Consider the following 57,188-nt stretch of genomic DNA (forward strand, 5'->3'; position numbering starts at 1 on the left):
TCGCGGCCATTCCACCCAGCGACGCATTCGCGCCCGGATCAATCGGGAAGAACAACCCCTGATCCCGCAGATGGGTGTTCAATTCGGCTCGGGTGACACCCGGTTGGACAACGCAATCTAGATCACCGACATTGACCGCCAATATCTTGTTCATCTGACTCAGATCGACGGATATGCCACCAGCAGGAGCGTTCACATGACCTTCGAGCGAGGTGCCTGTTCCGAATGGGATGACTGGCACCTTGTGCTCGGCACAGGTTCTGACGATATCGGCCACTTCTTCGGTTGAATGCGGGAAAACCACCGCATCCGGTCTCTGGTTTTCAATCCACGTTGTTGTGTGCCCGTGCTGCTCGCAGATCGCAGCACCAGATTGCAGCCGGTCTGCGAACCTCTGCTTCAAAATTCCCAGCGCCGTGTCGATCCCGGCCTCGTTTCGCGGCAAAGCAGTTGCCTGCACCATTGCGTTCCCCTTTTCTCAGGCCACAGCCTAAAGCATTGCAGGCACAACCTGATCTGGCGGGCGATGACCGTCTTCGAAGGTCTTGATGTTGATAATGACTTTCTCACCCATCTCGATCCGACCCTCAAGCGTCGCCGAGCCCATATGGGGCAGCAGCACCACATTCGGCAATTGCCGGAGGCGTGGGTTCACATCCGTGCCCTGTTCATAAACATCCAGACCAGCGCCCGCGATCTCACCGGCGCGGATCATGCGTGTCAGGGCGTTCTCATCAACGACTTCACCGCGTGATGTATTCACGATCACCGCCGTGGGTTTCATCAATTTCAAACGCCGCGCATTCATCAAATGAAAGGTCGAAGGGGTCGACGGGCAGTTGATCGAGATGACGTCCATCCGCGCCACCATCTGATCAAGACTATCCCAATAGGTCGCCTCAAGTTCCTGTTCAATCTCGGGGCGCAACCGGCGGCGGTTGTGATAGTGGACCTGCATTCCAAACGCGCTGGCACGTCGCGCAACGGCCTGCCCTATCCGGCCCATCCCAAGAACACCCAAGCGGCGACCACCGACCCGGCCACCCAGCAAGGCCGTCGGGGCCCAACCGGCCCAATCGCCCTTTTGCATCACACCTAACCCCTCGGGGATACGTCGTGTAACCGCCAGGATCAGAGCCATAGTCATATCTGCAGTATCGTCAGTCAGTACTCCTGGTGTGTTCGAGACAAGGATCCCGCGCTGCCTCGCCGTCGCCACATCAATGTTGTCGACACCGGCACCATAATTGGCGATCAGTCGCAATTTCTCACCAGCCTGCCCCAGGATACCGCCATCAATTGTATCGGTTATCGTCGGAACCAACACATCTGCTGTGTTCACTGCCGCCACCAGCTCTTCGCGAGTCATGGGATCGTCGGTGTCACGCAGTTTTACATCGAAAAGCTCGCTTAGCCGTGTTTCCACCGCTTCGGGCAACCGTCGCGTAACGACAACACTCAGACGTTCTCTTGGCACCTTGACCCTCCTACCGCTTTGCAAACTGCCGCGCGCCATGGCATCGTGGCGCAGGATTACACGGGGCACAAGAACCCCTTGGGCATCGTCTCAACCTTTTTTGCATACGATCCACAGGCATAAGAGCAGACAGGCAGTGAGTGCTAGTTTTTCAGTGAACCGCCATTTTGTGGTGTTGATATCGGTTTTCCTGCTCGTGCTCGGCGCAGTGGCCGTGTCCGCGCAGGAAAAACGCGGTCCAGTGACGAATCTACCGCTTCCACGATATGTCTCGATGAAAGCCGCCGAGGGTAATGTCCGTCGCGGCCCTTCGCTGACTCACCGAATCGATTGGGTGTTCAAACGCCGTGGCATGCCGCTGCAGATCACGGCCGAATATGGAAACTGGCGCAAGGTTCAGGATCGAGACGGTGCCGGGGGTTGGGTGCATTACGCGCTGCTTTCAGGTGTGCGGACAGTCCTTATCGAAGCCGACTTGCTGCCGGTTTACGCGATGCCTGATCCCAAATCGCAGGTGAACGCGCAACTTGAAGACGGCGTCGTCGCCCGGCTTGAAAAATGTTCACCCGATTGGTGCCGCATATCGGCAGGCGGCTATCGCGGCTGGACCCTAAAAAGCAATCTTTGGGGGGTCGACCCCACCGAGATTCGGGAATGACACGCGTGCGCGACAGCGCCGACTGAGCTACTCCGCGCCTGCAGCGCTGCCGCGTTTGGCCAGTTCCTGATCCAACAAAAGCAGGTTCCATCGGTCCCCGCTGGCCGCCTTGGCCTTATCCAGGATCGATGTGAACAGGTCTTCTTCCTCTATCTGTTCGGCCAGGAACCAGTTCAGCATATTCTGTGTGCTGTATTCTTTGACCTCATGCGCCAGCTCAAACAACGCGTTGATCTGGCCCGTCACGGTTTGCTCCTGCGCCAGCGCCTGCTCCAGTACATCAACGGGTGATTCATAGTCCGTTTGCGGTTTTGCGATGCCGTCAAGATTTACCCTCCCACCCCTCTTGGCGATAAAGTCGAATATACGCATTGCATGGGTTTCCTCTTCGGCAGAATGCCCCCGAAACCAACTGGCGAATCCTGGCAGATCCTGCGCCTCAAAATAAGCCGACATCGCCAAGTAGGTGTACGAAGCGTGGAGCTCATTGTTGATCTGCTTATTCAATGCTTCTGCAACTTGCGGGTTCAATTTCATTGCTCGCTCCTTTTTTGTGGTGGTTAGCGGACCTTATCTAGCTAGGTCCGAAGCCAAAGACATTCAACTGATAAAGGTAATTTTTATCGCTATTAATCAATAATTTAATCCAATTCTTGCGCTATTGAAACGCAGTCGCAGGAACGAGCGTTGTGGCGCATCGCGGATTGTATCTCGAGACCGCAGAACCAAGGATTGCCAGTTGGATTTTCGTTTTAGAGATCTAGCTTCGCCTCAAACAATCGCCTGACCCATATTCGACAATCCCGACGATCCAACCGCGATCAAACTAAATTGCATATCCACATCAAAATTGTCCAAAAAAGCCCTTGAACCCTGAAAGCAACAGTCGTAGATAGCCGCTCACCGTTGGGGTGTAGCCAAGTGGTAAGGCAGCGGTTTTTGGTACCGTGTATCGTAGGTTCGAATCCTACCACCCCAGCCATGATTTTCCCGGAAATCACATACCGAGAAGTTGCACGCCGATTATAGCGTGTTTTCAGCGACTTAAGATCCAGCAATTTCAACTGAGACCCGAGCGTGTGCGCAACAGTGGTCGATTTCCGACCACAGTCCCAGGTCGCGACTCCGACGGTACGAGTTTGGTGGGTTTCGGAGAGGCGGCAGATCAGAGGGCAGAGAAGCGCTTGTGTTGATCTGACCAGATCACTGGGAATCCCGACTTGATCTGGTAGTCCATTGTCAGACCATCAGTTTGTTCGCCTGAAGCGATGGCATCCAGAGCATCAGGCGCCAGCATGGCCAGATCGACCACATCCTGCACCCGGCGTTTGGAGGTGCCTTCTTTTTCTACAATCTCAGAAAACGTTGGCCATCGACGATCATCACCAGCCACTGACGCACTTTGATGACACTGTGAACAGGTATTTGATCAATCTGGGGCGGCTCATCGCCAAGATGTAGTTTCATTTCCACGCCTTTCCGGTGCATCCGGTATAGCGCTGCTATGGTTGGTTCAGCGTTGGGTTCCACCCAATTTGCATTGGAACAGCAAGCGCTAAGCCCACTTCAGAATTGGGTGTTTCGCGATGCTTTCAGCACCTACGGACACCATTTGTTTGAACGTATCTTCTACTTCCAACACGCCGCAAGCAGATATTATTTTTATTTATCAAGTGCTTAAATTTGATATCTCTTATTACTAAAATTTTAGTTTGACAGCAGCGCTGAATATCATCGATGCTGTTTGCCATCCGGTCTGCACCGGATCACATAATCTTTGGGAGGAGACAGATGCGGAGACATCTACTTTCCGCCGTGGCGGCAGCGGCCGTCATTGCGGGGCATGGTCCTGCTTGGGCCGACGAAGCCGCAGCACAACGTTGGATCGACGACGAATTCCAGCCATCGACCTTGTCGAAGGATGAACAGTTGTCCGAAATGAAGTGGTTCATCGAAGCTGCACAACCGTACTCGGGCATGGAAATCAATGTCCTGTCCGAGGGTATCCCGACGCATTCCTATGAATCCGAGGTTCTGACCAAGGCGTTCGAGGAAATAACCGGGATCAAGGTCAATCACCAGATTCTCGGCGAAGGCGAAGTGGTTCAGGCCGTACAGACTCAGCTACAAACCGGACGGAATCTGTATGATGGCTATGTCAACGACAGCGACCTGATCGGGACACATTCGCGCCTGCAGTTGGCCTATCCGCTGACCGATATGATGGAAGGTGATTGGGCGGCGACAACCTCGCCAACGCTGGATCTGGATGACTTCATGGGCATTCAGTTCACCACCGGCCCTGATGGCAAGCTGTATCAATTGCCCGACCAGCAGTTTGCGAACCTATATTGGTTCCGCAAGGACTGGTTCGATGACGAAGCCAACAAGGCCGCGTTCAAAGAGAAATACGGCTATGATCTAGGCGTTCCGGTCAACTGGTCAGCCTACGAAGACATCGCCGAGTTCTTCACCAATGACGTGAAAGAAGTCGATGGCACCACGATCTATGGCCACATGGATTATGGTAAGCGCGCGCCTGACCTCGGCTGGCGCATGACTGACGCCTGGCTGTCGATGGCCGGCGCCGGTGACGTGGGTGAACCGAACGGCGTTCCCGTCGACGAATGGGGCATCCGCATGGAAGCGGGCACCTGTAACCCGGTCGGTGCGTCCGTTTCACGCGGCGGTGCCGCAAACGGTCCCGCTGCGGTCTATGCGATCCGCAAGTGGGATGAATGGCTACGAGCGTATGCGCCTCCAGGTGCGGCGTCTTACGACTTCTACCAGTCGTTGCCAGCGCTTAGCCAAGGCAACGTGGCTCAGCAGATCTTCTGGTACACCGCCTTCACCGCGGACATGGTGAAGCCGAAGTCCGAGGGCAACAACACCGTGGATGACGAAGGCACGCCGCTGTGGCGGATGGCGCCCAGTCCGCACGGCCCCTATTGGGAAGAAGGCCAGAAGGTTGGTTATCAGGACGTGGGGTCGTGGACCTTCCTGAAGTCGACGCCTGCGGATCGTGCTCAGGCGGCTTGGCTCTATGCCCAATTCGTGACGTCCAAGACTGTCGACGTGAAGAAATCCCATGTGGGCCTAACCTTCATCCGCGACAGCTCGGTCAACCACGAGTCGTTCACCGAGCGCGCACCCAAGCTGGGTGGTCTGGTCGAGTTCTACCGCTCACCCGACCGTGTGGCATGGTCACCGACCGGCATCAACGTGCCGGACTATCCGAAGCTGGCCCAGATCTGGTGGCAGCAGATCGGTGACGTGAACTCGGGCGCCTTCACCCCGCAAGAGGCGATGGACCGTCTGGCAGAAGAGATGGACATCACTATGGCCCGAATGCAGGCCGCTGACGAAAGCGCCGGTGTCTACGGTGGCTGTGGTCCGCGTCTGAACGAGCCGCAGGATGCCGCATTCTGGTTGGAAAAGCCGGGCTCGCCCAAGGCCAAGCTTGAGAACGAAAAGCCGCAGGGCCAGACCGTCAACTATGACGAACTGGTTCAGCGCTGGCAGTCTCAGTAAGCAAGCGAAACCGGGGGTGCCGTGTGCGGCATCCCCACCCCAAGGCCAGTGCGACGCACTGAAGGACCGGAACCCACGGACATGATCGAACTTAAAGACGCCACCAAACGGGTTGGCAATGTCATCCATATCAAGCCTACGAACCTGGCGCTCAAGACTGGCCATTTCAACGTGTTGCTGGGCGCGACGGGGTCGGGCAAAACCTCGCTGATCAAGATGATGGCCGGGCTGGACCCGATCGCCTCAGGCAAAGTTCTGATGGACGGGCAGGACGTCACCAAGCTGAACACGCAAAAGCGGCAGATCAGTTTGGTACACCAGTTCTTCGTGAACTACCCGCATATGACCGTTTTCGACAACATCGCCTCGCCCTTACGCGTGGCGGGGATGGCAAAATCCGAAATCGAAGGCCGTGTCGAAGAGGCCGCCGACTTGCTGCAGTTGCGCCCAATGCTACAGCGCCGTCCGCATGAGTTGTCAGGCGGCCAACAGCAGCGTACAGCACTGGCCCGCGCGATTGCAAAGGAAAGCCGCGCGGTGTTTCTTGACGAACCACTGGCCAACCTCGATTACAAGCTGCGTGAAGAACTGCGTGAACAACTGCCCGACCTGTTCGCCGGGCGCGGGGCCGTGGTCGTCTATGCCACCTCGGAACCGGAAGAGGCGTTGATGCTTGGCGGCTACACCGCTTTGATGGAGGACGGGCGCGTCACCCAATTTGGCCCCACCTCAGATATCTATCGCAACCCCGAGAACATCTCTGCAGCTCGTGTGTTCTCTGACCCGCCCATCAACGTGGCGCGCATCACTGTGTCTGATGCGCAGGCGCAATTGGTCGGCGGTGGTGGCTGGAAAGTCACCGATATAGCCGATGGTGACTACTTGGTCGCCGTGCGTCCGCACCGGGTGACCCCGTTCCGCTCTTCCGACGCCGACGTGGAGCTGACCGGGCGTGTCATCGTGACCGAGCTTTCGGGCTCGGATTCCAGCGCGCACTTCCAGCATGGGGATGAGGCGTGGGTGTCCCTGGCCTCGGGTGTCCATCCCTATCAGGTGGGCGAAGACCACAGCTTCTACATGAACCCGGCCCATTGCCGGTATTTCGGCCAAGACGGCAAAAGGATAGCCTGACATGGCACAAATCAAGCTTGCAAACCTGCGACACAGCTATTTCCCCAATCCCAAGGGGCCACAGGATTACGCCCTGAAGGAAATCGACGTCACCTGGCGCGATGGCGGCGCCTATGCGCTGCTGGGGCCATCAGGATGCGGCAAGTCAACGCTGCTGAACATCATCTCGGGGTTGCTGACGCCTTCCGAGGGACAGATTCTGTTCGATGGTCAGAACGTTACTGCCTTGCCCCCAGATCAACGCAACATTGCGCAGGTGTTCCAGTTCCCGGTGATCTACGACACGATGACTGTGGGCGAAAATCTGGCCTTCCCGTTGAAAAACCGGGGGGTTGACCCGGCAACGATCAAACGTCGCGTCGATGAGATTGCAGAAATGCTGGACGTTACGGATATGTTGAATACCCGGGCCTCAGGTCTGAGCCCGGACAACAAACAGAAAATCTCGATGGGTCGTGGGTTGGTGCGCGACGACGTGAACGCGGTGATGTTCGATGAGCCGCTGACTGTTATCGACCCACATCTGAAATGGAAACTGCGGTCCAAGCTGAAAGAGCTGCACCAGCGCGTCAAAGCCACGATGATCTACGTCACGCACGACCAGACCGAGGCGCTGACCTTCGCGGACGAAGTAGTCGTGATGCAGGAAGGCGAAGTCGTGCAGATCGGCACCCCTGTGGAACTGTTCGAACGCCCTCAGCACACATTTGTCGGCCATTTCATCGGCTCACCCGGCATGAATGTGCTGCCGTGCGAAGCAAAGGGCGATCGGGCCCTATTCGAAGGCCATGAAGTGATGCTGGAAGGCCAGACCCACGGTGACGGAGGCCGCACCGATCTGGGTATCCGGCCTGAATATATAAGCTTTGGCGAAACCGGCATCCCTGCCCATGTCACCAAGGTCGCAGATATCGGGCGACACTATGTGGTCAGTGCCATGGTCGGTGATACGCCGGTGAAAGCCGTAGCAGAACACAATGCGCCCAACCCTGGCTCACATGTGTACCTGCAATTCAAACCCGAACAATCTCGCGTCTACCGCGACGGCTGGATCGCAACCGAGGAGCGGACGCAATGAGAACGGAAAACCAAAAAGCATGGTTCTTTGTCCTGCCGGTGCTGGCGCTGGTCGCGTTTAATGCGCTGGTGCCGATGATGACGGTGGTCAACTATTCGGTGCAGGAGACCTTCGGTAACAACCAGTTCTTCTGGGAAGGACTGGGCTGGTTCGAACAGATCCTGCGTTCCGACCGGTTTCAGGCAGCTCTGGGACGGCAGTTCCTGTTCACCTTTCTGATCCTGCTGATCGAGGTGCCGCTTGGTATCATCGTGGCGCTTTCCATGCCGCGCAAAGGGTTCTGGGTGCCGGTCTGTCTGGTCCTGATGGCCCTGCCGATGCTGATCCCGTGGAATGTGGTCGGCTCGATGTGGAATATCTTTACTCTGCCCAAGATCGGCCTGCTGGGCTACTTCCTGAATGACGTCCTGGGCATCAACTATGACATGACACAACAGCCACTGTCGGCCTGGATCACCGTGATCGTCATGGATGTCTGGCACTGGACGTCGCTGGTTGTGCTGCTGTGTTATGCGGGCCTCGTGTCGATCCCGGATGCCTATTATCAGGCCGCTAAGATCGACGGCGCGAGCCCCTGGTCAGTATTCCGCTATATCCAACTGCCCAAGATGAAAACCGTCCTGACCATCGCCGTTCTGCTGCGCTTTATGGACAGTTTCAACATCTATACCGAGCCTTTCGTTCTGACCGGCGGTGGCCCCGGCAACTCAACCACTTTACTGTCGATCGACCTTGTGAAGATCGCGCTGGGACAGTTCGACCTTGGCCCTGCGGCCGCGATGAGCCTGATCTACTTCGCCATCACCCTGCTGGTCAGCTGGGTCTTCTACACTCTGATGACAAAGGATGACGCGCAATGAAGAAGCGGTCCCTTATCCCGATCCTCTATATCGCGTTCCTGATGCTGCCGATCTATTGGCTGGTGGCGATGTCCTTCAAGACCACGAACGAGATCCTGTCGGGCTTTTCCCTGTTCCCCCAGACCTTCACGCTGGAGAACTACGTCACCATATTCACCGATCCGACGTGGTATTGGGGCTATATCAACTCGATAATCTACGTGACGATCAACACGGTGCTGTCGGTCTGTGTAGCGCTGCCAGCGGCCTATGCGTTCTCGCGCTATCGGTTTCTGGGCGACAAGCAGTTATTCTTCTGGCTGCTGACCAACCGGATGGCGCCAGCGGCGGTGTTCGCGCTGCCCTTCTTCCAGCTCTATTCGTCAATCCACCTGTTCGACACTTATCTGGCCGTGGCGCTCGCGCACACGCTGTTCAACGTGCCGCTGGCGGTCTGGATTCTCGAAGGCTTCATGCGCGGCATCCCGAAAGAATTGGATGAGACAGCCTATGTCGACGGCTATTCTTTCCCACGCTTCTTCGTGACGATCTTCCTGCCCAACATCAAAGCGGGTGTCGGCGTCGCGGCCTTCTTCTGCTTCATGTTTTCATGGGTCGAGATGCTGCTGGCCAAGACCCTCACCGCGGTCGAGGCCAAGCCCATCGCCGCCGTGATGACCCGCACCGCCTCCAGCGCGGGGTATGAGTTGGGTCTGCTGGCAGCCGCGGGAACACTGACCATTATCCCTGGTGCCATTGTCATCTGGTTTGTCCGCAACTACATCGCGCGCGGTTTCGCGATGGGCCGTGTGTGAGGTTCGATATGCGTAGACTTCTTCTCACCCTCCCCTTCCTGCCTTCGATGGCATTCGCCCAGCAAGCCGGATGGGGCAATGTTGGCCAGCAAGAGGAAAAGGGATTCTCGTGGACCGCCCCTCTTTGGCCTGATTTCTGGATGGCCTGGACCCCGGCGACGTTGGCGGTATTCGTGGGTATCTTCGCGGCCATCGCATTAATTGGACTATTGGAAGGGTTCAAGTTCCGCGACGGCCTTGAACGTCGCGGTGTACTTGGTCTGACAACCACGTTAGGCGATCGGTTGTTCATAACACTGCTCGGCTCGACCTATATCTTCCTTGCCTGGCTTGGGCTGGTAGGCCAACCTGTATGGACGCCTCTTTTCCTGTCCATCGGTTGGGGCGTCTTCGTCTTCTGGAAAGTTTAAGCTTTGAGAAACAGCGAAAGGATGCTTGTCTGTCAGGCATACTAAATAATGGCGACACCGAGATCGATGCGAAAGAAAAAGACAACAAATCTTCTGACCGACGTGGAACTTGAGTTCATGAACGAACTCTGGGCGCTTGGTCAGGGCTCGGTCCGTGAAGTCCTTGATCGCCTGCCACCTGATCGCAATCTGGCCTACACTTCCGGAGCCACAATTTTGCGTATTCTTGATGAAAAGGGCTTTGTCGAAAGCGAGAAGAACGGCAAGTCGCTGATCTACAGACCCCTTCTGGAGAAAGACAGGTATCAGTCGCGGTCGTTGCAGAATTTGTCCCGGACCCTGTTTGACGACACGCCCGCAACTCTGGTGGCAAGGCTGGTCGATGATGAGGGGCTGACAGAAGATGATCTAGAGGAGATTCGAGCACTGGTAGAGAGGAGACTGCAAAATGACAGCGGTTAAACCGGTTCTCGATGCGTTTCTCGAGTTCAACATAGTGCTTGGATTGTCGGCGCTGATCTGGCTGGCCGTGCGCGGAGGCCTTGCGCTGACGCCCATGCGGTACGGCTTTGTTGCTCAGCTTCGTTCGCTCAAGATACTCTGCATCGGCGTTATGCTCAGCCCGGTTCTGGCGATGGGTGTTTCGGGTTTTGTTGCTCAGGTATGGCCCGGACGGGTTGTTGCGCTGGGGGATATCGCAGTGGCAGCCTATTTGCGCGGCGAAATCGCAATGCCGGCTGCGCAGTTCGAAACCCTTCTTAACACGCGCGAACGCTGGGTTGATCATGTCATGTCAGGCGGCTCTGTTTTTGTGACTTGTGCGTTGATTACACTGGTTTTGGTGGCGGCTGTTCTGGCAATTCGGGTTGCCCTCAACGCGCTTGCAATTCGCAACGCTGTAAGCTCCAGCTTTCTATGGCGACAATCGGCCAAAGTGGACATTCGTCTTTCGGATCGCGTGACCGTACCCTTTGCAGTACGCGGCCTTCGTCGCCGCCACGTTGTTTTGCCCAGCCATCTACTGAACTCGCCACGCGATCTGCGCTTTGCTCTGGCGCACGAGTTTCAGCACATCCGCGCATTGGACGTGGAATGGGAACTGGGTTTCGAGCTTTTACGCCCGTTGCTGTTCTGGAACCCGGCCTATCTGGCTATGAAGCATCAGTTTGACCGGCTTCGCGAATTGGCCTGCGATCAGTCTGTCGTCTCGCGTAAAGGGATTGACGCGACCGACTATACCGCCTGTTTACTGGACTACTGCACACGATCGGTTAAGCTAAAAAGCCCTCGCATTCTTCATGTGGCCTTGGTTAACGGGCCGAAAGCAAAGCATGTTCTGCGACAGCGTGTGATCGCCCTGACCGATGCACCAGTGACGACGACCCAATTGTCGGCTATTTTCGTTGGGTCGGCGCTTTCCCTTGTTGTTGTGCTTGCAATTGGTTCGGCCTCGGTTCGTCAAACTCAGGATTGGAGCCATGATCGTCTTATGCTTTCGACGGTTGTAAACCTTGAACGGCTGGAAGCTCGTAATCAGGGGAATTAACTGGCCGTAGTGTATGTCCAATGCGGGCTGGGGGGGGTTACACTTGCGGTTACTGCTAGCAAGTTAGTCACAGATTCTGCGCTAAAGTGCTGCTGATTTTCAATAAGTCTGGTTTTGAGGTATCGCTGTCAGCGGCTTTAACGCTGGCGTCCGCGTTGCTCGATATTGATCGACCGAGAACGATTCGATAGCAATTTATGCCATTCCAACCTGCTACAACGCAGCATCGCCATTTCTAAATCAAGGTCTGGTTATACTTCGGTGCTGTGAACGTTCCAAGTTTGGCAGAGAGCCCTTACAACGCCTTCTTATCCGCTATGCGAGCCATTGAAACGCCCCGAAGACGATCTGCCAGCGTACCCGGTCATTCAGCAGAGTGAGTGTGTTGTAAACCTTTGTTGTCCCAATTGATCGTGGACAACCGCGCCCGCAGTTGCGCCGGAAACATTCGATGATTTGATTTGCCTGTCGGGGCTGAACCCTTGGGATGCGAAGCAGCTTCTACTCAGAAACCCGCGAACTTCTCAGCGCTGTTCCATTGAAGTTCGCCTTCTATCAGCCCTGACTGCACAAATCACGGATGGAATGCCATCATCAGAAGTGCCTTATCGCCTCAATTGAAGCCGGTCATATACAAATCGATTACGGCCAGGTCGTTCTTTTCTTCACTGCACATTTTCGCATCTCATCTGATTTTGGGAGCGAAGCAGTCAAGTAGTCACAGCGCCTAATTGGAACCTAACGAAGGTATCGCATCCTACCGCCGTTGCCATTGTAGGCGGGGTCAGCGATCAGCCATTTGGGGTATCTATATCGTCGCCCTGGAAAGCTAAACCTCGCATGCTAACGAACTTGACACCCATTCTGAAAACAAGAAAAGACCGTCCCAACTGGGACGGCCTTTCATTCACTGTCTCTCGAAAGAGGTTCAGGCAGCCAGCGCGGCCTGTGCTTTGGCGACGATCGCGCCGAACGCTTCCGGTTCGTGCACAGCCAGGTCGGCCAGAACTTTGCGGTCCACTTCGATACCGGCCAGGTTCAGGCCGTTAATGAAGCGGGAATATGTCAGTGCCTCGTCATGCGAACGGACAGCGGCGTTGATACGCTGGATCCACAGCGCGCGGAAGTTGCGCTTGCGGTTCTTGCGGTCGCGGGTTGCGTACTGGTTGGCCTTGTCTACGGCCTGACGGGCAACCTTGAAGGTGCTCTTGCGGCGGCCATAGTAACCTTTGGCAGCCTTGATGACCTTCTTGTGACGGGCGTGAGTTACGGTTCCACCTTTAACGCGGGACATCTCTTAATCTCCTCTTAGCGGTCGTAGGGCATGTAGCCCTTGACGATCTTGGCGTCGGGGGCGGACAGGGTGGTGTTGCCACGGGCGTCGCGGATGAATTTCTTGGTCCGCTTGATCATGCCGTGCCGTTTGCCGGCCTGGCCAGCAAGGACCTTACCGGTCGCAGTCACCTTAAAGCGCTTTTTGGCGCTCGACTTTGTCTTCATCTTAGGCATTTCCGTCTCCTTTCGGGGTTCGGTTTCAGACGCGACTCGGCATGCCATCTCGGCCGGTCACGCGATCAGAAGCGCCGTTTACGCAAGTTCGGTCATACTGGCAAGGGGGTTTGGGCCAGAATCTGCGCTTTTTGCAGGCTGGCTAGGCACCGGGGCGACGCGCGCCGCCCCGGAGGTTTGGATTAATGTTCGAATTTGCGGATTTCACCGCTCTTCAAACGCTCTGCATAAGATGCCAGTTCCTGACGTACCACTTTCATCAGGAAGTAGAGCGCGAAGACGTTCACAACCGCCATGGCAAAGATCGCCGCATCCGAGAAGTCGATAACGGGGCCAAGGTTAGCCGCTGCACCGATGACTACGAAGATGCAGAAGATGACCTTGAACACCAGTTCCTTGGTGTGACCCTCACCGAACAGGTAGGTCCAGGCCTTGAGGCCGTAGTAGGACCAGCTGATCATGGTCGAGAAGGCAAACAGAACTACTGCGATTGCCAAAACGTAAGGGAACCAACTGAACGCGCTGCCAAAGGCGGCTGAAGTCAGGCTGACGCCCGAGTTTCCGTCAACCGTTGCGATGGCATTACCGGCTTCGTTCAGCATATAGTTTCCGGTCTCCGGATCGACGATCAGCTGCTGCGTGATGATGATCACCAACGCGGTCATGGTACAGATCACAACCGTATCAATGAACGGCTCCAGCAGCGACACGAACCCTTCGGTGATCGGTTCTTTGGTGCGAACCGCCGAGTGGGCAATCGCCGCTGAACCAACGCCCGCTTCGTTCGAGAACGCCGCACGCCGGAAACCCTGGATCAATGCGCCGACCATACCGCCAGCAACACCAAGACCGGTGAAGGCTCCTGCGAAGATCTGGCCAAAGGCCCAACCGATCTGATCCGCGTTCATCAGGATGATCACCAGCGCCGCGGCCACATACATCACGCCCATGAAAGGAACGACTTTCTCAGTCACGCGCGCGATGGATTTCAGGCCGCCCACGATCACTGCAAAGACGATGCCTGCAAAGACCAGGCCAGTGATCCAGCCCGGGTAATCTCCGACGATGCCTGCGATCTGCTGATGCGCTTGATTGGCCTGGAACATATTGCCCCCACCAAGCGCGCCAAGGATGCAGAAGATCGAGAACAGAACGGCCAGAATTTTACCGCCCGGCAGGCCCAGTTCGTTGAACCCTTTCGACATATAATACATTGGACCACCAGAAACGGTGCCGTCATCATATTCGTTGCGGTACTTTACACCCAGCGTACATTCGGTGAATTTCGAGGCCATGCCCAACAGGCCCGCGACAATCATCCAAAAAGTTGCACCTGGCCCGCCGATACCGACGGCGACCGCAACACCAGCAATATTACCGAGGCCAACTGTACCGGACAGCGCCGTTGCCAGCGCCTGAAAGTGGCTAACTTCACCCGCATCATTGGGATCAGAATAGTCACCTTTCACAAGGCTGATCGCATGACCGAAGAAACGCAATTGTACAAAGGCAAAATAAAGCGTGAAGACGGTCGCGGCGATCACCAGCCAACCCACGATCCAAGGGAACCCGGTGCCCGGAAACGGGGCAAAAATAAAGCTGACGAAAGGCCCGGTGAAATCAGCAAAGGCCTGGTTGATTTTATCGTCCAACCCGACCGCCTCCTGTGCGGCAGCGGGGCTCGCAACCAGAGCGGCAAGTGCTGCCAGACTCAGTTTGTTCTGAATATTCATCATAATCTCTCCCCTCAGTTCACGACCGTAACCGGAACATCGGCGTGCATGACAAGGTTCTGGGTCGAACTGCCAAACAGGCGTTTTTTAAACCCATCTGCCGAGGCCCGACCCACAACGATCTGGGAGCCACCGTTTTCAACCGTGATTGCATTCAGCGTTTCCGCCACATCTCCGTGACGGACGATGCCGCGCGCCTCGAATCCTGCAGCCTTCAACGCTTCGACCGCTGGCTCGATGATCCGTGACGTAGCTAACGCAACCTCTTCTTCGCGCCGTTTGTGCCGCAGGGCGTTCTCTTCTGGTGTCTGGAATGTGAAAGGAGACCATTCGATGACGTAAACCGCCAGAAGCTCGCATGAACCGATACGCCCGGCCAAGTCTTTGGCAAAGGCGATCGCGCGTTCTCCGGTTTCTGTCCCGTCCAGTCCTATGACAATTTTCGTTGTCATGCCGTTCCTCCGTTATTGTTGCTTTGGCCGGGGCCCTCGCCCCCGGCAGGGCAGCCGGAACCTGGAACTTGCTTGAGTAGACCGCCCTAAGGGCAAGTATCCCGAAAAAACACGCAAAAACAGAGAGATTATTGCTGGATACAACCCTCAAACTTCTAAGACACTGTAAATAAATATTATTATATGCCCAAATATTAGGCATACGCCTGGTATCAAACTGAAATTAGTAGTGGTGATCCGGGCTTAGCCCGGATCAGTGTTGTAGATCAGCCGTTCATCACAAGGGGCGATACGTAAGATGTTGGTGGTGCCAGGAACATTGAAAGGGACGCCGGCGGTGACCACAATCTGATCAGTCTCAGCGGCGAAACCACCCGAACGGGCGGCGCGAGCGGCGCTGACGACCGCACCTTTGAACCGCTCTTGTTCAGGGGTTAAGACGCAATGACAACCCCAGCTCAGGCAAAGCCTGCGGGCGGTGCCAGTGGCGGGGGTCATTGCGATGATAGGCACACCGGGACGCTCACGGGCGGTGAGCAAGGCGGTGGTCCCGCTTTGAGTGAAGCAGCAGATGGCTTTGATGTCAGTCTTTTCGGCAATCTCGCGTGCCGCAGCCACGATACCATCAGCGATGGTCGTACCCTTGGCGGTACGCGACGCGGCAATAATCTGAGTGTAGGTTGGGTCAGCTTCAACTTCGATGGCAACCTTGTTCATCGTCTGAACCGCCTCGATGGGATAAGAACCAGCAGCCGATTCAGCACTCAGCATGATTGCATCGGTACCCTCGTAGATCGCGGTGGCCACGTCCGAAACCTCGGCCCGTGTGGGCATTGGGCTTTCGATCATGCTTTCCAGCATCTGGGTTGCGACAATCACAGGCTTCGCGGCTGTACGGCATTTACGCACCAGACGTTTTTGGATCGGGGGGACTGCCGAAACAGGCAGTTCGACGCCCAGATCACCCCGCGCAACCATGATCCCGTCTGAGGCGTCAAGGATATCGTCAAAAGCTTCGACCGCAGCAGGTTTTTCGATCTTGGACAAGATCGATGCTCGGCCATCCGCCAGTGCGCGCGCCTCGAACACATCCTTGGCACGCTGAACGAAGCTCAGCGCCAACCAGTCCACACCCAGTTGGCAGACAAATTCCAGATCGTCGCGATCCTTGGCCGACAGCGCTGCCAATGGCAGCACCACGTCAGGCACGTTCACACCCTTGCGGTTCGAAATCGTGCCACCGACTTCGACCGTGCAATGTGCAAAATCCTGACCGCAATCCTGCACGATCAGACGAATCTTTCCGTCATTGACCAGTAGGCGCGCACCTGGCTCCAATGCGGCAAAAATTTCGGGATGTGGCAGGCAGACCCGGGTGATATCCCCGGCTGCCGGATCAAGATCCAGACGGAATGCGGCGCCCTCCTCCAGTTCTTCCGCATCATTTGCAAACACGCCAACGCGCAGCTTTGGCCCCTGCAGATCAGCCAGAATCGCGATCGGGCTTTCCAGATCCTTTTCGATCTGCCGGATTATACGGTGCCTCTCGCGAATCTCATCGTGGCTGCCATGGCTCATGTTCAGCCGGAATACATCGGCCCCGGCCTCATGCAGCGCACGGATGGTGTCATAGTCATTGGACGCCGGTCCCAGCGTCGCCACGATTTTCACATTTCTCAGGCGTCGCATTGATCAGGCTCTCCTCAAACGCGTAAATGTTACCGCAAACATTGCTCAGGCTGCTTATTGCGCAATTCCCTTTCCAACGCAACTGTCCTACACCTGCGACAAACAAGATGACAGGCTCATGACATACTCTCCGTTTTTTGTTCACGGCGCGGATCGCCCGTCGCGTTGGCTGATTACTTGCGACCATGCAACCAACATGGTGCCGCCCGAAATCAGCGGCGGAGACCTGGGCCTGCCGCGCGAAGATATGGAACGCCATATCGCTTATGACGTGGGCGCCTACGAGGTCTCAAAGCATCTGGGTGAGGTTCTGAACGCCCCCGTAATCGCAGCCAACTTCTCGCGCCTCGTGATTGACCCCAACCGGGGCGAGGACGATCCGACGCTGTTGATGAAGCTCTATGACGGCTCGATCATCCCCGGTAACCGACACGCAGATGCGACCGAGCGTGAGCGTCGTCTGACCATGTGCTACCGGCCCTATCACGATGCGCTGGCAGAGCTTGCAGCCCTGCCGTATGCGGTCATCATCTCGATGCATTCCTTTACGCGCCAGCTCCGTGGCCGCGATCCTCGGCCGTGGCACATCGGCGTCTTGCACACACCGGATGAGCGGTTCTCGCGCCCGCTGATCAACCGGTTGAACGCCGAGGATGATCTGTGCGTTGGGGTAAATGAACCCTATACAGGTGTGCTACCCGGCGATGCGATCGACAAGCATTGCAGCAGTTTCGGCCGTCCTAATGCACTGATCGAGCTGCGTAATGATCTGATTGCGGATCATGACGGGCAACGCAGCTGGGCCGAACGATTGGCCGTTATTCTGCAGGATGCACTGAACGATAGCGGACTATGACGTAAGGTCACTTCATGCCGCTTCCGATCCTCGAAATATTGTGAGCCAATGTACTGACACCCATATATTAAGGGAAAGGAGACGACCATGACTCAGGAATTCCTGACAACTGTCTTCGGCTGGATGACCGCCCTTAACATCGCTGTTTTGTTGTTCAGCACACTTATGATCCTCATCATGCAGGACTGGATTGCAGGCGTGCATGGCAGAATGTTCCAAATGGAGCGGGCCGACGTAAAGAGGGCCTATTTCAGATATCTTGCGAACTACAAAATCCTGACAATCATTTTTTGCCTTGTGCCGTGGCTGGCCCTCAAACTGGCATAAAGCATCCAAACCTGACGTTCCAAGGGGCCTTAGGCCCCCTCCTGTTCGTTGTAACATGGCCCACGGATTGCTAGGTCAGGTCCAGATCGCAAGACAATCATTCGGAGCCCGACAATGGACAAGCAAACTGAAATCGAACTTCAGGCCGCAGCGTTTCGCCGTTTGCAGCAGCATCTGATGCAGGATCGCACCGACGTACAGAACATCGATATGATGAATCTGACCGGGTTCTGCCGCAATTGCCTGTCCCGCTGGTATCAGGAAGCAGCCAATGCCAAGGGCATCAACATGGACAAAAACGAAGCGCGCGAGATTTTCTATGGCATGACCATGGATGAGTGGAAGGCCAACTACCAGACCGAAGCGAACGCCGAGAAACAAGCCGCCTTCAAGGTCGCGTTTGAAGAGAACGTCACAAAAAAAGGCTGACGCCCCGAAAACGAAAAATGCCCGCCATACTGGCGGGCATTTGGTTTAGATTGCAGCCTTTCGGCTTTCGTCCAGATAGATCTCGCGAAGGCGTTTGGCAATCGGGCCCGGCGTGCCATCACCCAGTGCCACGCCATCAATCTCAACCACCGGCATGACAAAAGCGCTGGCCGAAGTGGTGAAGGCCTCATCCGCCTCTTTCGCCTCGTCGATGGTGAACAGGCGCTCCTCAATCTCCATCTGCGCCTCGGCTGCCATGCGCAGAACCGCCTTGCGGGTGATGCCGTGCAGAATGTCGTTGGACAGCGGGCGGGTGACGATCTTGCCGTTCTTGACGAAATAGGCGTTGTTGCTGGTGCCTTCGGTGACATAGCCGTCTTCAACCAACCAGGCATCGTCACAGCCAGCCGCTTTCGCCATCATCTTGCCCATGGACGGATACAGCAACTGTACGGTTTTGATATCGCGGCGGCCCCATCGGATGTCGTCGATCGAAATAACCTTGGCCCCTTTCTTCGACGCGGGGCTGTCGGCCAGACCTGGCTTATTCTGCGTGAACAGAACAAGCGTAGGCTTGGTATCCGCTGACGGAAACACAAAATCCCGGTCGCCGTCACTGCCGCGCGAAACCTGTAGATAGATCAGACCTTCTTCGATGTCGTTCAGCTCGACCAGTTTGCGATGGATTTCCAGAAGTTCTTCTTTGCTGCAGGGTTCAGCCATCTGTAACTCGTCCAGCGAGCGTTTCAGCCGCACCGCGTGGCCTTCGAAATCGACCAGCTTACCATCCAGCACACTGGTCACTTCGTAGACGGCGTCTGCAAACAGGAAACCTCGATCAAAGATCGAGACGCTTGCCTCGGTTTCAGGCAGGTATTCGCCATTCACATAAACGGTGCGGGTCATGTTCTTCTCCTCAGCCCCAAAGTGCCGCTTTGGGCGGATGCACTCCGGCGTCATCAAAAATCAGGGGTGTGTCGCGGTCTTCTGCCAACAAAAGCGGTCCGTCAAGGTCCGTCACCATCGCACCCTGCGCGACCAGCGTTGCAGGTGCCATGGCCAGCGAACTTCCAACCATGCATCCGACCATGATGCCATAGCCCTCGGCCAGCGCGGCCTTGCGCAGTTCGAGCGCCTCGGTCAGACCGCCGGTCTTGTCGAGTTTGATGTTCACCACATCATATTTGCCTTTTAGCGCAGGCAAGCTGGCCCGATCGTGACAGGATTCGTCGGCACATACCGGCACCGGACGATCCATGCCGATCAGTGCATCATCCTCACCGGCTGGCAGAGGTTGTTCAACCAGAGCAACGCCCAGTCGCACAAGATGCGGCGCAAGATCGGCGTACACTTCAGCAGACCAACCCTCATTGGCGTCGATAATGATTTTGGACTCCGGCGCACCAGCCCGCACGGCCTCAAGCCGGGGCATGTCGTCCGGTGTACCAAGTTTGATCTTCAACAAGGGTCGGAACGCATTTTCTGCCGCCTGTGCCTGCATTGCCTCGGGAGTGTCCAGGGAAAGAGTATAGGCCGTAACTTCAGGCCCCGGTGCGGCAAGTTCCGCCAGCTCCCACGCCCGTTTGCCGGAGCGTTTCGCCTCAAGGTCCCAAAGCGCGCAATCCACTGCATTCCGAGCCGCGCCGGCAGGCAGCAGATCCATCAGGGAATAGCGAGAGAATACGTCGGGCAGGCCGGCAATCTCGGCCTCGACTGAATCCAGCGTTTCGTCATAGCGCGCATAGGGCACGCACTCGCCCCAACCATGATGCACACCATCCGAGATCCGAACCGTCAGGACCTTTGCCTCAGTCCGTGAGCCGCGCGAGATAGTGAATACCTGCGCCAGCCGAAATACATCGCGGGAAACGTCAATCTGCACGCGTTCAACCTTTCATCGAAAGTGATGTCTGTTGCCGACAGCAAGGGGCGATCGGCAACCTGCTTAGATCACAGTGCGGCCAACGCATCCACCAGTTTACCGGCACCAAACCGGTAAGGATCGGTTGCTGGGATACCCATCTCGGTCTCAACCTTGGCGATGTATGCGTGTGCGTCGTCTTCGCTCAGATGCTGGGTGTTGATCGACACGCCCGCAACCTGACATTCCGGGTTAGCAACACGCGCCAGCGGCAGTGCTGTGTCGCGCAACTGCTCCAGCGTCGGCAGCGAATACTCAGGCAATCCTCGCATATGGGTCCGGGTCGGCTCGTGGCACAGGATCAGCGCGTCGGGCTGACCGCCATGAATCAGCGCCATGGTGACGCCAGAATAGGACACATGGAACAACGAGCCCTGCCCTTCGATGTGATCCCAGTGATCCGGATCATTGTCTGGTGTCAAATACTCAACGGATCCCGCCATGAAATCGGCGATAACCGCATCCAGCGGGACGCCTTGACCCGTGACCAGAATTCCGGTCTGACCGGTGGCCCGGAAGGTGGATTTCATGCCGCGTTCGCGCATTTCAGCGTCCATGGACATCGCAGTGTACATCTTGCCGGCAGAGCAGTCGGTTCCAACGGCCAGGCACCGCTTACCAGTACGCTTGCGGCCGTTTGCGATAGGATATCCTACGGTAGGCACACGGACGTCGTGCAATGTGCAGCCGTGAGTCTGTGCCGCAGCAACCAGATCGCCTTCGTCGCGCAGCAGGTTGTGCAGGCCCGACGCCAGATCATAACCCATCTCCAGTGCTGCGATCAGAACCTCTTTCCAGGCCTCACTAATGACCCCACCTCGGTTGGCAACACCAATGACAAGAGTCTTGGCACCAGCAGCTTTACCTTCGGCAAGTGTCATTTCGGTAAGACCCAAATCAGTCTTGCAACCATCCAGCCTTATTTGACCCACTGCATTCTCAGGACGCCAGTCGCGGATACCAATGGCCACTTTGGCCGCCAACAAGTCGGGCGCATCGCCCAAAAACAACAGGTACGGTGTCTCGATCATTGCGGTGCACTCCTTTGATTCTGGCTTAAGCTAGAGAACCGTTTTGACGAGGGTTTCTCAAATTCTTCTTGCCTGCCCGCCCACAGCGGGAAGTTTTTGCGTATTTGGGCCTTCTTGCACAAGATTGTTCGAAGTTTTTAAACTGATCAAACTATAAGCACCCCATTTTGCCAGTATCTTCAATCATGCTGCATACGCATTGCCGCATATGCACAATCACGCTTGCGCAGCATTGCGCAATTTAATATCCCATGACCAACCCTAAACGCAATTTCCTTACTCTCATGAGGTCCAAATGAGCTTCCGCATCCAACCTGCCGCTCCGGCCCGGCCCAATCGCTGCCAACTGTTTGGCCCGGGCTCGAACACCAAGCTATTTCCCAAGATGGCTGCATCAGCTGCAGACGTCATAAATCTGGATCTAGAAGATTCGGTGGCTCCTTCCGACAAGGATACCGCTCGCGCTAACGTAATCGAGGCGCTGAACACAGTCGATTGGGGCAATAAATACATGTCGGTTCGGATCAATGGGCTGGATACACCCTATTGGTACCGTGACGTGGTTGATGTGCTGGAACAGGCAGGCGACCGTCTGGATCAGATCATGATCCCCAAAGTAGGCTACGCGGCCGATGTCTATGCCGTGGACGCGCTGGTTACCGCAATCGAGCGTGCCAAGGGCCGAACCAAGCCAATTTCATTCGAAGTGATCATCGAATCTGCCGCCGGACTGGCGCATGTCGAAGAAATCGCAGCCTCATCCCCGCGCCTGCAGGCCATGAGCCTTGGCGCCGCAGATTTTGCAGCCTCAATGGGCATGCAGACAACCGGCATCGGGGGTACGCAGGAAAACTACTATATGCTGCGCGAGGGTGAGAAGCACTGGTCCGATCCGTGGCACTGGGCGCAGGCCGCAATTGTCGCCGCTTGCAGGACTCATGGCGTGCTGCCTGTCGACGGCCCGTTTGGCGATTTCTCCGACGATGAGGGCTATGTCGCGCAGGCCAAACGGTCTGCCACGCTGGGGATGGTCGGCAAATGGGCCATCCACCCCAAGCAAATCGCATTGGCCAATCAGGTCTTCACACCGTCGGATGAAGCAGTGTCCGAAGCGCGCGAGATTCTGGCCGCCATGGAACAGGCAAAAGCCAACGGTGAAGGCGCGACGGTCTACAAAGGGCGTTTGGTCGATATCGCTTCGATTAAGCAAGCCGAGGTTATTGTGGCGCAGGCAGAATTAATCGCGGCGGGTAGCTAAGAAAAAAGGCGCTCAGCTGAGCGCCCCAATCGATCTGATCAGCGTCCAAATACATTGTTTGGTGTCCATGTTAAACGCTCACCCTTCTTTCCTGATTTCATCATCAGGCACGAGGTACCGTATTTCTGAAAATACTTGATTTTGATTGGATACCAACCCGCCTGCGGCACCTCGACCTCGGTGCGTTGGTTGGCTTCGCAGCCCTGACGGCCGTTGACATAACCGATCTGCTGACCGCCGACCCAGGCGTCAATCCCATCGTTCGACCAGGTCTCAAGCTCGTAAACACCGGGTGAATCAAAGCGGATATACCCACTGATTTCCGCGGCAACATTGAACGCCTGATTGTAGGTCAGGACAGGATCACCTTCGTTCGTGTCTCTGTAGTCCAAACCTCGGAGGGGCTGACCCGGCTTTGCCTTCTTCAATAGATGATTGACCTTCGAGAGGTTCTGGATTTTGCGAGGCGGGTTACCTTCCCAACTGTATTTTACATTCAAGCCGGCTTTTGGGCTGGGCTGAGGGCTAGCTGGCTGTAACTTCAAAGGTGCTGCTGTCGCAGCGCCGGCAAACATTGCCAAGGCAGCCACCAGCGCTCCGGTGCGGAAAAATGTCATGGTCTACTCCCTGAATTTGCGCCTGCTTCGGGGTTAATCCCTGCCGACGATCCTGTTGAGATGACACTAGGCGCTGAACTTTGACCTCGCAAGATGGTTAAAAATCACTTTTTAATGGTCACGCACGCATATCCTTGGGCGATCCCATCACAACATATGAGGTGATCGAGGTCACATGCGGCAGTGTACCCAGCACCTCGGTGTGGAAGGTTTTGTAGGAAGGCAGATCGGCACATTCGACCCGTAACAGGTATTCGATCGTGCCGGTGATGTTGTGACATTCCACCACTTCGGGCGCTTGTTGCAAGGCCCTTTCGAACCCTTCCTGCGCCGCTTTTGTGTGCTCGCCCAAACCAACGCCGATATAGGCAACGAAACCCACCCCCAGCGCCGCCGGGTTCAGCACCGCTCGGTAGCCGGAAATGACCCCTGCCCGCTCAAGCTCCTGCACCCGGCGCAAGCAAGCGGATGGGGACAGGCCCACCCGCTCGGCAAGATCGAGGTTGCTGATGCGACCGTCCCGCGAAAGCTCTTGCAATATATGTTGGTTGATCTGATCAATCTTCGCCATTTATTGCAACATTAACCTTTGAACGCACGAATACGCAATTTCATTTGCCGGGTTCAGCGAGAAAATGCAGCCATGACCTACGATATCCTGATGGCCCTGATCGCGTTTGCTTTTGTCTCGTCAATCACTCCAGGCCCCAACAACCTTATGCTGATGGCATCAGGTGCGAATTTCGGCTTTCGCCGCACGATCCCGCATATGCTGGGTATCGGCTTGGGCTTCACCTTTATGGTGCTTCTGGTGGGGGCGGGGCTGGTTCAGGTCTTTGACCGGTATCCGATTAGTCATACCGTGTTGAAAGTTCTTTCGGTTCTGTATCTGCTGTATCTGGCATGGAAAATCGCGCATGCAGCGCCCGCTAAAGGTGCCGATGCTGCGGGCACCCCGATGACGTTTCTGCAAGCTGCAGCCTTCCAATGGGTCAACCCAAAAGCCTGGGCGATGGCGCTGACCGCGACAGCCGCCTATGCGCCCGACCAAACGATCAACGCGATTCTGCTGGTCGCGCTGGTGTTCGGAGCCATCAACCTGCCCTCGGTCAGCACCTGGACGGTTCTTGGACAGCAAATGGCGCGAATCCTGACGAACCCGCACCGATTGCTGGCATTCAACTGGACGATGGCGGCCCTGCTTGTGGCCTCGCTCTATCCGGTGCTGTGGCCGAATTAGGTTACCTGAGCGGCAGGCAAATTTCTGTCAACAGATCCTCAGGGGCCGTTTCTCGTGGATCGTTGAGATAGATCTCATAACACGGATGGTCCGCAGGTTCTTCGCCAGACTCGGGCAACCAATTGCCAAATAATGTCTGATACGCGCCGTGAAGGCCGGAATAAGGGCCCTTGAAGGTCAGCACCGCTGTTTTGCCACCCGGAATTTCAAGGTCTTCCATCCCCTCGGGCGTATCATCACCGCAGAATTCAGCATCTGCAAAACTGCGTAAATCATCCTCGGGCACATCGTCCGGACTGTCGAGATACAGCCCGATCATCGGGCCGACTTGCGGCCACAGCTTGCGGGATTCGCACAGGGCACCAAAGGCCTCAAAGCTGCGGCCAATCTCGGCATACGCCCCTTTATGTGGCAGCGCTATGACTCGGCGGGACGGTTCGGTTCGGGTTGTTACGGGATGCATCGGATATCCTCCGGTTTTGAACATTGGATGGGCCGGCAGTATTTGCCCCGCACGTCGAAACGCGGTGGGGCTGCTGCCGTAGGCCTCGGAAAAGCCCCGCGCAAAGGATTTTTGGTTCGGATAGCCAATGTCGGTCGCGATCCGCGTAACCGGTCTGTCTGTTTGCACCAGCCAGCAGGCGGCACGGTGCAGGCGTATCCGACGGGTGGCCTACGCGCAGGTCTCGCCAGTAATGGCGCGAAACACGCGATGCCTGTGAAACCGCGACATAGCTGCGACCTCGGCCAATGCATCCAGCGACAGATCCCCGGCGGGGTGATCATGGATGTAGGCCAACACGCGCAACACGCGATCTTTGTAGCTAGCGGCCATCGGTATCCTTCCTTCTCTTTGCCCGTCCGTGGTCGCATATTCCGCGACCACAAATCTTGCTGAGTTGCATCCCGGACCACCTTTGGTCATATAGCAGGGAACTTCCGCGTTGAGAGGCGTCATGACCCAGTATCTGGATTTCGAAAAACCGCTGGCCGAGATCGAAGGCAAAGCTGAAGAGCTGCGCGCGCTGGCCCGTGCCAATGAAGAAATGGATGTGACGGAAGAGGCCGCCGCGCTGGATGCCAAGGCCGCCAAGCTTCTGGACGAGCTGTATGCCGATCTGACCCCATGGCGGAAATGTCAGGTGGCGCGTCATCCTGAACGTCCACACTGCAACGATTACGTGGATGCGCTGTTTACCGAATTCACCCCACTGGCAGGTGACCGGAACTTTGCCGACGATCTGGCGGTAATTGGCGGTCTGGCGCGGTTCAACGATCAACCCGTCATGGTGATTGGCCACGAAAAAGGCAGCGATACCAAATCGCGGATTGAACGCAATTTCGGCATGGCCCGCCCCGAGGGCTATCGCAAGGCCGTACGCCTGATGGAAATGGCAGGCCGCTTTGGCCTGCCGGTAATCACCTTGATCGATACAGCTGGGGCCTATCCCGGCAAGGGGGCGGAAGAACGTGGCCAGTCCGAGGCGATCGCGCGCTCAACCGAGATGTGCCTAAAGATTGGCGTTCCTTTGGTGTCCGTAATCATCGGCGAAGGTGGTTCTGGTGGCGCGGTCGCCTTTGCGACTGCGAACCGCGTAGCGATGTTGGAGCATTCGGTCTACTCGGTGATTTCGCCCGAAGGCTGCGCGTCGATTCTCTGGAAGGATGCCGAAAAAATGCGCGAGGCCGCCGAAGCGTTGCGCCTTACCGCTCAGGATCTGCACAAGCTGGGCGTTTGTGACCACATCATCACCGAGCCCAAGGGCGGTGCACATCGCAACCGCCCGGCGGCGGTCGAAGCCGTGCGGTCTGCAATTGCCTCGATGCTGGAAGAGCTTGATGGGAAAGACGCGGCAGCCCTGATCAAGGACCGCCGTCAGAAGTTCCTGGATATCGGTTCGAAAGGGCTGGCGGCTTAACCCGTCAGCCACCCAACCGCTGCAACAGAGCCACCGAAGGCTGGCCAGTCACGGACAACCCGTTGGCGCGCTGGTAGGCGCTAATTGCCGCCTCAGTATTCTTGCCGATAACACCATCTGCGCCTTGTGTGTCATAGCCCGCGGATGTCAGGCGGCGCTGCAGTTCTTTACGATCCTCCTGCGTCAAACCGGTCGCATCCGGCCCGAATGACGCTTGGAACGGCGCGCCGCCAGCAATGCGATCAGAAAGATGACCTACGCCGATCGCGTAGCTGTCCGAATTGTTGTAGCGCTTGATCACCTGAAAATTGCGGAACACAGCAATACGTGGGCCGGGCGTCTGCGGTTGCAGCACTGCCGCCGGCGTGCCCGAAACCGTGCCGACTTCACCGCCCCAAGGCTGCCCTCGCACCCAACCGGCACGTGCCAGATAAGCCGCCGTTGACGCAAGTGAATCTGCTGGGTCATCGGACCAGATATCGCGCCGCCCGTCGCCGGTGAAATCGACCGCATAAGCAAGGTAAGACGTCGGAATGAACTGTGTGTGGCCCATCGCTCCGGCCCAGCTGCCGGTCATGTTAGCCGGGGTCGTATCGCCCTCTTGAATTATCTTCAGCGCTGCCACCAGTTGCTTCTCAAAAAACGCTCCGCGCCGCCCGTCATAGGCCAGAGTCGACGTTGCCGAGATCACCGGCACATCGCCGCGCCGTGCACCATAACGGCTTTCCAGGCCCCAAACAGCCACGACGACCTCCTTGTCGACACCGTATTGGGCTTCGATCTGCGACAGGGTTCCTGCATGCCGCACAAGCATTTGCTTGCCAGTGCTGATCCGTTCATCCGAGGCAGCAATCGCCAGATAATCCTCAAGCGAGCGTTTGAATTCGACCTGATTGCGATCGCGTTCGATCACGTCGGGTAGATATCCTGCGCCTTGAAACGCTCGGCTAAGGGTCGTCTGTGAAATGCCCTGTGACGCTGCCCGGTTTTTGAAACTGGCCACCCAGGCATCCCATCCTGCGTTCGGAACCGCACGCATCCGCGAAGCCGGAGCACTGTTGGGTGCGGTGCCTGTGGAACAGGCCGCCAACAGGGTTGAACCAAGCCCTAAGGAAAACACTCTTCGATTAATCATAGTTAAATCTGCTCTTGTTGTGATTTGCGTTCAGAATAGCGCAGCCCGGTCGCTCAAGCCAGCAAAGCGACATCCGAAATCAACTGAATTGGAAGATGGGCAACAAGCCGCTCAGGTCACAAGCAGCCGCAAGCCCTGGGTCACATCCGAACGCACTGCTAGTCGCAATCCAGGCTCATCCCCGGCCTTGAGCGCTGCGATGATCAGACGATGGTAGTGCGGTGGCTCGGTCCTCCGCAACCGACCGTATAGGGCACGCATCGTGGGACCCAGCTGCAGCCAGACAGTTTCGGCCATGGCAAGCATCGCGGGGGCCTGTGCGCGTAGATACAGCGTGCGGTGAAATTCCAGATTTGCACGGATATATCCCACTGCATCGCGTTTCGTGACCATCTCGGCTACTGCCATGTTGATGCTTTGCAACCGGTCAATCAGCGCCATATGCGCGCGCGGCAGGGCCCGGCTGGCCAGTTCAACCTCAAGCAGCGCGCGCAGCGCCGCCAGCTCTTCGATCCGATCGCGCGTGAGTTCCGGCGTTGATACCCGACCGGAGGTGGACAGGAACAAAGCACCTTCTGCCGCCAGACGTCGCACCGCCTCGCGCGCGGGAGTCATCGACACACCGAATTCCTTGCCAATCCCGCGCAGCGTCAACGCCTGCCCCGGGGCAATCTCTCCATGCATGATGCGGGATCTGAGGGCGCGATAAACGCGATCATGGGTTGCCGTATGAGACTCGGCGGGGCGTGAGGTTAACATGAGTTTATGTGATCACAAATCGCGCTGAGGTCAAGCGACGGAGTCGAAGCGATATCTGTGCAGTTCAGCCCCGTTGTCTCGCAGCCAGCGGCGTGGTTCTTTGTAAGGGCCAAAAATACGCTCGACCTGCGCCCAGAACGCAGGTGAGTGGTTCATTTCGGCAAGATGCGCCACTTCATGCGCGGCCACATAATGGAGAACCTCTGTCGGGGCGAGGATCAACCGCCACGAGAACATCAACCCGCCCGCAGAACTGCACGACCCCCAGCGCGAACGCGTATCGCGCAAAGTAAGGCTACTGTACGACCGCCCCAGCATCGCCGCGTAATCATCGCACGCACCGGTCAGACGATCGCGGGCAAGCTCTTTTAGAAACCGCGCTAGTCGCCGTGCTTCGGCACCGGGCGGAACCCCGATCGCATCGCCACTCAGCAAGACCCTCCGCCCCGATGCAGGAACGATTCGCCGCGCCGTACCCTCGATCGGAATGAACTGCCCTACGCCAACTGCTTCAATGCTGGGTCGATCCTGCAGGTGCCCGCGGATCCAGCCCTCTTTCTGCTGTGCGAAATTCAGCGCTTCGGCTTCAGCCACCCCTGTCGGGTAGGTCAGCGTAACCCGTCCATCCAATTGGGAAATTCGCAAACTGATCCGCCGTGCGCGCGCCGATCTGCGCAGTGTCAGCGGCACCGGAGGTGTTCCGGGCAATGCGTGTCGCCCCATGGGTGGGCCTCCTTTGCGCAAAGGCTTTGACAGTGCCTGCCGCATGTGGCAGGTGACCTGAATCATTGATGAGATTCACCTGATATCAAGGGGATTTGATATGCCCAAGGAAGAATGGGGCGTAAAGCGTGTCTGCCCGACAACCGGCAAACGGTTTTACGACCTGAACAAGGACCCGATCGTCAGCCCCTATACGGGCGAGGTCGTGGAGCTGGATACCGGAAAAAGCCGGATGATCGCCGCGGATGCTGAAGATGCCGCATCGGTCAAGGCGCGCGAAGCGTCGTCGGACGAAGACATCGTTTTGGATGATGACGATAATGTCGATGTCGAATTGGATGACGATCTGCTGGACGACGATGACGACGGCGACAACGTTTCACTAGACGATATAAAGGACATGTCGTCAGAAGACGAAAACTGATGGATCCCGAGGCGGCCCCGCCGCCTCGACCCGGCCTGCGAGGTCGGTCTGAATTTTTTGCGGATTCCGATTTTAGGACTTGCACTCATCGACGGCGTCTCATAAACGTCCGTCCACCGTTACGACGGTACCTTTATGGGGCCTTAGCTCAGTTGGGAGAGCGCTTGCATGGCATGCAAGAGGTCAGGGGTTCGACTCCCCTAGGCTCCACCAAAACCTAACAATACAACTGGATAGCAAGCATTAGAGCGGTGTGACACGCAGGTGTGACACAAAATGAAGCTGCATGCGTATCTCTCAATGTCCAGACATGACATCTACTACTTTCGTTGGCCATTGCCCGACACAAGACCAAAACCCCATACCAGACCAAGCACCACACGTAGGACCATTCGGGTGTCTTTGCGTACGAGATGCCCTAAAGAGGCTGGCACTCTGGCACGGCGTCTTGCAGTGTGCGGCGACACAATAACAAAGCACATAGAAATATCGGGCATGAACCACGGCGAACTGCGCACAAAGGTGCATGAGCACTTCACGGAAGTACTAAAGAAAGCAAAGGCGCGTAGAAATGAACTTGGCCCCTACACCGAACTAGAGAGAGAGCGTATCTTCTACTACATCTTGTCGTGGTTGCGGCTGCGGAACTTTTGACCACGCGGCGCATGGCGGATCCCATGACATCGCGCATAGCCAAGGAAGCGTGGATGAGGGATGCGGACCGGGTTCGTGCGTGGGCGGCAGAGAGACTATCCATCAAGGCAAACAACGTCGTCACTGTTGCTGATCTGTATTCGAATTTCCGTCAGTGGTGTGCCGCAGAAGGTGTATCGGACAGCCGAATTCCTGCGCGCAACAGCTTCGCTCGACGCTTGCGTCATGTAGGGCCCCGTCTAGTTCCAGGACCCAATAGCAAAGGCGCTCGGTTCGAAATTGCTATCCTCAAGACGGCCTGATTTAAAGTGGGACAGCTTGTAACGAGGCCAAACGAACTAGGCCGGCCATTTCGTTTTGGGTGGACATGCAATAAAACCTCCCAACTTCCCTGTCGGGCGTTTGGTTGGGAGGTTGGGATGTTTTGTGTCTCGTCCGTCTGTATATTTTCTGTTGTTCACATCAAGCATAATGCTGCTTTTTAACGCCCGACGTTCATTGCAGCGCTGCGGTGCGACCCCGCGAGGACCTCCGTGTTTCGTCCAGCGCCTGACGCATTGCTGCCAAACCAGCCCGCTCGACATACTGGTCCATCGGGTCGAGTTCATCCCAAGTGCGAGATGCGGCAGCAGGCCAGATCTGCGGATGACTGTGCCGCATTTGGCTGAGCCGCCATTCATGGTGGCAGAGTTGCGGTGTCATAGCTTCAGGATCGCTCAGGAAGCGCGCAGCGACACCACAGCAGGCCTGCCACTGCCGGTCATGCACAATCGGGCTTTCCTCGCCGCTCGTTGCTGTTTGGGCTTCACAGTAGGCCATAGCGATCAGGACGATGTGCCTTGCTGCGGCAGCTTCAAGTTGGATATCTTGCTCCATGTGATGTCTCCTATTCATCATGTTGATGCGCATCCCGTTGGCTGTTGCCACCGGCGGCCACCCCAAGGCGGGGTTGGTGATCACGATTTTCGTGACGCTCTGGATGCTGTTGGTTTCGCCCTGCCTTAGGCTCATCAGTGGATCGGCGCTAGACCCAGACCATTGGCACCGGTCGCAAGCATGTCTCGGGCGGTCCATACCCCGGCGGTCTTCCGCGACTTACGGGCAAAGCTCGGTAGAGGAGCGTCATCATGTTTGGGGAATTGCGGGCTGTCCGCCCACGATTGGTATGTAATCGCTAAGTCTGTCAGCTTCAAGGAGCGGGCGGCGTAGCGCGGACAAAACAAAAGCGGCTACGTCATTTAGAAAGAACAACGTCTGCTTCGCGCTCAAAATCAGCCGCTCACGCCAAGTGCAGCAAATGACTGTTCTGAGCCCAAAGCTGACCGGTTTCATTTCAGTACCCGCGCCTAAACGAATGATTGCCAATCGCCTAATGCAATTGAGCGTTATGAGAAAATTTCGTAAGAAAAGACATCTAAGTCTTCCTCAAAACCCCGCAAAGAATGCCGCCCCATTTTTTTCGGCTCTTCAGATACCAAGTTCACAAAATCGCCCGTTGCTAAAAGCCGCGCCTCCAGTTTTCGCGTCAGGCCCTCTAACCTGCTGGCTATCGCGACTGATGGGCCAGTTACCGTAAAATCCAAGCGCTTTTCAGTGCCAACATTCCCGTAGACAGCCGCCCCAGTGTGCAAACCAACCCCAAATTCAGCACGGTCTGATGGATCAAGTTCTTCATTCCTTTGGAACGCTTCACGCGCTGCGGACAGGGCAGCTTCGCACATGTCCTCGGGTAGTCTTCGTTGACCATCAAAAGGAAAGATCGCAAGCAACCCATCGCCAACGAATTTAAGTACCTCTCCGCCGTGATCGTGTACCGCCCCACCGACACAATCGAAGAATTGGTTAACCGTCGCGACATATTTTTCCGATGACAGGCGCTGGCTCAAAGCAGTAGAGCCGCGCATATCGCTGAACAAGAGAGCACAGTCAATTATGCTGACATCTCCCCGGGCTATTTGACCGTTCAGTACGGATCGACCGGACAACTTGCCTAGATAGACCTCCATCAACTCAGCTGCCAAGAACTGTTCCGACAATACACGCGCTGCACCAAGCAAAGGTAAAGATAGCCGCGACAGACCATCTACCTCACGGTCTGTGAAGCCAGTACGACGCTTTGTAGCAAAAGACACAGACGCGCCCAAAGCCCACTCCATCTCTCCGTCAAAGACAACAGTGCGATTGCCGAATGGTGCACTGCATACGACATAGTCGGTGACACCTGCTTCAGCGAGTTTTCGGAATAGCGGAAATTTGTCACGGGTCGCTTGGTCAGTCAGATTTGCTCGCATGAAAGGAAACTTGATTGTGCCGTTCGCAAGACCGTCCGCCAAGTCCCAGACTTCCTTATTAAAGTGCTGTTTCGCAATCTCATTGGCCAATTTCGAATTCTCTCCGAAGGGTGCTTTGTCGAAGAGATCAGCCGTTACTGAGCTGCGTGGAAGAACGGTCCATTCAATACGATGGTTCGACGCATCCCACGTTGCATCGAGCAATCCAATTACAGGGTGCATCATCAGGCGGCCCAAGGAAACACGCGTGACCGGCACGCCACCATCGATCAGCCTGTGACTTAACTGCTCGACTAGTCCGCCAAGATCAGCATCAAAAAAGGCCAGCTTTTGCAGCCAATCTGCAATGCGGTCGAAAACATCCGCCATAACTTACACCTCCACCATCATCTTGTTACAGCTGAGGGCTCGTGTCATTCGGTTTGTCTTCGAACGCTCAATTCTCTAGCGATGGGTTTGCAAATTCTCACGCGCGTTCGCTTGAGATATTGGCCAAAGCCCGTCAGTTTTTCGAGCTACGAAATAGTACCGGGCGCAACAGTCGATAGAGAAACGTGACTTTCAGCTCTAAAGTGCTCTTGCCAAGGTCCTGTGCATCGGTGCAACTAACGGCCGCTTTGTCCGCAGAGCGGTCATTGAGACGGAACGCAGCGAACGACCGCTCTGAGCCCAAGGTACCTAATGCTGTTTTGTGCCCCGACAGCTGCTAAACCGAGCATACCTGCCGTTCCAAGCGACATGTGAGTTTGTCCTGTGAAGGATGGCGGCGATCCAGGCTGAAATTGGTCTCTAACGCCCCGCGCCACCTGTCGGAACATGAGCAAACTGCGTTTTCGTCCACAGAGCCAATAAATTTGCTTGCTGAAGCGAGTTGGACGGGCGGATATGGTCGGATCATTCAGTCAAGTCGAAAAAGGAAGTCACTTTGTCTTTAAGCGCAACACGCACGGGCGGTTCGCCAACGGGATCCTGTCGGGCGGATGCGGTCGCTTCAGCGTTTGACAGTTTTTATTCCGACTACCAATACATTTTTGTCGAGTTTTTGATCGCTCATTTGGTTGACGCGGCGGGTGCTTTCGACGGGGATTATCAGGAGATGCTGGTGTTGGCGGTTATTGGGCAAGCCCGGCTGGGCGCCGTGCGTACTGCTTCCAGCCCGGGCTCGACTCTGCCGGACATCGAGGCTGCCAAAGAAAGCACCAACGCGTCCAGGATCGCAGACATCACCAATATCCCGCGCCAAACAGTCCGACGCAAGCTGGCGTCACTCGAGGCGCGCGGCTGGATCGAGCGGGATGACGCCGGGGCGTATCGGCTGGTGTCCAATGGGGGCCAATCCACTGCCCGCCGCGATCTTGCAGAGACGGATCGCCGGGCAATCGATCGCGTTGCACGGCTGGTCGCCGATCTCGAGACCATCGTCGAAAAGCATCAGCACCTGATCGCCAAGAGCAGATAGCAGTAGGTCGCACTATGGTGCTCAAAATGAGCACCCCTTCTATTGTCAACCATTCCCGCACGCCTAGTTCGCATTCCAAAGGTGAAACGGAGACATGCATGTTCGATCCAAAGGCATTTCAATTGGAAAATCAGGTGGCCCTCGTCACCGGCGCGGGCGCTGGTATCGGCAGGGGCATTGCAGAGATGTTCGCCGGCGCGGGAGCGGCGGTCGTCGTGAGCGACCTCAAGCAGGAGACGGCTGACGACGTGGCCAAGGGCATTGTGGAAGCTGGTGGCAAGGCCGTGGGCATTGCGTGCAACGTGACCAAGGAAAGCGACCTTGAGACCGCAGTTCAGACGGCAATCGATAATTTCGGCAAGCTGACTATCCTTGTGAACAACGCTGGTGGCGGTGGGCCAAAGCCCTTTGACATGCCGATGGATGACTTCCGCTGGGCGTATGAAATCAACGTCTTTTCTGCCTTCCGCCTAACGCAACTTGCAGCGCCGCACATCGAAGCCGCCGGCGGGGGATCGGTGCTTAACATCTCTTCCATGTCAGCCGAGAACAAGAACGTGCGCATGGCGTCTTACGGCTCTTCCAAGGCCGCGATCAGCCATTTGACCCGCAACATCGCCCATGACCTTGGATCCCGGAAGATCCGGGTGAACGGGATCGCGCCCGGCGCGATCCGGACGGCAGCGCTGGCCACGGTTCTCACGCCAGAGGTTGAGCAGGCCATGCTCAAGCATACGCCAATCAAGCGTCTTGGTGAGCCATCAGATATCGCGGGTGCCGCGCTATATCTCAGCTCGCCTGCGGCGGCATGGGTCAGCGGTCAGATCCTTACTGTGTCAGGCGGCGGTGTGCAGGAACTGGACTGACACCCGAAACGCATTCAGGCCGACCGCGCATTGTGTTGCCTACCACATATGAAATTACGGAGATAACCATGAGCTTTGATGCTTTTGCAGAATTTCGGCTAGACGGCCACAATGTGATAATCACAGGCGGTGCGCAGAACATTGGTGCCGGTATCGCAAAGACGCTTTCGGGCGCCGGCGCAAAGGTGATGATCGGCGATCTGAACGGTGATATGGCTGCCGAGACAGCCGCCGAGATCGCCAAGGAGACCGGCAATGATTGCCGGGGTATGGCGTGCAACGTAACCTCGCAGGATGACATAAACGGTTTGGTGCAGGCCACGGTCGATGCGTTTGGCGGCATCTCCACGCTCGTCAACAATGTTGGCTGGGGCGGGCGCCAGCCAGACACGACCGCAATTCCGGACGAGGAATTCATCAACTCCTACAAGCTGAATACGATCAGCGCATACCGGATGAGCATGGCCTGTCTTCCCTATCTTGAGAAGGCCGAGAACGCTTCGATTACCAACTCGGGTTCGTTCTCTTCAGCGGTGCCAGCCTATGACATTCTGCCCTACGGCACGGCGAAAGCCGCGCTGAACCAGATGATGGTGTCCATGGCACACATGTTGAACAAACGGGTTCGAGTGAACTCCATCCTGATCGGCACTGTGATGACGGCGGGATACGGCGATGCCGGCATCTCGCCCGAGATGCAGGAGAAACTGGCACATCCCGATAACCTGACCGGCCGCCCGGGCCGGCCCCAGGACATTGCCAATGCGATGCTGTTTCTTTGCTCGCCTGCCGCGGGCTGGGTCAGCGGTCAGACGATCAACGTGCACGGCGGCGGTGCTGTTGTGCGCCTCTTTGGCAGCTGATGAAGGGGCCGGCGATGCGCATATCTGCCCGCCTGCACGGTATTGTGCTTTCGCTGGCCCTCGTCGCTCTTGGCGGTGCGGGAGCCAGCGCAGAAGACTCCGGCGTTATACCGACAACAGGCCCCGCCACCATGGATCAGGTCATGCTGTTGATGTTTGCCGATCAAGGGCGAACCGTTGGCTATCAAAGCATGTTGTCCGGCATTCATCTGGAGACCATCAAGGCGCAGCTTGACCGAGACGCTGCCATCCTGGAACGCAACCGCGCCCTTTATGAGCGCAACGCCGTTTCCCTTTTAGAGCTGGAGGTTTCGCAACTCAAGGACGCGTGGAACAGGCTGCAACTGCAAGTCGCGGAAAGGAACCTGGCTGCCGTCGCGGCGCAGGTGACGGCGATCAGCATGCTGAACGAGCATTTCGCGGGGACTCCCGTCGATTTGGGCGAGCTTTACGCCATCTACCTGCGCGGTTGGGAAGCGGGCTGCGACAAGGGCCCCATTGAGGCGCGCGCCAACGAAGCGTGGATGGCCTATGCCGAAAAGTCGCTGGAACGCTCCCGGCAGTTGCAGGCACGTGGCAGCCTGTCCGAGGAAACCGTGCTTGCCCGCGAAGCCGACCTCCGCATCGCCACCGTAAATTTCGAACGCCGGTTCGAACGGCTTGATCGGTGTCGTGAGGTGTTCTTTCCCAGTTTTGACGACGTCGCTACGGCAGGCCGGTGACAGGAGCAAACCATGACCACCACAAATTCATTGCCGGCTACGGGCCTAACCTTGACGAAGCACCAAATCCTTCAGGGCGCAGTGATCTCCGGCGTGATCAATGCCGTGATCAACGGGGCAATCCAGTACTTCCTGCTACGAAATTCCATGCCGATGCCCCTCACCGTGGATTCGATCGGAACTGAGGCACATACGGTCCTCGGGTCATCTGTGCCGTTGGCTGTTTCATTGGCGATGATTTTGACGGCAGTGGCGCATTTCACAGTGAAAGGTACAAAAAAGCCATTCGTGCCCACGACCCTGTGGCTCGTCATCAAGCACGGTCTGTTCGCATTTGGTGCCGTGGTTGCGCTGGCTGTTGTCTGGCAACGCGCCATGGGCTCGGTAGAGGTGGGTCTCGGAGCCGCAGTTGTGCTTCTTGCTCTCGTCGCAGGTCTGGTCGCTGCCATAGTGAATTACATGACGATCACCGCTGTTGTCGAGGAACAGGCATGAGCTCCGACACACTCGCGCAGGTCCCTTGGGGACAGCTGTTTGGGCTGCTGTTCATGACGATGGGACCAATTCGTGCCATCGCAGTGTTCTCGCGCGTCGGATCGGATGATGCAGATCCATCAGTCAATGCAATCGCCCGGCGCGCCAGTGCATTGGTTGCGGGCGCATTCGTCGTCGCGGTCGTGATTGGTTTCGGGGCGCTAGGAGCCTGGGGCGTAAGCTTCCCGATCTTGATTGGCGCAGGCGGAGTGGCGTTGTTTGCCCTGTCGCTGCGGGACCTTTTGAGCCAGCCCGCCCCGGCGCGTCAAATTGATCCGTCTCAGGTCGACGCATCGGCTATCGCTTTTCCTGGGATCTTTCCGCCCATTGCTGTCGTCGTGCCGCTCATCTTTGCGACAGCTTTTCCAGGGATTGAGAACAAGCTTGGCATCCTCGCCATGGGGCTCGGTATGATTGCGCTAAACTACATGCTGATGTTGCGGTCCAAAGCAATTTTGCGTGCAATAGGACCTGTGCCTCTGCAACTCTTTGGTGCCGTCTTCGGTGTGTTGCAACTCGCCTTGTCACTGCAGTTCATATACGATGCGGTGATGATGCTAGCGTGATCAGGCAAAATCGGTGCTGCGCGCTGTTCTTCATTTTCGGTTGCGAACAATTACCGCTGATAGCTTTCAGCGTTCCAAAGGAAGATGACTTTAAGTTCGGCGCAAAATTGACCAAAACACTTGAATTCAAACAACGCACTGATGGAAAAGCTTCGACGTCGATTCAGTCCCCTGAAAGGCTTTCCAACTCTGAAAATCCTTCGTCAGGAGCTTGGAGGATGTGGGTGACATGCGCGCCTTGATAGGGATAAAGCAATATAGATATACACGGCCTGTGAGATTAGCCTTGAATGCCCGCATAGCGTCGCAGTACTGACCTTTGTGGTTTTCAAACGATATGCGGCTTTGTCCGCTCACCAACGATCCCGCGTCGGACTGTGAACGACCGTTTTGGGGCTGAGAGCAGTCATTTCCGTCCGTGGTTTGAACTTCGGCTTCGTCCGCAAAGCGGTCATAGGCTCGTTCTGATCGGACGTCCGACTTGATCAGAAGCGGCCATTGAGTGTTATAAATTGCAGTTTGAGATGCGCGCGATCGGTTTCTATGATGGCAAAGACAGAAAAGTGCGCTGGTTGGCAGGGTGCCGAAGCCTGGTGCGGAAGGGCTGGATGGAGACTTCACCATGTCCAGTATTCAGCTTCCAATAGTCAGACCGTCTCAGCCGCCGTGGAACAAGAACCGACTAATTGGTCAGAAACGTCCACTCCTGCCAAGACAGGTTTGGGCAATTCGTGCGCGGCTCGAACTCGCCGGGAACCCGCGCAACCTTGTGCTGTTCAATCTTGCTATCGACAGCAAACTTCGCAGTTGTGATCTTGTTCGCCTGAAAGTGGCGGATCTGGTCGTTGCCGGAGCAGTTCGAGACCGCGTATCGATCGTCCAGAGCAAGACAGGCAGGCCAGTTCAGTTCGAAGTGTCCGAGGCACGCGAAGATCGATTTTTGAGTGGGTCAGATCGCCCGCCATGCTTGGTCGCGAGTTCCTCTTTCCAAGCAGGTTCCACAGTTCATCGCACATTTCGACTCGGCAATAAGCACGTCTCGTGCGCAGCTGGGTGTCGGTCATCGGACTGGATCCTTGTGGGTACGGAACGCATTCTCTTCGGCGGACAAAAGCTGCGCTGATCTATCGGAAGACTGGCAACCTTCGGGCCGTCCAGCTCCTGCTTGGACACACCAAGGTTGACAGCACGGTCAGGTACCTTGGGGTCGAACTCGACGACGCGTTGAGCATCTCGGAGAAGATCGACATCTGACGGTTTGACGGACGGCAGCAGCCGTTCGTCATCTCAAAACGGGTTCCGAAGTTTAGGCGCGAACGGCTGCTCCTTCGGATACCAGACTTTGGATTATTTGCGTTAAATGACCGCCATGCGGACAAAGCGGACGTTCGAACTCAGACGCAATAAAAACTCCGCGCACAATTGGCAAACAGGCTCAATGCTGTGATCAGAACCTGACCCTAAACGCCAGCCCAACCAATGGCGCTGTTTCATAGGTCTGACGACTAATTTCCGCTCCATTCGCATCATCTAGCGTCAGGCGGCCGTCAAATTCTGCGCCTGCAAATACGCTCAATGAAACTCCAGGATTTGGGTTGTATCCAACGGAAAGTACGACGGGGACACTCTTGTCTTCGCCCACCCCGTCCGGCGCGAGACCTTCCCCATCCAACCTGAATCGAATTCTCTCCGATCGTGCGGTTAAGGAAAGATCTATGGTCTCAGTCAACGTGTAGCTCAGGGTCAACCCGGGGCCTTGTGTCGCTCCAATCCCTGAGCCAGTGTTCAAGTTCCAGCGATCATTTAGGTCCCAATCGATCAGCAGGGCCGGAAAAAAATCTGTACCACCATCGTCAAATTGAGAGAACGCGCCAAAGGCCGGTCCTATCGTCAGGCGCTCGTTAAGTTGCCAAGCAATACCCGCGAAAACACCGTAGGTCCTACCATCAGATGCGGAAGCTCCAATTTGATAATCCCACCTGATCTGTGGTGACACAAAAACTGTTGCTGTATCGCTCGCACGAAATCGCATGGGAACAGCAACGCGCAAGTCACGGATGTTCTCCCATGGCTGATTGTTCGATTGACTAAAGCTATAATCCAGCTTGCCAAAGCTGGTTGAAAGCCCAATGGAGTTTCCTCCTTCCAGATTGTAAAGTGCGGTAGCGCGTAGAAATGCTCGGCTTGCAGAAAATTCGCCACCGTCACTCAAATCCGCGTCCCCTTGAAACGCAGCAAGCCCATCAACCTGATACGCCCAACCTAGCCGAGGCTGCGCGGCTGAAGGTAATGCTGCAAATCCTAGAGAAATAGCTCCAAAGCAGCACGTTAGAAAAAGGTTTTTCATATGGCATTTCCCACGTGACGCTGATTCCTTTTGGGTTGCCATTCCTGAACGAGCGTTTCAAGCCCCTAATGGTCTGCTCTGTGGACTGCGGAGACATGGCTACTCAATGACATATTTATACAATACGAAACTTAAGCACTGACACTGATAACCTATAGCTGAATGCAGTTTATTCAGCGTGATGGGCAAGCTTGCCGTCCCATTCTTCTGTCGAAACTTTGGGTTCCGGCGGGTCCGCAATGTACGACGGTGTCATTATCTGTGTTCCGTTTTCATTAAACACATCGACAATGTTTTCGCGCAAATCGGACAAAATCTTAGGCAAGCTCGATCCGCGCGAAGTGTATGCGTTGATCTCATAATTGATTGCGTAGTCAGCCAGCTGCGTCCAAAGCACAAAAGGTTCAGGGTTCTTTCTTAACCCTTGAGTACGATGAGCTGCCTCTATCAGCATCGCTTTGATTTTCTTTGGTGGCTCCTCGTATCCGATCCCTACTGTCGTGTGAACCAACAGCCCTCGACCATCCACTTTGCGCGAATAGTTTACGACTTCGGAGTTGAGCAGCTGTGCATTTGGAATGCTAATCATCTCGTTCTTTATCGACTTAATGAGTGTTTCCATCAGTTTGATCTCGGTTACATCCCCAATCTTGTCGCCAACCTGAATTCGATCACCGACATTGGTACTGCGTCTATAGATGACAAACAGACCGGCCATCATATTCGAGACGACTGTGTTCGACCCTAACGATACCATGATACCGGCAAGGATAGTCAGGCCTTGGAAGGCTCGAGAGTCAGATCCGGGAATATAAGGGTAGGCAAACACCAGCGCGATAACAATCAGCAAAGCCCTGCACAGCATTTTTGTTGGTGCAATCCAATGATCTTCAAAATCTTTCAGTTGGAACGCGCCGCTCTCGACGTTGTCGAAAAAAAGATCGAGGCCTCGAATTCCCAACCGTGTCACAGCTGCAATGATTGCGAGCATGATCAAGTTGGGGATATATTCAACAATTGCCAAAACGACGGTTACGAGCGGCTCGCTGACATACTTCAAGAGGATCTGGGCAATGCCCTGGGTCTCGGCAAAGGAGAGCAGCACCAATGAAAGGTAGTAGTAGAAAAAGAACAGAAACAGGACCCACATCAATATGTGTATTGAATAGACGATAATCGACGCGATTGCCCTGCTTCTCAAGAGCGATTTCGTGGCTTCTTCAACACCTTCAGCTCTCTTTTCCAAGATGTTTCTAAAGTAGTCTAATAACATTTGCCGTTTCGCAAAAAACGCATAAGAAGTGAGGGCAAAGACTGCTGTCCAAGCAAAGGCAGCCATCGCACTATCTACTCGGCCCTCATTGGACCGAGCATCTCGGTATTGAAGGATTGCAGTCTCAATCGCTTCGGACTGAAGCCCAGCTAGAACTTCAATAACCATTTGTTCGTGCTCAGCATCAGCTTGGGTGGTGATCGTAACCATCTGCCCGTCAACGCGTATCATTTTCCCAAATTCGGCGTCCGAAATCTCAAGCTGTACTGAAGCTTTCGTGGATGCATTGGCGACTTGAGCGATCCGCTCCTCAATTGTTCTCGCTCGTTCGGTTGCGGGCAGCGCACTTGAACCGCGAACCACGAACAATTCTTCGCCATCCACTATCACCGGCGCAATAAACTCGGGATCTTCTCTCTCTTCAGCTGGTGCGAGGATTTCTTCAGACTGAGCAAGCGCAACAGTGCAGGAAAATAGAAGAGGCAGTAACCATAGCGTAAGGGCCCTCATGATTTTGCTCCTTCTGCGGGAATAATATGCACATCGCGTTGCGGGAACGGTATAGATATGCCTTCTTTGTCAAACCGCTCTTTTGCTTGACCGGTCAGGTCCCAATAAACGGTCCAATAGTCATCAGACTTGGACCATGGACGGCAGAAGATGTTGACGGAGTTGTCTCCCAACTCACCCACGAAAATTTCAGGTTCTGGTGCCTTCAGACAAAGCTGGTGATGCGCAACCAAGTCTTTGAGCACTTCAATTGCTTGGGCAGCGTTGTCCGAATAGGCGATACCAAAGACCAGATCGACCCGACGTTCTTCGGATGCACTTACATTGGTAATGACATCCCCCCAAATCTTGCTGTTGGGAACTATAATAATCTGGTTGTCGAATGTTCTAATCTTGGTTGAAACCACCGACATCTCATCCACAAACCCAGATGAACCGCCCACTTGGATATAGTCGCCAGTGTCGAATGGCTTGAGGACCATGATCATCAGACCGCTTGCGAGGTTTCCCAGCGTTTCCTGCAATGCGAAACCTAGGATGAACGACAAACCACCGAGCACGGCAAAAAGCGGTGTGACGTTAACTCCGAACAAAGCTAAAACGACGAGTATACCAAGGACGAAAACGGCCCAGTATACGGCGGTGGCAATGAAGCGTTTCAGCATTCTGGAGATAGTTGGAATTTTGTTCAGACCCCGTTCAGTGACCCGGCGCACCATCCGAGCAATGAACATCATGGCCCAAACTGCCAACAAAACACCCAGACCGGCCATCAGCAGGCCTACGCCCCCATCCCACGAGAACAACCAGGCCCAAGCGTTCTGAAAAAGCGTTTGAAGGTCGGTAGTTTTTAGGGCTCCCGTTTTCAACGCGAGAATATAGTCAGAATGCGGTTCTAGATCTTCCGCCTTCGCGCCTTTCAGGGCCCATGCTTCGAGCACCAGACGATAGTTGTTGAGAGTTTCTGATCCAGAGTCGTTCAAAGAGGACAACTGAGACCGCAAGTTGTCTTCCCGAGCTCCGCTCGCCGACCGAAGTTGCAAGTTTACTTGCGCGACTTCTTCGAGCCGAGAGCGCACATAACTCTGCCAAGTACCAGCGACTTGGGAAAGCTCTTCCGCGGTTAGGGGAACAAGTAGGATCTCGAGATCATCAGCCGCAATCATCTCATCAACGACTGCTTTTATTAGATCGTCATTCTCGACTTCCACAGCCTCTTGGTCGGCCTCAGTCTCTTGCGCGCCGGCAGGAAAAGCACTCGCTAATGCCGTGAACCAAATGAATGACCAAATCTTCAACGTTCTCAGTGCTCGTCTCATCTGTCTGTCCCTTACTTCTTTAACGGTCGAAGAGAGCACACACAGACGCAACAAATCCAGACTTATGTTTATGTTTGAATATTTCCTTGTGACGAACCCCACGGATTTTTGGGTCGCCGTCGATATAGAGAATCTCTCAAATTCGCGGAACCACATATCTGCGAATGAAACAGAAATTTCCGCAAAAGGGTCATAGACTTGCCGTGCACGTAGAATTGGAAGCCTTTTCCATTAGACCCATTAAACCGAGAATAACGGCCTCCTGGCGACACCACTCACTTGCGTCTCCAGGAGGCGACCAGACAAGTCTGGCGAATGCGCGAGCAACAGAGGTAATACAAATTCGCCACGCATTCGAATACTTGAATCTAAAATACAACAAATCAAGTAATTTTACGCGCGCCAAAAAGTTTGCTCTCGCGTGCATGAGAAATTCTTGTTTATTCCAGCTTACACGCCCGCTTCAGAAAACGTGGCGGCGCTGTGCAGATGGCGGGTGACGAACTTTGACTGTAGCGAACAGAATTTGCGCTCATGCCAACTTGGTTGACGAACAGCGGCCAACCGCACATTCGACTTAGCCTGGCCAGTCCCATGGTCAGACTAAATCCCCGCGTTGCCCATCATCCCAGATAGAGGTGACGCGGGGAACTTTGATCCATCTTTCAATCAGTACCGTAACACCAAAACCCCAAGACTACCGCCCGCGTTGTTCACCTGGTTTCCCTCCGAACGATGCGGGTTTTTTTGGGGGATGGGGATATAATGAGTTTCCATTTTGCAGAGCGACCGACTGGACCTTCTACTTCTGATTTGGTCGATGGCGCACGTGTTGGCCTCATTACCACCTGCTCTTCAAACCATTCGAAAGGACGCAGCCATTCAATTTAGTTTGAAGATTCGCGTTTTCGGTTTTCCCTCATATCTTCATTCTGCAATATTATAATGGGATTGTTCCTATGAAAACGACAACTAAGACCCTTGTTGCCGCTGCCGTTCTTGCATGCGGAGCAACCGTAGGACATGCCAAGGACAAAAAAATATTCTGCCAAAAGACAACGCAGAGTTCGTAAACTATGGCGAGGAATCCGGCTGGAATATGTTTGTGGATTAGAGCCGAAATACTTGCCTGATCGAACGGGTGGATGAGAATACCAACGTTGTTCAAATGGGTCTGACCCCAGACAAAGATTTTGGCTACATGGGTGTTTTTACAAAGGCGGTTATCTCATTGCCAACAATCCCGACTTCGTCACAGACGTTATGGAGCGCGAAACCATGATTGTAATGCCACAGTCTATTTTTGCCTTCGAATTAAGCCTTGCTGGCACCAAGAAGGCAATTGAAGCGGCGCGTGAGTGCAATGCTTCTCTGACCAACTGATCGGTGTCGATACTTCAAGGCCGTCCACTTTGTGGGCGGCTTCGTTTGTGACTGCGCGAACCCTGTGTATCGAGGAAGCCTATAATCGATTTCAGGCTTCAATTTCGATCAACTCTGTTTTGTAACTTAGATAGTTTGTCCCTTTGTTCCAAAATAACTTTTTAGAGGCGCAAAAATACGTCCGCTTCGGGCTCGAAGGGGACATTCGTTGCAACTTGCTTGAACGCCTCCTTCGCGGAAAATTTTACTGAAGCGGGAAATGCGTCTTCTTGCTTCAGTTCGTACAAGTGTTGCTAATAACGCTTTTCTCCTAAGTGCGCGATACCCGAAGCCAGTAGTCGTCTTGCCTCGTAGAGTTCACGCTGACCAGACATTAGGTTTGGAGGCAGAGCACCTATCTTTTCAGAATGCCGGATTGATATCTCTAACCTATCAGCCGCTTCGATTGCGGCTTTTAGTGCAGCCTTGATGGCGGTGCTATCAGAAATGGGCAGGCGAGTTCCAGCCATTCCTCCGTTGTCTGTCCATGACCCTCTCTTCATTTTTGTTCCTCGCTTAGGCGGCCCCATTTTGGTAGCAGTGACTTATCAATTGCGGCGGTCGTTCTATCCGTACGTCGCATTTCCTCGACCTCCGCACGGAGTGCGGACAGTTCTTCAAGCCCTTTGAGCTGGGCGTGACGACCCAGGACATCCTGAAGAAGCCTTGCCTGTTGCAAGCTGATTTCGCCCCGCGATGCTGCAGTTGTGGTCCGCTCTGAAGCGACGAGGATATCTTCAATTGAGCTCAATTTGTTCCTGTCAGCCAATTGAACGAAGTCAGAGCGTGTAGGAGGCCGGACCCGATCAACGAGCCATTGGGCTACCGTTGGATTGCCGTTATCAAGCTCGTCGGAAATTACGTCAGTGGCGCGCCCGAGCATCTCTTCAAGCCGTTCGCCCGCAAGCCGTGCTGCGCGTGCTTTAATGCCATTTGCGCCCCGCGGTCGGCCGGTTGACTTTGGCGGTTTGTGCCCGGGCAGGAACTTGCCATCCGGGCCGCGTTTAGCTTGTTGCTCGTCATGGGGCATAGAACCGTCAATCTCGTCATTTATACGTCAATAATACTGACATAATAGCTTAACTTTGCGTTCTTGTCACTGTCTTGGGATTGACCCGTGGGTTACGGAGTTCGAGAGCGAGGTGTTCCGCTCCTTCAAGTGAAAAACCAAATCGGCTGTTGCATTCCCACAAAGAAATCAAGACGTGAGGATGCCTCCAAGGCCATCTGGCATAACATGCTCAACGCTCAATTCCTTAGTTACAAGACATGCAAACCACCTAGGATGCTCCCACTCAATTCTCAATTTCCATTCCTCAATGTTGAACGCACGTTGGCCAAGTTGTCTGGATGAAGGTGATAGCACCACGCGACATCAAGGTTTTGGACTGCCAAATTGGTTTCATTTGCCCAATTGACAGCAGTTGAAGTCAGGAGAATTCAGTAATATGTGGGGTTTTGTGTGTGGGCAAGATGTCCCAGCTGGCGGAAAACGCAGCGTTTTCAATGAGGGTATGGTGGCCCTAGGCTACACCAAAACCTAACAATACAACTAGATAGCAAGGGTTCTGTCGCATTTTTTTTGGATGACCGAGTATGAGTGAAATTGATGAGCAGTTTACCCTACCAGTTGGGCGAACTGCTGAAACGGGCGGAGTCCGGGCGTGAATTGACCTTTCATCCATGCGCCACGAACGGTCTGCTGGACGCTTTCTATACCGCGCTGTTTCGGCAATGAGGCCAGCATATCGACTGACCCAGCGGTTTAGCGTTGCATGATCCAGATCAACGCCACGTTCCGCCATGATTTCCTCCAGATCCCGGGAAACACCGTAGCGCAGGTAGAAGAAAACCGCATGCAAGATCACGTCTTTCGGAAAATGCGCGCCCTTAAATTAGATCGTCACGGCCTGCTCCTGTCATGTTCTAGTGCGCGCTACCAGAAATGCACACACCCTGACAGGTGAGGGCGAACTTTGCGACAGAACCGAAAAAATCGGTTTATTAATCTCACCCCCCGGGAGTATACCAAATTGGAGAAGTGTAAGCGCGTTCCTGTGTTGAGGTCGGCACTTCAGCAGGCAATTCGTCTCCGAACCGAACGGCATCGTAAATTGTCCACCTCGGTGTGGGAATTTCCAGGACGCGGGCGTAGTAGAAAGCCCGCACAGAAGGATCGAATTCAGGGTCCGTCCAAACAGTGATCAGTTCCGGGGATCCTATCGAATTGGTAAACGTACCCGTTACAACATCCACGGTATTCCCCACCGCCGGTAGGTTGCCGTCCGCATCAGGTTCGCGGTCTCCCGACCATGCCACGTCATAAACCCGCTCTTCAGTGTCGCCGTTGGCATTTAACCAGCCTTTCACAATCTGAATACGGTCGAGATTGCCGGAAAACGGGTCTTTCAGGGCAGCAACCAGGAATGTCGGGGCGTCCGCGCCTTCTGTAGCGGTTGCGAGGTCCCCACCCATCGGAACGCCTTTTTCATATCCGACGTCGGCGGGCAAACGAGATTTTGCATCAGCTTCAGTAAAGTCCCAGCCACCAAAGAAGCGAACCGCGATGCGACTACCAGTCGTCCCATATACTTCTTTCCTCTCCATGGCATCGAATATCGCTTCGCGCGTGTTATCTTCTGCCCAGACTGCAGCATAACCTGAGGCTGCCATTTCCCATCCAAGAATCCTTGTCGTATCGAACTCGCCAACGACATGCTGCCAACGGCTAGGTTCCGGTTCGACACCGGAGTGTTTGCCAAAGAAATTGTCTTCTTCCGCCGTTGCCAAAGCCGTATGGCTGTCGGTCGAGCCCACTACTCCGAACTTGTATGGATTGGTGCCGAGTTGAGCCTCTAGTTTAAGACCATTCTTCAAAGCCTCACGCGCGTATTCGTACTGAAGCATCCAGTCTTCTTTGGGTGTCGGACCCAGGTTTGACTTATCCCAGGTTTCATAGTCCGCGAACTCATCATTCGGGCTGAGAAACGGGTGGGTTTCTCCATCGCCCTTGATCTGGGTGATCTCATACATCGGCTCCCACTTGGCACGCCGCTCTGCGTAATCTTCTGTCAAAGGTTCACCCGTTTCAGGGTTGGTCTCGACAGGAAACATCAGGCCATTGGAGACGTTACCGTTGTGGGCAAGGGCCAGTACACGACCGCCAGTCTCTAGTTCATAAGTTTCCATCCAGTCCCATAGCCGTTCTGGATTAAAGGTTTCAGCGGTTGTGAAGGGCAGCATTTGCCGCGCGCGAATGGCATCATCCCGGTAGATCACATTGCGGTGGAGGTTGTTGCCAGCTTCGGTGGACGTCCACTCGTATCCGATGAACGCAGTGAATGTGCCGGGGGCGTTGTGATGATCTGCAGTTTGCGTGAACTCGTCCCATACGGATTGTACGAACCTGCGATCTGAAACAGCCTCGGGAAGAGCGTCTCCGGTGATGCCCGCAAAGGTTTCAATAACTTCCATTGTTGCACCAAGCGCAACGTCTCCACCAGCGTTGAGGCGCTCGTTCCAGTCTCGAAGCGTTGGGTCTCGCATCAGAGTGGAGTTCCCTGCTACGATTTCATTCATGGCGCCCATGGCATCAGAGTGATCGGAAACGACTAGCCAGTCGAGCGGGCGCGACAACTGCACACGGAGGCCATGCGAGGTGGTGACTTCCTCACCACGTGCAAACCTATAGGCATCGTCGGGGCTCAGAATGACGCCAAATCCCCGCGCATCGAGCGAATTTGACGTGTGCAGGTGAGTGTCACCCCACAGAGGTCGTGTAGGAAAGTTTCGACCTGCATAAGGTGAGAAATCAGCAGGCGCGGGTTCACGCATATCATCAACTGATATGGTCATCTCTCCAACTTGCCCACCTTGAGCGGCCTCTTGAGCATGTGAAGAGCTTGTTATGAATGCTGCGGAAACTATTGCTGTTGATGTCGTCAGAAAAAACTTCATTTGAACCTCCCAGCCGAGCTGAATGCTAGCCCATGGCAACATCTGAGCTGGCTGTTCGTCAAGGAAAACAACAGTTTTTCTTAGTTTTGCACAAGGACCCCGGGGGAAGTTCGACCAAAATCGGACCGCAGCTTCGCCCAATTCTTTAACGCTCAGCCGTTGTGAGAAAATACCGCAACGAGTGGGTGTTCTTGACGACTTGTGGCCTGGATCGTCAGACTTGAACCTGTGATCTTGATTGGAGGCGTTGTTATGAAATGGTTGTCGCGAACATTCCTACTGGCCTTATCCCTTCAATTTGCCACGGGAGCTTCAGCTCAAGATAAACCAAACATCGTATTCATATTTCTAGATAATTTTGGTTGGGGTGAACCCGGGTTCAATGGAGGTGGCATAATCCGAGGTACAGCGACCCCCGAGATGGATGCCCTCGCTGCGGAGGGACTGCGACTCACGAACTTCAACGTGGAAAGCCAGTGCACGCCGTCCCGCGCAGCGACCATGACGGGACGATATGGCATCCGGAGCGGCAACCACACGGTCCCACTAGGCGGCGGTGTCTACGGCCTAACTCAGTGGGAATTCACGATGGCCGAGATGCTAAAGGATGTGGGATACAACACGGCCATGTACGGCAAGTGGCACCTTGGCTGGACCGAAGGACGATATCCAACGAATCAAGGATTCGACGAATTTTTCGGAGTTGAGACCACTGACGTTACAGTCTGGCGCACGCTTCCGGGATTTGCTGAAGCCAACTTGGAAGAGCCTGTTGTGATGCAGGGTGTTGCAGGTGAGCCAGCAACCATCGCGCGGGACTACGATCTCGACTATCGCGGCGAGATAGACGGCGACCTGACGAAAAAGGCTATCGAGTTTATCAAAGCGAAGAGTGCCGAAGAAGCGCCGTTTTTTATCTATCTTGCCTATACTCAGACTCACTATCCAAATATCGCGTCCGAGGAATTTGATGGCGCCACCGGTAATGGTGTTTGGGCCGATATTCTGCTTCAAACGGATACCTATGTCGGGCGCATCGTTGATGCGATCGAGGCGGCAGGTGTTTCCGACGACACTGTGGTGATATTTACTGCTGACAATGGCCCCGAAGCTCTTCCGGTTGGAAACGCAAATGTCTCGCCCGTGCCAGCGGTACATGGCACCGCCGGGCCCTGGCGTGGCACTCTGTTCACCAGCCTCGAAGGAAGCATGCGGGTGCCTTTTGCGATCAAGTGGCCGGGTAAGATTCCCGCGGGTTCAGCAAGCAACGATGTTGTCCATTCGATGGACCTCTATCCGACACTTGCGGCATTTGCAGGCGGCAAGGTGCCTGATGACAGGGCCTTTGATGGTATCGACCAGTCGAAGTTCTTTCTTGGTGTCCAGCCAAATTCAAACCGAGAAGGCGTGATCGTTTACATGGGAGAGCAAATATTCGGCGTAAAATGGAAGGATTGGAAAGTTCTTTTCAAAGAGAATACGACGGCTTTTGGTGCAACGGAGTCTTTCGACACACCAAGGGTCTACAATCTATTGAACGATCCACACGAGCGCGAAAGTGTACTTTTCCCTTACACGTGGGCGGTCGAAAAGGCGCTTCCGCAGCTGCAAGAGCACATCGCTACCTTCGAGGAATACCCTCCGATTCCACCGGGAACGTCCGATCCCTACGAACCACCCAAAAACTGAGCAGCTGGTTGCTACGCAAACCGGCCCTCTCGAAATTCTTCCGAGCGGCTTCACCAAGCTCAACCCTACCAACTTCCCAACGTATGACGAATGGTCAGATCGGGTTTAGTTTCTAACAATTTTGCTGTTAAAAAGCTCAATGGCAAGTTAGAGCAACGAGATTGACTTGATCACTGTTTCACGGTTCTGAACAGCGCCGGTTTGCAAATATTCCATTGCACTTAGTGCAGCTTCATGGGCTTGGATGGATGACCCGCTGACGCAATCCTCTACAACGCGGCAGAAGTAATCTGATTGGTGGCCATCTACGAGCGTGTAGTGCACACAGACATCAGTCAGCTCTCCGCATAGTATCAGAGTATCCACCTTCAGGCCGCGCAATAGAATTTCGAAGTCGGTTCCAAAAAACGCAGAATAACGTTTTTTCGGAACCAGATAGTCGCCGACGCGATATCCCAATTCTTCTTCGGCAACTTCCGTCCGCGGATCGCCTTCGAGACAGTGTATGTCCTCATCGCCATCCAGCTCCCTACCAAAGTCGATGTGATCGGAACGAGGCACCTCCTGAATGAAGATGACGGGCACCTTGTACTCTTGCGCTGCGTCTACCAGATCGCGCGCTGCGGTCATGCGTTCCCTGTAGCCGGGCATATTATCAATCGAGCGCACTTCGCGATCATCAATGAATGTGCTCTTTTGAATGTCGATCACGATCAGTGCGGGTCTACCTTCGATCCGTTTCTTTGCATGCTTGTTTTGGGTTGTCATCTTCGACCTCGGTTGTATCAGGTCGTCCTGACGAAACGCTGTCTAATGGCCGGGTCGTGCCGGTTGGCAGATAAATTTTGATTAGATGTGCTATTGCGCGTCGTCAAGGATGAGAGCAGCTTGATCGCAGAATGAAACAAGGACGTTTGCGCCCAAAGCGGTAATGTCGGCTTTGTCCGCATGGCAGGCACTAAGCCGTTAGAACTGCGTCAATGTCCTTCTGAATATGTCAGATGACTGTTCTTAGCCCAAAGCGGACCCACCCTTTGGAAACAGATAACATTTCCGTGGCATGAACTAGGGACGCGTTGAAAATCGACTGCGCAAGAAAATGTAACTTTGGTTGGAGGCGCTAACCAGGACATTACCCGGGCGGATATCTACTCAATGTCTCTTGTATCATATTTCGCGTATTGACGTCGTTGTGGAAAATCCTATCGGCGAGAAACTCGGACGGAAACTCAGGCCATGTCCTGCGCATTTCAGCAACGAGCCGTCGTGCTTCTTCTGAATTTCCCAACTGATCGTGCGCAACGGCTTGGAACAAGAGCGAAGGAGCACTGACTGGCGCTCCAGCAGCTGGCGCTCCCTGAAAGGCTTCAACAACATTTTCGTAGTTCCCGAGCATAAGTTGCGAGACGCCCCAGATGTTTCTCGCACCAAACCTCCCGGATCCTGATTTGGGTCTCTCCGGGTTGCTAACCTCGGCAGCAAATTCCGGGGCGTTAGCCAAGATGGCGGAGATACCTGCAAGATCGAGAATATGGCCATCATTCGGCGCCAGTTCGACCGACATCCTTGCGTATTTCAATGCCTCGTTAGGCTGGCCTTTGACAGCCAGCACCCAACCGTTTGCGCTGTTTGCCCAGGCGTCGGCCGGGGACAATTGAAGCGCTTTTTCAGACATTTCTGAAGCTTGATTGGAGAAATCATCCCTTTGTGATTCATCCGGCGTCAACACCGCCAGGATCGCCAGGACCTGCGCTGATCCGGCATAGCCGTCGGACAGAGCCGGGTCGAGTTCCATCGCGTGCTGGAACATTCCCAGTGCTATCTGCTGACGTTTGACATCAAAAACGGGAAAAAACATGCCTCGGGCTTGGTCTGCAATGTTGGCCGCCTGGAGTCTCGTCAATGATTGTTCACCAAGCGCCACACGTTCTGCTTTCTCGATGGATCGAGTTGTCGGCACAACCTCCCTGTTATCCTGGCTCATCCAGATGCCAAGCACAGCGACTAATGCAACAACACCTAGTCCAGCAGGCAGCAGTTGCCGCGAACGCCAACGGCCAACTGGATTGTCGCTCTTCAGTTCACTTGATGTACGGTCTTCGATTGTAGAATCGTATGAAAACCGCGGCTTGTATCCGCCGGGATCAACAAAAATGCGAACTCCGTTGCCGTCCCAGTGATCTTCGTAGAACTGATGTAAAAGACGACGCAGTCGCCTAGCCTCAACGCGAACCAGATTTTGACCACCAGTACCATCTATGCGCCGCCCATAGACCTCAACAGCGATAGCTTTGCCTCTAATCTGAGCGCTTCGACCAGATAGAGTTTCCTCGACTATATAGGTGAGAAACTGCGTGAGTCGGGGTGAAGCTTGAAATCCGTCGCTTGATACAATTCGACTCAGAGCTTCCCGGATGAGTTCCGGAGAAGGTTGGCCAACTTGTTGATTTATTGGCAAATCGTTTGATTTGTTCAATGTCAACTCACCCCCAACTCACGGTGACTCACTTGGCCTTTGCGGTCAACCGCACTCATCTTGATTTGAGAATAGATAGTGGGCGTCGGGATTTTTCCAGTGACGGTGAACCTGATTGAAGAAATTCCGGAACTTTCCGATGTGCTGTCGGGGCGCATCGAAACGGATGCACTACTCGGCGAGGTCATCAAGGACCTGAAGAAAGCATCTGCGTTTTCGAAAGACGCATCGATCACGGCCTCAGAGCGCGCCGAATGGGCCCACATCAAATCTGAACTCATCAACGAGCTTCGCCGGATGTTGAAGCGCAACCTGTGAGATACTCTAACTGAGGACCAATCCATGACCAAGGAAGACAATAGAAAAGACCAGGACGACAAACAGGTTCAGGCGTCAGATCAAATTGAAGACCCGTCGCGGCGGAGTGTTCTAAAGGGCTTGGCCACTGGAGCGGCTGCCACAGGGGCGGCTGGGTTTGCGGCAGGAACTGCCGAGGCCCACGAAGGAGACGGCCCTCTAGGAGAAACACTCAAGAACCCATATGGTGGTCGTCCCGCAGGTGGCATATCATTGCCGGAGTACTTCCGTCCTACGAAGTACATGACCGGTTCAAATGCGAACTATTTTCCGCTTAGTGAGGAGTTGGGGCCAGATGAGATGCGCATCTCATTCTGCGGCTCAACACCATATCCGCCGCGCGAAGATCAGGCGGGTACTTGTATCATGGTGGAGTTGGGGAATGGAAAACGGTTCTTCTTCGACTTTGGGTCCGGTTGTGTCCGCAACATCATTGCGATGCAAGTGCCTGGGCAGTTGATCAACGACATCTTCATCTCTCACCTGCATGTCGACCACTATGCCGACATTCCGTATATTTACCCCTTCCGGGCCTGGTCGGGTGGCTACACGCCACTACGCATCCATGGGCCGTCAGGTCGAACGCCCGAGCTTGGCACAGCTGGAATGGTCAAAGGCATGCAACAGATGCTCAAATGGCATCTGGAGGCCTTTGATGTTTTCCCGATTGGGGACGGCTACGAGATCGAAGTCAATGAATTCGATTTCCGCCAGGAAGGTGGTATTGTTTATGACGAAGACGGTGTGACTGTTCGGTCTTGGCCGCGAAGTCATGCCAAGGACGGTGCGGTTGGTTATCGGCTCGATTGGAATGGTCTGAGCTTTGTTTGGACCGGCGATGGTCGCCCAGATGAGCTTTCACGAAAATACGGCGAAGGCGTTGATGTCTTTGTAACCGAAATGTCGGGGCAGGATATTGGTCAGTTGATGACCTACAAATACGGTATCCCACAAGATCTCTTTAACTACACTATCGATACGCATCACACCTCCCACTATGCCGTGGGTAAGCTCTTTGCTGACACAAGGCCGCGTTTGGGAATGGTGACACACTATACCCAGGATGAAGACATCGACGCTGAAATGCTGGCTGGTATTCGCGCCCACTATGACGGTCTGTTCCAATGGGGTCTCGATGTAGCCGTTGTGAACGTGACCAAGGATGCAATCTGGTACAGGAAAGCTGCACTGCCCGGAAAATCCGGTACAGTGCCACCATTTCGTGAACTGGCTGCGGCGGCCGAAGCCGGGCGTATTGAGCTTCCGGATGAAATCACATTACCGAACCCAAGACTCACCCGCGCAGACCAGCAAGACCAGAAGTACCGAGATATGGAGATCGATCCACGCGAATACTACCCAACTGACGTTTTCCGAGCACCCGGCGGGGACTGGCCGCAAGACTTTACCATCAGAGTTTCGGATGTAATCGGCTCGCGTGATGAAGACTGAGAGGAGATCGAACAATGATTGAATTTGGTTCGACTTCTGCGATCCCTGTTACGATCCTTACCGGCTTTCTTGGAGCCGGTAAGACGACACTTTTGAACCGGATCCTTACCGGTAATCACGGATTGCGAGTGGCAGTTCTGGTGAATGACTTTGGATCAATAAACGTAGACGCCGACTTGGTGGTTGGCCTCGAAGATGATGTGATGAGCTTGGCTAATGGGTGCGTTTGCTGCTCGATACGAGATGATTTGATCGAAACGGTAGAAGCTGTTCTCGCTCGGCCTGAGAAACCAGAATACATCGTCCTTGAAGCAAGCGGAGTGTCGGATCCATCGTCAATCGCGATGACGTTTACGGATCAACGGTTCCGGGACATGATCCGCTTGGACAGCCTAATGTGTCTTGTCGATGCGGAACAGCTATTTGCTGCGCCAGAACAAATGGAACTGAAGCTTCGTCAAATTGCGTTCTCGGACATGGTCATTTTGAACAAGGTTGATCTTGTCGACAGGGCCACAGTTCAGAAGGTGCACGACTGGCTTGGCTCTCGCTTCCGTCGCTATCGTCTTGTCGAAGCTGTAAACGCAGACGTCCCTCTGGACATACTTCTTTCAGTCGGTCGCTTTGCCGCCGAACAGCTCGAAACAGAAATACCCGATCATCACGAACATGGGCCAGATTGTGGTTGCCACCACTCTGATCACTCAGACAGCTTCTCAACAACTATGATGAAAGCTGAACGCCCAATAAGCCTGTCTTCCCTCCGGAGTGCAATTCGGAAGCTTCCGGGCGACGTTTATCGCCTCAAGGGTTTTGTTTTCAGCGAGGAGGATCCAGATCATCGCATTCTTGTTCAGGTGGTTGGAAAACGAATGGACATCGCACGGGATGGTGCTTGGGGTGACCGCAAACCCGAAACAAGGCTTGTCGCAATAGGCGCACCGGGGGCGCTCTCCGAGGATGTGCTTTCGGACACGCTTATGGAGACAGTCTGAAAGCCAGTTTCGACCAAGTATTTTGGCTATAAGTCAACCATGTTGGATAATTTCATCCAGTTCGGCGGGGGACGATGAGTAAGTGGACCGTTCCCCAACTTATGCCACCGGATCTTTTGGACAGGCTTAGCTTCAGGGAGCGGAAAAATCACAATTTAGCAGCAAAAATAAGCACCTACCTTGTTTTCATCGCGGTCACTAAAACTATTTCCTAGAATAAGTGGACTGAGCTGGACGAGAACTTTCAGAATTGCCTGAACGAGGCGGTTTCCTGGAAGGCTGTTGGCATCGGGAGAACGGCGATATGTTTCGAGACATCCATGCCTTATAGTTCGAGTTTTTTGGCGTTTGTAAGCGCGATAGGGAACTTGCGCTGTTTCGGAGGTTAATTGATGCTCATCGTCTTATGTCTTTACTTCGGCTTGATTTGGTTGGTGTTTTCCAAGCTTAAATGGCTCCCGTGGAACCGGTTTTGGAAAACGGTTATCTACGCTGGCGCAGCAGCGATTGCTCTTGTAGTAATAGGAGCTCTTAATCACACGACACCCACTGGTCCAGTTTCAGTTCAAGGGATTGAGACAAACATTACACCTAATGTATCGGGAACAGTTGTCGAGGTAGCTGTTGAGGCCAATCAATCGGTTAGCAAAGGCGATCTACTCTTCAAAATTGACCCTGACGTATTTGCCTCTGAAGTATCACGCCTTGAGGCTTCTCTAGAAACGGCGAAGTCTTCTGCAGACCAATTGGTGACTGACCTCGCCGCAGCCGAGGCAGAAATCGAGTCTTTGAATGTCCAGCTTCTCTTCGGACAGAAGAGGCGCGATGATATCCTTCAGTTAGAAGAACGAGGCGCATCGACAACTTTTCAACTTCAAGAAGCCGTGGCAACGATTGATCAACTAACCGCTAGTATCCGAGCAGCTCAAGCGCGCAAGAAGGGACTAGAGCGTCGAATTGCTGCTACTATAGATGGTCGAGACGCCGCAATTGTCGAAGCTGAAATGGCGTTGGAACAAGCCAAATGGAGTCTTGAAGAGACAGAGGTTCATTCACCAGGAAATGGTGTCGTTTCTGCTGTTACGCTACGGCCTGGAAACCGCGCCACCACTTTTCAAGGTGCGATAACCTTCATTGATCCATTGGATTTCGCCATTGTAGCCTCCCTCCCGCAATCCAGTCGTCAAAATGTGAATATCGGAGACGAAATCAGGTTGGCGCTGCGTACGCAGCCGGGCACGGAGCTCTCTGGCACCATTGTTGCTTTGCCGGTCGGCTCCGCCGAAGGGACACTGGATCTGCGTTCAGGCCTTCCTTCAATACGAGAGCTAACCGGTATTTCAAGCTACCCGGTACTGATCGAATTATCTGACAGTTCCGATTTCGAAGCTCTACCATTTGGTACATCTGGAACAGCGTTGGTAGTGACTGAAAAAGCAGGTGCAATTGGGGTTCTTGCCGAAATCCTATTCTGGGTATCTAAACACCTGAATTATTTGTGACTGGTAATAGGTGTCATGCTGCAACGAATGGCAGAAATGTCCGCAAAGTAGACGTTTACGCAAGTTGCCGCGATCGAATGCAATGCGGACAGAATTGCCTTTTGCGGCAACGCAGCAAATGCACGCTGTGGGAGAACTAGGCGCAAGAACCCACTGAGTCCCGCCAAGGTTCGATAACCAAGTGTCATTTCTGTCAAAGGCAATGCGGACGTTTTGTCGCCAAAAACCGTCTGTGTTTACAGCGTTTTCTTGATTAACGCCCCGTATCTCAGCATGATCCCATTATGGTAGTTGAAATCCACAAATGGCTGAAAGATCTCGAACTGGATCAATACGCCGACGCTTTTGCCCAGAATGATATCGACGAGCGTGTCCTGCCATTGCTATCAAACGAAGACCTTAAAGAACTTGGGGTTAGTCTGGGTCA

At 54.7% G+C, this 57,188-nt stretch carries 54 protein-coding genes, 2 tRNA genes and 3 pseudogenes (1 of these 59 running past the window's edge); 31 read left to right on the top strand and 28 right to left on the bottom strand.

Translation table 11 applies throughout. The features are described 5' to 3' along the window. Positions 1-463, bottom strand: a 463-nt coding sequence (locus ACRZ9U_RS19740; protein ID WP_480902782.1) for an FAD-binding oxidoreductase, incomplete at its 3' end; no start/stop codon positions are given. A 27-nt stretch (positions 464-490) separates the two neighbouring features. Then, positions 491-1,477 (bottom strand): 2-hydroxyacid dehydrogenase, encoded by a 987-nt coding sequence (locus ACRZ9U_RS19745; RefSeq protein ID WP_170392503.1) that lies wholly within the window; start codon positions 1,475-1,477, stop codon positions 491-493. Between the two features lie 169 nt (positions 1,478-1,646). On the opposite strand from ACRZ9U_RS19745, the gene ACRZ9U_RS19750 reads away from it, so the two are divergent. Then, on the top strand, positions 1,647-2,135 hold the full coding sequence (locus tag ACRZ9U_RS19750; RefSeq protein ID WP_480887196.1) for an SH3 domain-containing protein: 489 nt from the start codon (positions 1,647-1,649) through the stop codon (positions 2,133-2,135). Positions 2,136-2,162: 27 nt separating this feature from the next. On the opposite strand, the gene ACRZ9U_RS19755 is transcribed toward ACRZ9U_RS19750, so the two are convergent. After that, the gene (locus tag ACRZ9U_RS19755; protein WP_170401952.1) at positions 2,163-2,672 is read right to left on the bottom strand and encodes a ferritin; all 510 of its coding nucleotides are present in this window, start codon (positions 2,670-2,672) and stop codon (positions 2,163-2,165) included. 370 nt (positions 2,673-3,042) lie between these two features. Between ACRZ9U_RS19755 and ACRZ9U_RS19760 the strand changes: the two genes are divergently transcribed. Then, positions 3,043-3,117 (top strand) — tRNA-Gln (locus ACRZ9U_RS19760). 183 nt (positions 3,118-3,300) lie between these two features. Here the strand turns inward: ACRZ9U_RS19760 and ACRZ9U_RS19765 are convergent. Continuing rightward, positions 3,301-3,528 carry a hypothetical protein gene (locus tag ACRZ9U_RS19765; RefSeq protein ID WP_170401955.1) on the bottom strand — a complete coding sequence of 76 codons (228 nt, stop codon included), beginning with the start codon at positions 3,526-3,528 and terminating at the stop codon, positions 3,301-3,303. A 398-nt stretch (positions 3,529-3,926) separates the two neighbouring features. On the opposite strand from ACRZ9U_RS19765, the gene ACRZ9U_RS19770 reads away from it, so the two are divergent. From ACRZ9U_RS19770 to ACRZ9U_RS19805, 8 genes are all read left to right on the top strand, one after another. Then, positions 3,927-5,666 (top strand): ABC transporter substrate-binding protein, encoded by a 1,740-nt coding sequence (locus ACRZ9U_RS19770; protein WP_170392843.1) that lies wholly within the window; start codon positions 3,927-3,929, stop codon positions 5,664-5,666. Positions 5,667-5,747: 81 nt separating this feature from the next. Further along, a complete protein-coding gene (locus ACRZ9U_RS19775; RefSeq protein WP_170401958.1) occupies positions 5,748-6,797 on the top strand; it encodes an ABC transporter ATP-binding protein in 1,050 nt (349 codons plus the stop codon). Between the two features lies 1 nt (position 6,798). Then, positions 6,799-7,875 (top strand): ABC transporter ATP-binding protein, encoded by a 1,077-nt coding sequence (locus ACRZ9U_RS19780; RefSeq protein ID WP_170401961.1) that lies wholly within the window; start codon positions 6,799-6,801, stop codon positions 7,873-7,875. Further along, a complete protein-coding gene (locus ACRZ9U_RS19785) occupies positions 7,872-8,735 on the top strand; it encodes a carbohydrate ABC transporter permease (protein WP_170392846.1) in 864 nt (287 codons plus the stop codon). Before ACRZ9U_RS19780 ends, ACRZ9U_RS19785 begins: the two co-directional genes overlap by 4 nt. Further along, on the top strand, positions 8,732-9,529 hold the full coding sequence (locus tag ACRZ9U_RS19790) for a carbohydrate ABC transporter permease (protein ID WP_170401963.1): 798 nt from the start codon (positions 8,732-8,734) through the stop codon (positions 9,527-9,529). Before ACRZ9U_RS19785 ends, ACRZ9U_RS19790 begins: the two co-directional genes overlap by 4 nt. A gap of 8 nt (positions 9,530-9,537) precedes the next feature. Beyond that, positions 9,538-9,939, top strand: coding sequence for a DUF2160 domain-containing protein (locus ACRZ9U_RS19795; protein ID WP_170401966.1), 402 nt, complete (start codon positions 9,538-9,540; stop codon positions 9,937-9,939). A gap of 66 nt (positions 9,940-10,005) precedes the next feature. Then, positions 10,006-10,401, top strand: a complete 396-nt coding sequence (locus tag ACRZ9U_RS19800; protein WP_008759241.1) for a BlaI/MecI/CopY family transcriptional regulator — start codon at positions 10,006-10,008, stop codon at positions 10,399-10,401. Continuing rightward, positions 10,388-11,485 (top strand): M56 family metallopeptidase, encoded by a 1,098-nt coding sequence (locus ACRZ9U_RS19805; RefSeq protein WP_170401969.1) that lies wholly within the window; start codon positions 10,388-10,390, stop codon positions 11,483-11,485. Before ACRZ9U_RS19800 ends, ACRZ9U_RS19805 begins: the two co-directional genes overlap by 14 nt. A 928-nt stretch (positions 11,486-12,413) precedes the next feature. On the opposite strand, the gene rplT is transcribed toward ACRZ9U_RS19805, so the two are convergent. The 5 genes from rplT to pyk all read right to left on the bottom strand — a co-directional run bounded on the left by rplT (position 12,414) and on the right by pyk (position 16,868). Further along, the gene (rplT, locus tag ACRZ9U_RS19810) at positions 12,414-12,779 is read right to left on the bottom strand and encodes a 50S ribosomal protein L20 (protein WP_008756009.1); all 366 of its coding nucleotides are present in this window, start codon (positions 12,777-12,779) and stop codon (positions 12,414-12,416) included. Between the two features lie 14 nt (positions 12,780-12,793). After that, the gene (gene rpmI / locus ACRZ9U_RS19815; protein ID WP_010443552.1) at positions 12,794-12,994 is read right to left on the bottom strand and encodes a 50S ribosomal protein L35; all 201 of its coding nucleotides are present in this window, start codon (positions 12,992-12,994) and stop codon (positions 12,794-12,796) included. A 182-nt stretch (positions 12,995-13,176) separates the two neighbouring features. Then, positions 13,177-14,727: an alanine/glycine:cation symporter family protein gene (locus tag ACRZ9U_RS19820; RefSeq protein ID WP_170395588.1), complete on the bottom strand. Its 1,551-nt coding sequence runs from the start codon at positions 14,725-14,727 to the stop codon at positions 13,177-13,179. A gap of 14 nt (positions 14,728-14,741) precedes the next feature. Then, entirely contained in the window at positions 14,742-15,179 is a 438-nt protein-coding gene (locus ACRZ9U_RS19825; RefSeq protein ID WP_170395586.1) for a universal stress protein, read from the bottom strand. A gap of 243 nt (positions 15,180-15,422) precedes the next feature. Beyond that, positions 15,423-16,868, bottom strand: coding sequence for a pyruvate kinase (pyk, locus tag ACRZ9U_RS19830; RefSeq protein ID WP_170395584.1), 1,446 nt, complete (start codon positions 16,866-16,868; stop codon positions 15,423-15,425). A gap of 118 nt (positions 16,869-16,986) precedes the next feature. Here pyk and ACRZ9U_RS19835 point away from each other — a divergent pair, with 118 nt between their 5' ends. The 3 genes from ACRZ9U_RS19835 (at position 16,987) to ACRZ9U_RS19845 (ending at position 18,480) form a co-directional block, all read left to right on the top strand. Beyond that, positions 16,987-17,724 carry an N-formylglutamate amidohydrolase gene (locus ACRZ9U_RS19835; RefSeq protein ID WP_170401973.1) on the top strand — a complete coding sequence of 246 codons (738 nt, stop codon included), beginning with the start codon at positions 16,987-16,989 and terminating at the stop codon, positions 17,722-17,724. A gap of 87 nt (positions 17,725-17,811) precedes the next feature. Beyond that, positions 17,812-18,051, top strand: coding sequence for a DUF6868 family protein (locus ACRZ9U_RS19840; protein WP_170401976.1), 240 nt, complete (start codon positions 17,812-17,814; stop codon positions 18,049-18,051). A 114-nt stretch (positions 18,052-18,165) separates the two neighbouring features. Further along, the gene (locus ACRZ9U_RS19845; protein WP_170401979.1) at positions 18,166-18,480 is read left to right on the top strand and encodes a DUF1244 domain-containing protein; all 315 of its coding nucleotides are present in this window, start codon (positions 18,166-18,168) and stop codon (positions 18,478-18,480) included. Between the two features lie 45 nt (positions 18,481-18,525). Here ACRZ9U_RS19845 and ACRZ9U_RS19850 read toward each other — a convergent pair whose 3' ends face one another. The 3 genes from ACRZ9U_RS19850 to dgcN all read right to left on the bottom strand — a co-directional run bounded on the left by ACRZ9U_RS19850 (position 18,526) and on the right by dgcN (position 21,432). Next, positions 18,526-19,386, bottom strand: a complete 861-nt coding sequence (locus tag ACRZ9U_RS19850) for a D-amino-acid transaminase (RefSeq protein WP_170395576.1) — start codon at positions 19,384-19,386, stop codon at positions 18,526-18,528. Between the two features lie 10 nt (positions 19,387-19,396). Continuing rightward, positions 19,397-20,362 carry an N-acetyl-D-Glu racemase DgcA gene (gene dgcA / locus ACRZ9U_RS19855; protein ID WP_170401982.1) on the bottom strand — a complete coding sequence of 322 codons (966 nt, stop codon included), beginning with the start codon at positions 20,360-20,362 and terminating at the stop codon, positions 19,397-19,399. A 68-nt stretch (positions 20,363-20,430) separates the two neighbouring features. Next, a complete protein-coding gene (gene dgcN, locus ACRZ9U_RS19860) occupies positions 20,431-21,432 on the bottom strand; it encodes an N-acetyltransferase DgcN (protein WP_170401985.1) in 1,002 nt (333 codons plus the stop codon). 295 nt (positions 21,433-21,727) lie between these two features. Here dgcN and ACRZ9U_RS19865 point away from each other — a divergent pair, with 295 nt between their 5' ends. Then, positions 21,728-22,690 (top strand): L-malyl-CoA/beta-methylmalyl-CoA lyase, encoded by a 963-nt coding sequence (locus ACRZ9U_RS19865; protein WP_170401988.1) that lies wholly within the window; start codon positions 21,728-21,730, stop codon positions 22,688-22,690. A gap of 38 nt (positions 22,691-22,728) precedes the next feature. Here the strand turns inward: ACRZ9U_RS19865 and ACRZ9U_RS19870 are convergent, their stop codons facing one another. Further along, complete coding sequence (locus ACRZ9U_RS19870) at positions 22,729-23,307, bottom strand: PA14 domain-containing protein (protein ID WP_170401991.1); 579 nt, start codon at positions 23,305-23,307, stop codon at positions 22,729-22,731. A 118-nt stretch (positions 23,308-23,425) separates the two neighbouring features. Continuing rightward, positions 23,426-23,878, bottom strand: a complete 453-nt coding sequence (locus ACRZ9U_RS19875; RefSeq protein ID WP_170401994.1) for an Lrp/AsnC family transcriptional regulator — start codon at positions 23,876-23,878, stop codon at positions 23,426-23,428. Between the two features lie 72 nt (positions 23,879-23,950). Here ACRZ9U_RS19875 and ACRZ9U_RS19880 point away from each other — a divergent pair, with 72 nt between their 5' ends. Continuing rightward, a complete protein-coding gene (locus ACRZ9U_RS19880) occupies positions 23,951-24,547 on the top strand; it encodes a LysE family translocator (protein ID WP_170401997.1) in 597 nt (198 codons plus the stop codon). A gap of 1 nt (position 24,548) precedes the next feature. Here the strand turns inward: ACRZ9U_RS19880 and ACRZ9U_RS19885 are convergent. Beyond that, a pseudogene (locus ACRZ9U_RS19885) lies at positions 24,549-25,382 on the bottom strand (AraC family transcriptional regulator). A 121-nt stretch (positions 25,383-25,503) separates the two neighbouring features. Between ACRZ9U_RS19885 and ACRZ9U_RS19890 the strand changes: the two are divergent. Further along, on the top strand, positions 25,504-26,466 hold the full coding sequence (locus ACRZ9U_RS19890; protein WP_170395560.1) for an acetyl-CoA carboxylase carboxyltransferase subunit alpha: 963 nt from the start codon (positions 25,504-25,506) through the stop codon (positions 26,464-26,466). A gap of 4 nt (positions 26,467-26,470) precedes the next feature. Here the strand turns inward: ACRZ9U_RS19890 and ACRZ9U_RS19895 are convergent, their stop codons facing one another. The 3 genes from ACRZ9U_RS19895 to ACRZ9U_RS19905 all read right to left on the bottom strand — a co-directional run bounded on the left by ACRZ9U_RS19895 (position 26,471) and on the right by ACRZ9U_RS19905 (position 29,083). Further along, positions 26,471-27,601, bottom strand: coding sequence for a lytic murein transglycosylase (locus ACRZ9U_RS19895; protein WP_480902793.1), 1,131 nt, complete (start codon positions 27,599-27,601; stop codon positions 26,471-26,473). Positions 27,602-27,712: 111 nt separating this feature from the next. After that, the gene (locus ACRZ9U_RS19900; RefSeq protein WP_170395556.1) at positions 27,713-28,360 is read right to left on the bottom strand and encodes a GntR family transcriptional regulator; all 648 of its coding nucleotides are present in this window, start codon (positions 28,358-28,360) and stop codon (positions 27,713-27,715) included. A 30-nt stretch (positions 28,361-28,390) separates the two neighbouring features. Further along, the gene (locus ACRZ9U_RS19905) at positions 28,391-29,083 is read right to left on the bottom strand and encodes a M48 family metallopeptidase (protein WP_480615325.1); all 693 of its coding nucleotides are present in this window, start codon (positions 29,081-29,083) and stop codon (positions 28,391-28,393) included. 100 nt (positions 29,084-29,183) lie between these two features. On the opposite strand from ACRZ9U_RS19905, the gene ACRZ9U_RS19910 reads away from it, so the two are divergent. Next, on the top strand, positions 29,184-29,507 hold the full coding sequence (locus ACRZ9U_RS19910; RefSeq protein ID WP_170402007.1) for a TIGR02300 family protein: 324 nt from the start codon (positions 29,184-29,186) through the stop codon (positions 29,505-29,507). 137 nt (positions 29,508-29,644) lie between these two features. Then, positions 29,645-29,720 (top strand) — tRNA-Ala (locus ACRZ9U_RS19915). A 936-nt stretch (positions 29,721-30,656) separates the two neighbouring features. Here the strand turns inward: ACRZ9U_RS19915 and ACRZ9U_RS19920 are convergent. Together ACRZ9U_RS19920 and ACRZ9U_RS19925 are read right to left on the bottom strand one after the other, a co-directional pair. Beyond that, positions 30,657-31,037, bottom strand: a complete 381-nt coding sequence (locus tag ACRZ9U_RS19920) for a hypothetical protein (RefSeq protein ID WP_170402011.1) — start codon at positions 31,035-31,037, stop codon at positions 30,657-30,659. Positions 31,038-31,546: 509 nt separating this feature from the next. Beyond that, positions 31,547-32,821 (bottom strand): adenylate/guanylate cyclase domain-containing protein, encoded by a 1,275-nt coding sequence (locus tag ACRZ9U_RS19925; protein ID WP_170402013.1) that lies wholly within the window; start codon positions 32,819-32,821, stop codon positions 31,547-31,549. Between the two features lie 556 nt (positions 32,822-33,377). Between ACRZ9U_RS19925 and ACRZ9U_RS19930 the strand changes: the two genes are divergently transcribed. The 7 genes and pseudogenes from ACRZ9U_RS19930 to ACRZ9U_RS19960 all read left to right on the top strand — a co-directional run bounded on the left by ACRZ9U_RS19930 (position 33,378) and on the right by ACRZ9U_RS19960 (position 38,716). Beyond that, positions 33,378-33,911 carry a helix-turn-helix domain-containing protein gene (locus tag ACRZ9U_RS19930; protein WP_480561248.1) on the top strand — a complete coding sequence of 178 codons (534 nt, stop codon included), beginning with the start codon at positions 33,378-33,380 and terminating at the stop codon, positions 33,909-33,911. Between the two features lie 98 nt (positions 33,912-34,009). Then, a complete protein-coding gene (gene hdhA, locus ACRZ9U_RS19935) occupies positions 34,010-34,777 on the top strand; it encodes a 7-alpha-hydroxysteroid dehydrogenase (protein WP_170402016.1) in 768 nt (255 codons plus the stop codon). A gap of 68 nt (positions 34,778-34,845) precedes the next feature. Continuing rightward, positions 34,846-35,640 (top strand): SDR family oxidoreductase, encoded by a 795-nt coding sequence (locus tag ACRZ9U_RS19940; protein ID WP_170736344.1) that lies wholly within the window; start codon positions 34,846-34,848, stop codon positions 35,638-35,640. Positions 35,641-35,654: 14 nt separating this feature from the next. Further along, on the top strand, positions 35,655-36,362 hold the full coding sequence (locus ACRZ9U_RS19945) for a hypothetical protein (protein ID WP_170402024.1): 708 nt from the start codon (positions 35,655-35,657) through the stop codon (positions 36,360-36,362). 12 nt (positions 36,363-36,374) lie between these two features. Continuing rightward, a complete protein-coding gene (locus ACRZ9U_RS19950) occupies positions 36,375-36,857 on the top strand; it encodes a hypothetical protein (RefSeq protein WP_170402027.1) in 483 nt (160 codons plus the stop codon). Further along, positions 36,854-37,462: a MarC family protein gene (locus ACRZ9U_RS19955; RefSeq protein ID WP_170402030.1), complete on the top strand. Its 609-nt coding sequence runs from the start codon at positions 36,854-36,856 to the stop codon at positions 37,460-37,462. The genes ACRZ9U_RS19950 and ACRZ9U_RS19955 overlap by 4 nt, the downstream gene beginning before the upstream one ends. Positions 37,463-38,084: 622 nt before the next feature. Next, positions 38,085-38,716: pseudogene (locus tag ACRZ9U_RS19960) on the top strand (tyrosine-type recombinase/integrase). A gap of 193 nt (positions 38,717-38,909) precedes the next feature. On the opposite strand, the gene ACRZ9U_RS19965 reads toward ACRZ9U_RS19960, so the two are convergent. The 6 genes and pseudogenes from ACRZ9U_RS19965 to ACRZ9U_RS19990 all read right to left on the bottom strand — a co-directional run bounded on the left by ACRZ9U_RS19965 (position 38,910) and on the right by ACRZ9U_RS19990 (position 48,188). Next, positions 38,910-39,809, bottom strand: a complete 900-nt coding sequence (locus tag ACRZ9U_RS19965; protein WP_480902797.1) for a hypothetical protein — start codon at positions 39,807-39,809, stop codon at positions 38,910-38,912. 169 nt (positions 39,810-39,978) lie between these two features. Further along, positions 39,979-41,592, bottom strand: a complete 1,614-nt coding sequence (locus ACRZ9U_RS19970; protein ID WP_480902800.1) for a mechanosensitive ion channel family protein — start codon at positions 41,590-41,592, stop codon at positions 39,979-39,981. Beyond that, positions 41,589-42,911: a mechanosensitive ion channel family protein gene (locus ACRZ9U_RS19975; RefSeq protein ID WP_480902803.1), complete on the bottom strand. Its 1,323-nt coding sequence runs from the start codon at positions 42,909-42,911 to the stop codon at positions 41,589-41,591. The genes ACRZ9U_RS19970 and ACRZ9U_RS19975 overlap by 4 nt, the downstream gene beginning before the upstream one ends. 1,921 nt (positions 42,912-44,832) lie before the next feature. After that, positions 44,833-45,363 (bottom strand): hypothetical protein, encoded by a 531-nt coding sequence (locus tag ACRZ9U_RS19980; protein ID WP_170402035.1) that lies wholly within the window; start codon positions 45,361-45,363, stop codon positions 44,833-44,835. A gap of 628 nt (positions 45,364-45,991) precedes the next feature. Then, positions 45,992-46,201 (bottom strand): annotated as a pseudogene (locus ACRZ9U_RS19985) (IS6 family transposase); the annotation flags it as partial. 142 nt (positions 46,202-46,343) lie between these two features. Then, positions 46,344-48,188, bottom strand: coding sequence for a DUF3604 domain-containing protein (locus ACRZ9U_RS19990; RefSeq protein WP_480902806.1), 1,845 nt, complete (start codon positions 48,186-48,188; stop codon positions 46,344-46,346). A gap of 303 nt (positions 48,189-48,491) precedes the next feature. Between ACRZ9U_RS19990 and ACRZ9U_RS19995 the strand changes: the two genes are divergently transcribed. Continuing rightward, on the top strand, positions 48,492-49,979 hold the full coding sequence (locus tag ACRZ9U_RS19995) for an arylsulfatase (protein WP_480902809.1): 1,488 nt from the start codon (positions 48,492-48,494) through the stop codon (positions 49,977-49,979). A gap of 147 nt (positions 49,980-50,126) precedes the next feature. Here the strand turns inward: ACRZ9U_RS19995 and ACRZ9U_RS20000 are convergent, their stop codons facing one another. Both ACRZ9U_RS20000 and ACRZ9U_RS20005 read right to left on the bottom strand, forming a co-directional pair. Next, positions 50,127-50,747 carry a cysteine hydrolase family protein gene (locus ACRZ9U_RS20000; protein WP_170402043.1) on the bottom strand — a complete coding sequence of 207 codons (621 nt, stop codon included), beginning with the start codon at positions 50,745-50,747 and terminating at the stop codon, positions 50,127-50,129. 364 nt (positions 50,748-51,111) lie between these two features. Beyond that, a complete protein-coding gene (locus tag ACRZ9U_RS20005; RefSeq protein WP_170402046.1) occupies positions 51,112-52,461 on the bottom strand; it encodes a tetratricopeptide repeat protein in 1,350 nt (449 codons plus the stop codon). A 93-nt stretch (positions 52,462-52,554) separates the two neighbouring features. On the opposite strand from ACRZ9U_RS20005, the gene ACRZ9U_RS20010 reads away from it, so the two are divergent. The 5 genes from ACRZ9U_RS20010 to ACRZ9U_RS20030 form a co-directional block, all read left to right on the top strand. Next, positions 52,555-52,773: a hypothetical protein gene (locus ACRZ9U_RS20010; RefSeq protein ID WP_170402049.1), complete on the top strand. Its 219-nt coding sequence runs from the start codon at positions 52,555-52,557 to the stop codon at positions 52,771-52,773. 24 nt (positions 52,774-52,797) lie between these two features. Then, positions 52,798-54,264: a guanitoxin biosynthesis MBL fold metallo-hydrolase GntH gene (gene gntH / locus ACRZ9U_RS20015; protein WP_480902813.1), complete on the top strand. Its 1,467-nt coding sequence runs from the start codon at positions 52,798-52,800 to the stop codon at positions 54,262-54,264. A gap of 14 nt (positions 54,265-54,278) precedes the next feature. Beyond that, positions 54,279-55,259 (top strand): CobW family GTP-binding protein, encoded by a 981-nt coding sequence (locus ACRZ9U_RS20020; RefSeq protein ID WP_170402051.1) that lies wholly within the window; start codon positions 54,279-54,281, stop codon positions 55,257-55,259. A 392-nt stretch (positions 55,260-55,651) separates the two neighbouring features. Further along, on the top strand, positions 55,652-56,761 hold the full coding sequence (locus ACRZ9U_RS20025) for an HlyD family secretion protein (protein WP_170402055.1): 1,110 nt from the start codon (positions 55,652-55,654) through the stop codon (positions 56,759-56,761). A 284-nt stretch (positions 56,762-57,045) separates the two neighbouring features. After that, positions 57,046-57,188: part of an AAA family ATPase coding region (locus tag ACRZ9U_RS20030; RefSeq protein WP_480902817.1), annotated on the top strand (this coding region is incomplete at its 3' end). Its footprint extends 2,462 nt past the window's final position; the window shows 143 of its 2,605 annotated nt.

Source organism: Ruegeria sp. D7, from assembly GCF_056534355.1.

Coding starts and splice junctions, on each gene's coding strand:
- ACRZ9U_RS19990 (WP_480902806.1), bottom strand. CDS start 48,188: ATGACCATATCAGTTGATGATATGCGTGAACCCGCGCCTGCTGATTTC.
- ACRZ9U_RS19895 (WP_480902793.1), bottom strand. CDS start 27,601: ATGATTAATCGAAGAGTGTTTTCCTTAGGGCTTGGTTCAACCCTGTTG.
- pyk (WP_170395584.1), bottom strand. CDS start 16,868: ATGCGACGCCTGAGAAATGTGAAAATCGTGGCGACGCTGGGACCGGCG.
- rplT (WP_008756009.1), bottom strand. CDS start 12,779: ATGTCCCGCGTTAAAGGTGGAACCGTAACTCACGCCCGTCACAAGAAG.
- rpmI (WP_010443552.1), bottom strand. CDS start 12,994: ATGCCTAAGATGAAGACAAAGTCGAGCGCCAAAAAGCGCTTTAAGGTG.
- ACRZ9U_RS19880 (WP_170401997.1), top strand. CDS start 23,951: ATGACCTACGATATCCTGATGGCCCTGATCGCGTTTGCTTTTGTCTCG.
- ACRZ9U_RS19845 (WP_170401979.1), top strand. CDS start 18,166: ATGGACAAGCAAACTGAAATCGAACTTCAGGCCGCAGCGTTTCGCCGT.
- ACRZ9U_RS20020 (WP_170402051.1), top strand. CDS start 54,279: ATGATTGAATTTGGTTCGACTTCTGCGATCCCTGTTACGATCCTTACC.
- hdhA (WP_170402016.1), top strand. CDS start 34,010: ATGTTCGATCCAAAGGCATTTCAATTGGAAAATCAGGTGGCCCTCGTC.
- ACRZ9U_RS19850 (WP_170395576.1), bottom strand. CDS start 19,386: ATGACCCGCACCGTTTATGTGAATGGCGAATACCTGCCTGAAACCGAG.
- ACRZ9U_RS20025 (WP_170402055.1), top strand. CDS start 55,652: ATGCTCATCGTCTTATGTCTTTACTTCGGCTTGATTTGGTTGGTGTTT.
- ACRZ9U_RS19965 (WP_480902797.1), bottom strand. CDS start 39,809: ATGAAAAACCTTTTTCTAACGTGCTGCTTTGGAGCTATTTCTCTAGGA.
- ACRZ9U_RS19955 (WP_170402030.1), top strand. CDS start 36,854: ATGAGCTCCGACACACTCGCGCAGGTCCCTTGGGGACAGCTGTTTGGG.
- ACRZ9U_RS19980 (WP_170402035.1), bottom strand. CDS start 45,363: ATGCCCCATGACGAGCAACAAGCTAAACGCGGCCCGGATGGCAAGTTC.
- ACRZ9U_RS19920 (WP_170402011.1), bottom strand. CDS start 31,037: ATGGAGCAAGATATCCAACTTGAAGCTGCCGCAGCAAGGCACATCGTC.
- ACRZ9U_RS19900 (WP_170395556.1), bottom strand. CDS start 28,360: ATGTTAACCTCACGCCCCGCCGAGTCTCATACGGCAACCCATGATCGC.
- ACRZ9U_RS19905 (WP_480615325.1), bottom strand. CDS start 29,083: ATGGGGCGACACGCATTGCCCGGAACACCTCCGGTGCCGCTGACACTG.
- ACRZ9U_RS19910 (WP_170402007.1), top strand. CDS start 29,184: ATGCCCAAGGAAGAATGGGGCGTAAAGCGTGTCTGCCCGACAACCGGC.
- ACRZ9U_RS19780 (WP_170401961.1), top strand. CDS start 6,799: ATGGCACAAATCAAGCTTGCAAACCTGCGACACAGCTATTTCCCCAAT.
- ACRZ9U_RS19870 (WP_170401991.1), bottom strand. CDS start 23,307: ATGACATTTTTCCGCACCGGAGCGCTGGTGGCTGCCTTGGCAATGTTT.
- ACRZ9U_RS19825 (WP_170395586.1), bottom strand. CDS start 15,179: ATGACAACGAAAATTGTCATAGGACTGGACGGGACAGAAACCGGAGAA.
- ACRZ9U_RS19865 (WP_170401988.1), top strand. CDS start 21,728: ATGAGCTTCCGCATCCAACCTGCCGCTCCGGCCCGGCCCAATCGCTGC.
- ACRZ9U_RS19755 (WP_170401952.1), bottom strand. CDS start 2,672: ATGAAATTGAACCCGCAAGTTGCAGAAGCATTGAATAAGCAGATCAAC.
- ACRZ9U_RS19925 (WP_170402013.1), bottom strand. CDS start 32,821: ATGGCGGATGTTTTCGACCGCATTGCAGATTGGCTGCAAAAGCTGGCC.
- ACRZ9U_RS19805 (WP_170401969.1), top strand. CDS start 10,388: ATGACAGCGGTTAAACCGGTTCTCGATGCGTTTCTCGAGTTCAACATA.
- ACRZ9U_RS19775 (WP_170401958.1), top strand. CDS start 5,748: ATGATCGAACTTAAAGACGCCACCAAACGGGTTGGCAATGTCATCCAT.
- ACRZ9U_RS19875 (WP_170401994.1), bottom strand. CDS start 23,878: ATGGCGAAGATTGATCAGATCAACCAACATATATTGCAAGAGCTTTCG.
- ACRZ9U_RS19970 (WP_480902800.1), bottom strand. CDS start 41,592: ATGAGGGCCCTTACGCTATGGTTACTGCCTCTTCTATTTTCCTGCACT.
- ACRZ9U_RS19940 (WP_170736344.1), top strand. CDS start 34,846: ATGAGCTTTGATGCTTTTGCAGAATTTCGGCTAGACGGCCACAATGTG.
- ACRZ9U_RS19820 (WP_170395588.1), bottom strand. CDS start 14,727: ATGAATATTCAGAACAAACTGAGTCTGGCAGCACTTGCCGCTCTGGTT.
- ACRZ9U_RS19950 (WP_170402027.1), top strand. CDS start 36,375: ATGACCACCACAAATTCATTGCCGGCTACGGGCCTAACCTTGACGAAG.
- dgcN (WP_170401985.1), bottom strand. CDS start 21,432: ATGATCGAGACACCGTACCTGTTGTTTTTGGGCGATGCGCCCGACTTG.
- ACRZ9U_RS19790 (WP_170401963.1), top strand. CDS start 8,732: ATGAAGAAGCGGTCCCTTATCCCGATCCTCTATATCGCGTTCCTGATG.
- ACRZ9U_RS19795 (WP_170401966.1), top strand. CDS start 9,538: ATGCGTAGACTTCTTCTCACCCTCCCCTTCCTGCCTTCGATGGCATTC.
- ACRZ9U_RS19945 (WP_170402024.1), top strand. CDS start 35,655: ATGCGCATATCTGCCCGCCTGCACGGTATTGTGCTTTCGCTGGCCCTC.
- ACRZ9U_RS19785 (WP_170392846.1), top strand. CDS start 7,872: ATGAGAACGGAAAACCAAAAAGCATGGTTCTTTGTCCTGCCGGTGCTG.
- ACRZ9U_RS19840 (WP_170401976.1), top strand. CDS start 17,812: ATGACTCAGGAATTCCTGACAACTGTCTTCGGCTGGATGACCGCCCTT.
- ACRZ9U_RS19890 (WP_170395560.1), top strand. CDS start 25,504: ATGACCCAGTATCTGGATTTCGAAAAACCGCTGGCCGAGATCGAAGGC.
- ACRZ9U_RS20000 (WP_170402043.1), bottom strand. CDS start 50,747: ATGACAACCCAAAACAAGCATGCAAAGAAACGGATCGAAGGTAGACCC.
- ACRZ9U_RS19835 (WP_170401973.1), top strand. CDS start 16,987: ATGACATACTCTCCGTTTTTTGTTCACGGCGCGGATCGCCCGTCGCGT.
- ACRZ9U_RS19975 (WP_480902803.1), bottom strand. CDS start 42,911: ATGAGACGAGCACTGAGAACGTTGAAGATTTGGTCATTCATTTGGTTC.
- ACRZ9U_RS19770 (WP_170392843.1), top strand. CDS start 3,927: ATGCGGAGACATCTACTTTCCGCCGTGGCGGCAGCGGCCGTCATTGCG.
- ACRZ9U_RS19800 (WP_008759241.1), top strand. CDS start 10,006: ATGCGAAAGAAAAAGACAACAAATCTTCTGACCGACGTGGAACTTGAG.
- gntH (WP_480902813.1), top strand. CDS start 52,798: ATGACCAAGGAAGACAATAGAAAAGACCAGGACGACAAACAGGTTCAG.